Here is a 57671-nt window from a genome sequence, read left to right as displayed (position 1 = left end):
CTGTATCGCCTGCTGCCGCAGATGGACCTGACGCTCAATATGGCCCGCTCCTTCCGCGCCCCTTCGCTGGAGGAACGCTATCAATATATCGATCAGGGCAGCCTCGTCAAAGTAGGAGACCCTGCACTGCTTCCGGAGAAGGGTGACTTTGTGGACCTCGGCCTGCGCCTCTGGTCCGACCGGCTTCAGCTGCAGGTCAACGGATTCTACAATCGGATGCGCGATCTGGTCGTCGACATGCCCGGGACGTATGAAAGCCGCAAAGCGTTGCTCAAGACCAATATCGGCAAGGCGGATCTCTATGGAGGGGACGTGCGCCTCGATGTCAAACCGGCGCAGAACTGCTCTGTCTGGGCGCAGGCCGCCTACGTTCATGGTGAAGATCTGCTGATTCACGCTCCATTGCCCCAGATCGCACCGCTGAATGGAGCGATAGGTTATCACAACGGCTGCATGAAATGGATATCCTTCGATCTGTCAGCAGAGATATTCGCCACCCAGGATCGCATCGCCGCGGGAGAACTGCGAACGCCGGGCTACACCCTGTACAATTTATACCTCAACAGCCATGGCATTTCGGTGAGGGATGCTGAAATGTTCATCAGTTTCGGCATCGAAAACCTCGCCAACCGCGCCTATCGCAACCATCTTTCAACCAACCGCGGCTTGCTGGCCATTGAGCCGGGACGCAACTTTTTACTTTCCTGGCGGATGGAGCGGTGAAACAGTCTGAACGCGATAAAAAAAGGGCTGCAAGATTTGCAGCCCTTTTTTTTTACGGTTTATCAGTCTAGGTTCGCCTTTTGGCGCCGGATGGCAAGGCCATCAGCACACCGATCAGCGCGCCGTAGGAGGAGCTGATCCAGGGATTGCCACTGATAGGGCAACTCCCTGTGCGGCAGCCGACAAAATAATACCAACCGAAACCGGCTGCAGCGCCGAAAAGTACCCCGAAAACGATACGCAGTGTCTTGTTCATCCTTTTTTTCCAAGTTTTAATACGGACCGCCGGTCCGCGTTTATGAGGCTCAGGAAAAACCGCCGCTACCACATCCTGAAGTGCTGGTAGAAAAACCCGACGAACTACCCTTGATGGAAGCGGCGATGGTCGAAAAGAGCTTCTCGGGTGCAGGTGCGGCGCAAACCGGACAGTTCAAGCCGCGCCCGTCAGCGCCAACCTTCTGAAAGACCTCGAAGACATGTCCGCAACCCTTGCAGCGGTATTCATAAATAGGCATGGATGATCACTCCTCCCCTTTTGAATGGTGCTGGAGATCCTCGATTGTCCTGCGCTCCCCCTCCGGAGGAGAACACGATGCCGACATTCAGGTTGGAACACCCAGACGTGGCGCAATGATCCGCACGAAGACAAACCAGAGTCCAAATAAAAGCAGCAAACCCGCTAAATTCATGGCACACCTCATCGTTAATAGTGATTATTGGATGAATGGCGTGCGAAAAGGATTCAGAACATATCAAAAAATGGGGAGTGTGGTTTGGATGGGCGGTAAGGTGGTGAGATTGCGCAGCTCGGGAAATCGCTCGACGAGCAACTCCGGCGCGGCGGGGCGGGTGTCGGTGAGGAGAGCCAGAAGCTGCAAGCTGTTGGCAAAAGCCTGTCCCTTGAAGTGATTATTAAAGATTACGATGGTTTTTTCCGATTCTTTCGTCACTTCCTGAATTGCAGGCAACCATTCCGCCAATTCGTTGGACGAGTAATGATAGTCATAACGCTGATTCCTGTCCGCACCTTCACGAAACCAGTGATCATAATTCCTGCCATGGAAACGGAAATAGGCCAGGGAGGTGGTTCGCTCCCGGGTCGGCCCCATGGAGGCGCCGATGACAGGCTGGTCGATATTGACCCAGCCGATCCGGTGCTCACGCAGATACGTCAAAACCTCGGGGCAGTGCCACGAAGCATGCCGGAATTCGACATGACCGGGAGCGGGCGCTATAGCATTGACGATCTTGCCGAGGACGATCAGGGTCGCATTGCTCTTTTTAAAGCTCCAGGGGAACTGGATCAGCACAGTCAACAGCTTTCCTGCATCCATCAGCGGCTCCAGCAGCAACTGGAAGGCCTTCATTTCAGGCGAGTTGGCCGGCCGGCCCTCATGTGTAAAGCCCTGCCACAGCTTGAGGATGAAGCGGAATCCGGAATTATACCGAATCTGGTCGAGCCATCCGCCGCTGACCGTCGCCTCGGGGATCCGATAAAAGGTGCTATTGACTTCGACGACGTTCAGATAATTGGCGATATAAGTCAACTCCGAGACCGACTTCGGGAGCTTCGGGGGATAGACGACGCCTTTCCAGTCCGGGTAGTTCCATCCGGCTGGACCGATATAGAGTTCCGGCATCGCTGCAAGGGCCTCCTCAATTGAAATCAAAGGAGAGGCGAATGCCCTTTCGCCTCTCCAACAGCCAGGTGGCGCGACCCTGCCTCGCGACGACCCGCCTACCTGGCGGGCTCTTCAGCCGGGAGGCTCTTCAGAAAGGGCTTGATCAAATCCAAGGGCAGCGGGAAGATAATCGTTGAGTTGTTTTCAGTGGCGATTTCGCTAAGGGTCTGAAGGTAGCGCAATTGCAAGGACTGGGGGTGCACGGCCATGATCTCCGCGGCTTTGGCCAGGGTTTTAGCGGCCTGGTACTCGCCGTTGGCATGAATGACCTTGGCGCGGCGTTCACGCTCAGCCTCGGCTTGTTTGGCCATGGCGCGCTGCATCTCCTGCGGGAGATCAATATGCTTGACTTCAACCAGACTTACCTTGATGCCCCAGGGCTCGGTCTGGCTGTCGATGATGGTCTGTAGCTGATGGTTCAATTTTTCACGCTCGGCAAGCAGGTCATCGAGCTCGACTTGTCCCAGGATGGAGCGTAGCGTCGTCTGAGCCAGCTGGGAGGTGGCATAAAGATAATCCTCGACCATGACCACGGCCTTGGCGGGATCGATCACGCGGAAGTATAGGACGGCGTTGACCTTGATGGAGACGTTGTCCTTGGTGATCACATCCTGCGGCGGGATGTCCAGTGCGATGGTGCGCAAGCTGACCTTGACCATGCGATCGACGAAGGGGATGAGCAGAAAAATGCCCGGGCCGCGAGCGCCTACAAGACGGCCGAGACGGAAGACCACTGCGCGTTCATATTCGCGCAGTACCTTGATCGCACTGAGCAGAAGCAGGATGAGCAGGACCAGTACGACCGTGACGGGCTGCAACGTCATAAAACCTCCTTAAGGGTTTAGTACAGAGATACCGTTTCAGACGACCGTTTGATCTGGTGATGGGGCTACGGTAAGAACCAGGCCTTCGACCTTGAGCACTTCGACGGGTGTGCCCGCCGCAATATGCTGCGCGGATTGCGCCTTCCAGATCTCTCCCAGGATTTTCACAGTGCCTTCATGAGGCGATATCGGATCTAAGGCTATGCCTCTGGCGCCGATCAGCCCCTCCTGGCCGGTGGTCGGCCGAGTGAGACGCGCTTTGAGGGCCATGCCCAGGGCGAAAATGAAAAAAGCCGCCGTGACGAGCGCAAAAGTCAACGCCACACGCCAGTCAACCCGGACTGAAAATCCCGGTGTCTCATCGAAGAGCATGATTGCACCCAGAAACATCGAGATTATCCCCCCAATGGTGAGGACTCCATAACTGGTCACTTTCACCTCCAGCACGAAGAGAAGAATAGAGAACAGAATCAGCAGCAACCCGGCGGTATTGACCGGCAGCGTTTGCAGGGCAAAAAACGCCAGGATAATAAAAATGCCGCCGGCTACGCCGGGGACAATGGCGCCGGGATTGGAGAGTTCGAAGAAGAGGCCGTAGATTCCGAGCATGAGCAGAATGTAGGCGATGGTGGGGTTGGATATTTTGTAGAGGATGCGATGCTGCCACGACATCTCCCGGGTGATAACCGGGGCATTCCGAGTTTTGAGGACCCGGTTACCGTCATCCAACTGCACGGTGCGGCCATCCAGGGCCTCCAGCAAGGCTGTCTCATCCCGGGCGATCAGGTCGATGATTTTCTTTTCCAGGGCCTCTTTTTCAGTGATCGAAACGCTTTTACGTACCGCCTGCTCGGCCCACTCCGGATTTCTACCTCGTTTTTCGGCCAAGCTGCGTATCCAGGCGGAGGCATAGTTGGTCACCTTCTCATTCATCACCCGGGTGGTGTCTGCACCGCCGCCTGCGCTGACAGGATGGGCGGCGCCGATGTTGGTGCCCTCCGCCATGGCGACAACATGACAGGCCAAGGTGATGAAGACGCCGGCTGAAACCGCACCGGACCCGCTCGGCGCGACGTACATGACCACCGGCACCTTGGCGGCGAGTATCTCCTTGACGATGGTCTTAGTCGATTCCAGCAAGCCCCCGGGGGTATCCATCTGAACAATCAGACAGGTGCATCCGAGCTTCTCCGCGGCATGAATCGACTGGACGATGAACATGGCGGAAACCGGATTGATATCGCCGTTGATCACAATTTTGAGGACCGGGGCCTCTTCGACCGCTGCGGCCGGAGCAGGCGCGGCAGCCAGTAAAAGGGCGGTCGGGATCAGGATGGATCGCAGATAGCGCATAAGCTTGACCCGATGTTTGCTCCACTTGGGAATTTCAATGCAATGTAGCCATTGAGAGGGAGAAAAGCAACCGAATTCCTGTTGTGCTGGGCCGTGCAGGGTTGGGCGGGTGGCAGAAACCATGCATATTTCGCTTGACTTTTGCGCTGAATTGTGCAATATTCAAGTAGAGCGTTACCAACATAGCCCTGTATGGTGATACCCGGTTTTTTTTGAACCAACACCTTCAAAATGGGAGCTTAGCTCTTAGGCGTGTATTACAGGCCTCCCCCTCCTTCGGGAGGGTATGCGTGGAAGTAAAAAACGTCTAGGCGGTTCCCACCGTAATGAACGCGGTTCATTACAGCCCAGTATTGCATACAGGGCTTTTTTTATCTTCACCCCCCTCCCCAGGCGTGCAAGCGATCCAGGCTGCGGTACTGGATAGCCTCGCTCAGGTGTTCTGGCCGGATCGTTTCGCTCGCTGCCAGGTCGGCGATGGTGCGCGAAACCTTGAGGATCCGGTCATAGGCGCGTGCAGAGAGTCCCAGCTTGTGGATTGCAGTTTTAAGCAGGTTCTCGCCGGCCGCGTCGATCGGACAGAACTGGTGCAACTCCCGAGAATCCATGCGCGCATTACAAAAGAGCCGCGGATGCTGCCGGAAACGTCGGATCTGGATTTCCCGCGCCCGCTCCACCCGCTTGCGGATCTCCAACGACCGTTCCCCGGTATTAGACCCTGTCAATTCGCGGTATTTTACGGCTGGTACCTCGATGTGAATATCGATCCGGTCCAGCAATGGCCCTGAAATGCGCCCGAGATAGTTTTTGATCTGCTGCCCGCTACAACCACAGACATGGTTGGGGTCGGAATAGAATCCACAAGGGCAGGGATTCATCGCGGCCGCCAGCATAAATTCAGCGGGATAGCTGAGACTGACCAGGGCGCGCGAGATCGACACCTTGCCATCCTCGAGGGGTTGGCGCATCACCTCCAGGACATTTTTCCGGAATTCGGGCAGCTCATCAAGAAAGAGCACACCGTGGTGAGCGAGACTGACCTCACCGGGTTTGGGCACACTGCCGCCGCCGATCAGGCCGGCATCACTGATGGTATGATGCGGCGCTCGAAAAGGCCGTGTGGTGATCAGCGCCTCATCCGGTGGTAGCAATCCAGCGACAGAATGAATCTTGGTTGTCTCGAGCGCCTCCTCCAGGCTGAGATCCGGCAAAATGGAGGGGAGGCGTTTCGCCAGCATCGTCTTGCCTGAGCCGGGCGGCCCGATCATGATTATATTGTGGCCGCCGGCAGCGGCGACCTCCAGGGCGCGCTTGACATGACCTTGCCCCTTGACGTCCTGGAAATCGGGCCCATAGTCCTGGCGGCCGGCAAAAACGCTGTCGATATCCATGCGAAAGGGCTCCACCGCGAGCTGCCGGTTGAAAAACTGCACGGTCTCCTTCAGAGTGTGCACCGGGATGATTTCGAGGTCGCGGGCCATGGCGGCCTCACGGGCGTTTTCGCGCGGCAGCACAATCCCGCGCAGTTGATGTTGCACGACCGAGACGGCGATCGGCAAGGCGCCATGGATCGGACGGAGACTGCCGTCCAGGCTGAGCTCGCCCAGGATTAAATAGTCTTTGAGTGGTTCACGCCGGAGAATTCCGGCTGCGGCGAGAATCCCGAGGGCGATCGGAAGGTCAAAAGCAGCGCCCTCTTTCTTGACATCTGCGGGGGCCAGATTGATGATAATGCGTTTGATGGGAAATTCAAAACCGGAATTCTTGACGGCGGATTGGACGCGTTCGCGCGATTCGCGTACCGCGCCATCGGGCAATCCTACCGTTGCAAAATAGGGCGGTCCACCCTCCAGGTGCGCTTCCACCTTGACGATATAGGCATCGATACCCAGGATGGCCGCACTGAGAATCTGCGCCAGCATGATGCGACTCCCTCCAGTGTCGTATCTCTCCCCCACTGCCGCCGCGTCTCCCTCTGTAATTTAATTTAAGCAAGAGCAGTTAAAAAACAAGTACTTTCTCTACAGGTCGGTGGGGGCGAGTTCGACGGTGAATGCCGCGTCAAGATAGGCTCCAGATCCGGATTCCGGCATTGTTATCTCCAGAGAATCGCCGGACCTTTCAGCTCCGGACACAGCGCCAATGGGGCCGCTGCCAGCGAGGTCGAACCGGTAAACACGTCCCGGCCGGCCTTGCACTTTCACATGAATCACCCTTCCCTGCCTCTCCATGCCGATCAGCTTGACCCCGGAATCACACTCCCCGAGCCTCACCTCCGGGACCGGCAAGGTCAGCTCAAGGCCGGGATGGAAAAAGAGCTCCACCTCCGCTCTGCCGCCTGTCAGTAACCATTTCACCTCCACCTGCACCGCCTGGGGAAAGGAGATCAGAGAGAAGGGGATTCTGTTCCCGTTCACCCGTGCGGAATCGATATCCGCACTAGGTCCCAGGGCCGGAGCGAAAGTCACAGCAAATCCCTCCCCATGGTCCGCAGCAAGGCTTGCCCGGATGCATCCGGGGGTGCGCTGATAGTGCATCGACCACCGACTTGTGCCCAGACGGTACCCGCTCCAGTTCACCTCCCTCCATCCGGCGGGGAAGCGCGGCGTAAGATGGATTTCGCGCCGCAGGGCATCGCCGTCCAGTCCGAGAAGCCCCTGCACCAGAGGCAGAACGACGCCCAGGGAAGAGAAGCCCTGTTGTGAGACCGCTTCCTGCGGCCAGAGATAGGCATCACCGGAGAAGAGCTCGTTGATCCCGCCGAGGGCATTGACGAAAGTATGACGGCTGTTGGCGAGCAGGTGTCCATAGGCTTGTTGGTTCAGCTGGCACAGGTACTGCGCGGTGGACACGAAACCGGTGAGAAAAGGCCAGACGCCACCATAATTGTAGTTGAGAGGCTCATAATAGCGGCTGAGAGAAGAAATGCTGCGCACGCCCCAACTGGTAGAAAGATCGCTCCAGCCCAGCCGTTCGATCGAGGCCTGAACATGATCGGGCTGCCCGGCCGAAAAGAGCGCCACGGTGCTGATCCAGGGGGAAGGATCGGGCAGCTGTTCGCCACTTTCGTTGAAGGCATTGCTATAGCACCCTGCGCTCTCCTTCCAGAATCGGGTGTCGAAAGAGGCCCTGGCGCGCTGCAGATGGGCAGCAGCTTCCTGACTGATGCGGCGATCGTTCAGCCAGGCGGCCATTTCTTTCATATCCTGTGACATGCGCACGGAAAGGGCGCCGGTATAGATATCCGTCGCGAGGTCGGTCAGCGCGCCGTACTCGACACTGCCGAGGCCGGCCTTCCGGTTATCCATGAGCCCGTCCGCGTTCTGGTCGGTGCCAAGCGACCAGCGATATGCCTTGCAGAGCGAGAACCACGCTGATTGCAGAAAGGCGAGATCGCCGCTGGTGCGTACATAATTATGGCAAGCGACGATATACAGCGGGCTGGTGTCGCCGTGGATATAGGCATAGGGATAATCCTTGAACCAGTTTAGGTATCCCGCGGCTTGGGAGAGTTCATGTGCCATCTTGCCATCCGGGCGCTGCCATTTCTGAAGGAATTGCAGAGCGTCACGGACAGTTTCATGCCATCCCAGGCCGGTCATCCCGAGACTGTTAATAAAGGCGTCCCCTCCGAAAAACCAGCCGAAGCCCGGCCGGCCACTGGAGCCGGAGGCGCCCCAACCCGCCACCAGGCCGCGTCCGAGGTCGGGATTTTCAACCAGAAGGCCGTCCAGGACGATGTTGGCCCATGTGCAGGCGCGGTTCAAGTCGTCTACAGGGGTCTCGATCTGCAGAGTGTTCTCCAGCAGCATCTGAAAATGGGCAAAGGTCTTCTCCGCATAGACTTGTGGCGATCGCTGCAGGTTCTGAAAGAGGGTCTTGACTGAATCCCGTTCCCCCTTGCCACCAGCGATATAGATCGGCAGATAGCGACCTGCGGTCTGTTTGGGGTCGGCGATCACGATTCTGAACTCGCTGGGTGTATCGCTGAGCATGTGCGCCGGGGTGTACGAGATGCCGTCGGCGGCTGGCGAACCGATCAGGGCATGATTATGCCGTGTGGGTTCCGAGATCAGATAGGCCTTGAGTTTATCATCCCAGTAGGCATACTGGCCTCCGAGTCCAGCCGGCCACATCGGCTGCAGCACAGGTTTGAATGAACAGACAATGGTGAGCGGAGTGGTGCTCTCCACCTCGAGCAGGATCATCGCCGCCGGCTGGTCGATGAGGGTGATATAATGGGCTTTGACCACAAAGGATTGAAAAGTGAAAGTCAGAGTCGTATAGGCCGGCGCAGCATCGATATAACGGACGATCTCGCGCCCGGGCATCGGACGGGTGGATTCTTGAAGTTGAAACGAGAACTCAAAATTACTCAAGAGTTTAAGAGGAAAAGCCCAGGCCTCGAAGGTGCCGCTCTCGAAGCCGAGCAGGGCACATTTACGCCCGATGCGGTTAAAGGGGGTTCCGGGTTGGGCGAGCCGGTGCAAATCTTGAGATGTGACCGGAAGCGCAAAGCGAGGCAGGGTCGTGAGTTCACCGGCGGTGAGGGCGGGCATTCCCGCGAACCACAGCAAGATGAAAAGCTGTCTTTTAATGCAATTCATCAACATCCTCCCTTGGTGAGCGGGCATCGAATAATCATGGAACAAGCCCCATGAAGTGAGCTATTTATGAGCATATTGGGAATTTACAAAGAATTTTGGTGGTTTAAAAGAGTAAATCAATCCATCAACTCTTAAGGAGGAAAACAGAATGAAAAAGTACGGGGTGCTCGTTGCGTTGGCTTTAGGAGTGGTTTGCTTGATTGTTGCGCCGCTTCAGGCTCAATATCAGGCCCAGGGGTTGAAGGGGGGCCTTGGCATTGGGGCTACGGCTGGCAAGACCGATGCCGATGGCTCGCTTTCCAAGCTGAACAAGGATGCGGTAGGCATTCAGAGCCGCGCGTTCATCCGGTATGGTATTGGCAGCGGCCTCCTTCAGGCCGAGTTGGGTATTGGATCCGGAAATTTGGTCAACAAAACCTATAAAACACATTTTGTTCCCGCCGATATCCGCATGCTGGTCAGTCCCATCAAGTTTTCATCCTGGAATCCCTACCTCTACGGCGGCATCGGGGCCTTTTTCTACAAGCATAATGAAATCCCCGTAATCGCCGCCCTGGATGATCCCGGCGAGAAGATCACGCAGGTGATTCCGGTTGGCCTTGGCCTCCAGTTCAAGGTCGGCGAGAAGACCGCCTTTGAAATCAGCGGCGGCTACAATCTCACCATGAAGGATGATATCGAGTACCTGGTCCAGGGTGAAGACAGCAAGGATGGATATTACAGCATCCTGATGGGTTTCACCTATGGCGGCTCGGAAGACGGCGATGCCGATAAGGATGGCCTGAGCAACAAGCTTGAAAAAGAGATTGGCACCAACAAGAAGCTGGCGGATACCGATGGTGACGGACTGACCGATGCCGAAGAGTATCTCAAATTCAAGACCAATCCCCTGGTGGCCGACACCGATGGCGATGGCCTCAGCGATGGGGACGAGCTTCGCAAGTATCGCACTTCTCCGGTCGAGGCGGATACCGATGGCGATGGCTTGACCGATGCTCAGGAAGTGCAGAAATACCTGACCGATCCGTTGAAAGCGGACAGTGATGGTGATGGCCTCAGCGACAGTGCCGAGATCAACACCAACAAGACCGATCCGATGAAAGCGGACAGCGACGGCGACGGCCTCTCGGACGGGGACGAAATCAACAAGTATAAATCCAATCCCCTCCTCAGCGACACGGACAAGGATGGTCTGAGCGACGGAGACGAGGTGAAAAAATACGGCTCCTCGCCCGTTAAGCCGGATACCGATGGCGACGGACTGGGAGATTATCAGGAAGTGACCCAGTACAAAACCAATCCGGCCAGGATGGATACCGACGGTGGCACTATTGCCGACGGTGTTGAGGTTAATCGCGGCACTAATCCGCTGGATGCCAATGATGATTTGGAAAAAGAGGAAAAGATCAAGGGCGCGGTCGGAACCGAGATCATCCTTGAGGGCATCGTCTTCGCTAGTGGCAGTGCGCAGATCAAACCCGAATCCAAGGTGACGTTGGACAAGGTTGCCAAAACCCTGATCGAAAATCCCGAGATCGAGGTCGAGATCCAGGGCCACACCGACAATGTGGGCAAGCATGACGCGAACGTCCGCCTTTCCAAGGCGCGCGCAGAGTCGGTTGCCAAGTATCTGGTCGGTAAAGGCATTGCGGCCTCGCGGATGGTGACCAAGGGCATGGGGCCGGATCGTCCGGTAGCCAGCAACGATACCCCCGAAGGTCGCCAGCTGAACCGCCGTATCACCTTCACCCGCATCAAATAATTATCCCCAAAGGGCATTAAAAAAGCGTCCGGCTTCTGGAGCCGGACGCTTTTTTTTATCCATACGGATGCTACTCTATTTTTGCGAAGCCTTTTCGTATTCGCTCACCAGATCCTTGAACCGGCTATCCTCAGTCATATCCTCCTTCAAGGGAACTTGGCGGCTGCTAGAGCCGATGATCTTGCGTTTCTTGTCCAACTGCAAGGTCAGTATCCCCACATATTTGCCCATCGAAGGTGTGCTGACGATCGGCAGGGGCTCGTTTTGGCCGTTTTGGCTGGCCACCAGGTAATTCTCTCCCCCCATGACGACAATATCAAAGCCGGGTACACCTTGCAGCACACTTTTCATCTTTTCATGCTTTCCATAGTAGAGCAGGATCACCAGATCGGCTTTTTGGCGAACCCACGGCATGATTTCTCTGGCCGCTTCTACCGGATCACGGTAAACCAGTTCCGGCTCGCCCGGTCGGTTGACAAAGAGCTGTGCAAGCTGATTGTCGGTGAGCCCCACGATAGCCACCGTGATTTTTTTGAAGGCGGGCTTGTGGGCGCCCGGTCTCGCTTCCAGTTCGCGGATCAGATAGGGTGCGAAGACGGTTTTACTGGAGTCTTTGTAAGCGACATTGCCGCAGAGAAAAGCAAGATGGAACTCCTGGGCCAGTTCCCTGAGTGTAGCTGGCTTGTTGCCCCACTCTCGGTAGCCGAGATTGAGCGCAGAATACTGGAGCATGCTCAATCCTCTGACCAGGAAACGGTTTTGCAGCTGACTGAAGGGATCAAAGCCGCGGGCAAATCCCCCGGCATCGACCAGAAGCGAGAAATCACCGCTCGGGATATCGGTTTCGAGAAAACTGGCCCGCCGGGCCAGTCCGCCGTAGCGCGCCGACTTTCAGCCGCAGGGGGTAAGGTAGCCAATGAGATCGTTGGAGTAATAGAGATTCAGTACAGCGGCCGTGCCTTGCTGTGCGTAGCTCGTGCCGTTCCAAATCGTGGCCAGGGAGAGTATCATCGCGGCGAAGGTGAACTGTCGTTTTAATGTCATGGCGCTCCTCAGGGTTGACCGGTGTGTTCCATTGCATTTGAGGGGAGAGGATTGATGGTTTTAACGCCCTCCCCCCTCTTCAGGTTTCATTTTGACGAGATAATAATGAAATTATCCTGCCCCGTCACCTTGAGGTCGATGGCCCGGTTTAGATCGAATACGACGCGGGAGAAACCTTCGGCATGATATCCAAGCCTGGCCCTGATGAAGGGGCCGCGATTCAACTCATAGCTGGTGATATCATTCAGCAAGAAGACCTTGGGAAAGTCGATAGCCAGCCGTGGCGGATTGTCCAACTGGTCGGTCTTAAATGTTACCTTGCCGTTGCAGATGATGCGCACGGTCTGCTCATCGATGACCTCGACCGACTTGATAGCGGTGCCTTCAGGGATCTCCGGCACGGTATCCATGGTGTAGAGCAGGAACTCGACGCGACGGTTGCGGAAGCGCCCGGCGGGCGTTTCGTTCGAGGCAATCGGCTTCGATTCGCCATAGCCGACAGGCATGAAGAACCGTGAACGGCCCACCTTCTCCTTATCGATCAGGAAGACCATGACACTGTCGATACGCCGCTGAGAAAGCCGGATATTGTATTCCTCGGTGCCGATATAATCGGTGTGACCGGAGAGCTGGACCTTCGCCTCAGGATAGGTATTGAGGATATCCGCAACCTTGTGCATAGTCGCGAATTCTTCAGGTCGAATCCGGGCCTGGTCAAAATCGAAATTGATGCGCATGCTGACCAGAATCTTTTCGCGGGTCTTGGGCTCAACTTCGATTTTGCCTTCGCTCTCGGCGGCAATTTTCTTGATGCGCGCCAGCCGCTCTGCGATCTCTTCCTCCATGGCGCGGGCCCGTTTTTCCGCTTCCGCTGCCGCCTTGCGCGATCTCTCGGCGGCCTCCAGCTGTTCCTTCAGGAGATCATCGGCGCCGCTGCGGTCAACGGCCATCATCGCGTTCATCCCTGGTTCGGTTTCCCCAAAACGGATCAGCACCGAGAAGCGGTGCGCCGCATCCTCGAACTCATCAAGGGGTGCGTAAGCGTAATCAAAGCGGATGCGGGAACGGCCTAGCCATTCGGCGGGCATGTTCAAGCCGAGACCGGCCGACCAGCGCGAAGCCTCGATGTCATGGATCTTATAGCCGCCGCGCAGGGCGATCAGGTCGCTGATGACGAACTCGCCCCCGGCAAAATAGCGCGGTTTTTCATCCAGGGTATAGGATGCATCGCCGGCCAGATTCAGCTGGAAATCGCTCGAGAGCGGGAAACGTAATGCCACGCCGCCGCGATAGGTCTGCGGCAAGGTGAGGCTTTGACTGGACAGTTCGATTTTGGTAAAACCGATATTCTGGGCAGCCGCCGCCAGGCCGAAAAAGCGGTAGATAAAGTGCAGACCGATGTCGGCGCCATAAGCGGTGCTCCGCTCGCCAATGAGATCCTGGTGCAGCATCTTGAAAGCGGCCCCCAGGGAGAGCTGGCTTGCCTTGATTTTCAAACCCTTGGCATAACCAAGCGTCAGGATCACATCGTTGCTCGATGCGCTGCCTCCGGTTTGTTGAAAATTCTCATCCAGTTCGATGATCTTGCCTTCATCGAAATAGCCCAAATCGGCCGAAAAAACGCCCAATTTGGTGGGCAGGGCCGCCGCGGTTCCCCCCTGCCGAGTGTCATCGATCCAGTTATGCAGGTTGAAGGCGAGCTGGGGCTTGCTCATCAAGCCGGGCGCAGCTGGATTGTAGCGTAGCCCGGTGATTTCGCCACCGCCAAAAACGGAATAGGCCTCACCCATCCCGACCGCACGGGCGATGGAGCTGACGCGCAAAAAGGGGGCACCATGGAAGCCTATGCCCTTGTTGTCCTGAGCAACGGCTGGAGCAGTGGCCACCACCGCAAGCAGGCCGAAAAAAAGCCCGGTCCGGCCGATCCTGGGAACCCATTTGAGCGATGAGGAAGAATAGTATCTCATTTTATCTCCAATGCCAAGTCGTTGAAATAGACCAATTGCGAATTGGTTTCTCTTCGCTTACCGGATGATGACAAATTTACATAAATAATTGATCCTTCTAGAGGGGCTCGTGAGGCCCCGGGTCTCGGCATTTACCTTGGCCCAATAGGTCCCGCTGCTGACCTCCTGCCCGCCATCGTTTCTCAAATCCCACCACAGATCCGAGTTGGTCACACTGACGTTGTTTTCGGTACGGAAGCTGAAATCGACGCCGGGGAGCAGGGTGCGCACCCGTTCACCTGCGAGATTAAAGATTTCGATAGAAGAGACCGCAAGCGAATCGGTGCTGAATCCGACGCGCAAGCGGAATTTGCCGTTTCGGTCGGCATGATAGGGGTTGGGGCCGATCTCGGCTCCTGCAGGCTTGCGGCCGTAGAAAATGTATATGCTGTCACGGGCGCTGGTATCGCTCTGCGTCGGAATCAGCACATAGCGGGTCAGGGTGAGGTTGTCGACATACTCAGCCGCCACGCTGTGTCCGGGCATGGTCTCTATTTCGCCATTGCCGCGAATGCCGTTGTTGCTGTGCCGGATGGGTACACCGGTCTGGGTGATGAATTCACTTGAGTTAAAGCGTCCGCCACTCGCCACCTCGTAGAGAGTGAGCTCCTCACGGTCCATTGTGACATTATCGAAGAGCGCAACATGGAGGGTTTCCTGGCGGTCCGGATCGAGGTTGTGATCTGATTCGTTCTTGATGCGCACGAATAAGGTATCTCCGAAATTGGCCTTGGCGATTTCCAGTTTGCGGGTATTTTCGATGGTCATCAGCCCGGTGGTATTCTTGACGACGAGAATGGTATCCTGCGAAGCATCCAGCGCCGTCATCGAGTCCTGATAGCTTACCACCAGATGATCCCGATCCTGGGCCTCCATGATATTATTGTCAGGTACCGCCTTCGTGTTGATCAGGATAGGGATGGCCTTCGAGGAGAAAAAGCCGCCTAGGGTGAGCAGTTTCAGATCGACCTTGACTGAATCCTTTGTCCCGAGGGCCCGAACTGTGACCCTGTAAGTGCTGCGGAAGGGTTCCAGATCGGGATCGCGCAACAGAATGTACACGCTGTCGACGAAGCTTTCTGTCGAAGGGAGGGTCGTCGTGGTACGGTAATAGGCTTTGGGATTAGCATTGCGGTCGGTGAAGGTGATGCTGGAGTTGGCTGTAGGGATGGCATCCCAGGTGATCTCCCAGTTGTCCATGATCGGTGTCATCGAGGAGTTGCCTGTGGAGAGGCTGGCGACCAGATAGATGGACTGAATCCCCTTGAGCGCTGGGAGCGAGGAGAGGGTGATTTCATTGGATTCGCTCAGCTTGCTGGCAGTAAAGCGCTCAAGGATCTGCGAGTTCTTGGCGTTGAGGATACGCACTTCGATGTCAACCGCCGCCCGTTTTTCGACCTCTTTGGCCAGGATGGTCTTGAACGAGAGCTTGTTCCATTGCGAGACCAGTTTACCCGCAGATTCGGAGATGATGGGCGAGAAAAAGTAGGATTCGGTCCGATAAACATCATAGTAATGATGGACGACGGATACTCCCCGAATAATAGCTGTTTGCAGCGGATCCTTGGTCTTTAGCAGCGCACGAAACTGATACCAGCGGTGCCCGGTATGCACCGGATTCAATGCGCTGCCGGATCGGGTATACCAGCTATCCTTGCCGTTGGGGCCGAACCAGGTGGCGCCATCGAGGGCAAAGGCTGATTCCGCCGTGCGTAACTGAAACCAGGCCGAAGTTGTGCCTGCGACGGTATCGGCCTTCCAGAAGAGCGAGTCGAAGACCGAAGAATGATACTCGCCGAGATCGTAGGCGCCCGATACTACATAAGCCTCGGTATAGGCCAACCGCGCCGGATAGTTTTCGTAAACGGTCAGTGTACGGCCGTTCTCGATGCGATCAACATCGCGCAGCCCCTTGAGGCGGCGGTGGAACTGCCAGACGATGCGGCCCGTCTGGTCCACCTCGATAATGCGCTCATTGCCGGCATCGGCGATGATTACGTGGTTCGTTTCCTCAACCAAATCCGCGTCCGTGGGCAGCTTGAGCCCGACAGCGCCGCTGTCCGCAACTCCGGTACGTCCGAACTGCCACAGGATCGATTTCGAGGTGCGGTCCACCAAGATGACCCGGTGATTGCCTTGATCGGTGATCAGAATGGAGTTGTTGGTGTTGTTATACTGAATGTCCACCGGTGATTTGAGGACATCGGAACCCAGTTCCCAGAGAATGTTGTTGGTATTGGAATCGACGATGATGACGCGGTTGTTGCCCTTGTCTGCAATGATGTATTCGCTGGTTCCCGGAATCTTCTCGGCATCCTCCGGGCTGCGGAGCTGGTTGAAGCCGTTGCCCTCGCGATACAGGGGATCGCCGTATTTCCAGTCGATTTTGCTGGTCTCTTTGTCAACCGTGATGACCCGGTTGCGATCCTGATCGGTGATCACCACCTTGAAATAGCTAGTCGCGATGTCCCGATAAATGAAGGCGTCAACCGGTTTGTTGAGATATTTTTCATCGGTCGGGTCCGTGGCGCTCTGCGGTGGTGGAAAGGACCAGGTTTCGACCGACGTGTTGGCATTGAATTCGAACACCCGACGCCCCAATCCGTCGGTAATCAGATAGAGGGTTTGCCCATTCAGAGTGCGACTGTCGATATCCTCGGCAGAGGTGATTGCATTCCGGTAAGGGTAGCTCCATTCCAGGCCAGAGAGGCGGTAATCGATCGTGGAGTCCTTGCCGGAAACCCCGTAAATGGGTTCAAGCGTGCCGATATCGCTCAGCATGGTACCCGGTCCCTTGATGGTGGTAAGAAAGAGGGGATCACCATCCTTAAATTGTCCGGGTGTAGTTTGCGCCGCCGAGGTCAACGGAAGCAGCAGAATGAGGGCGATGTACAAGGCTGGACGATGTGGAAAGAGGGACCCTTTTTTCATGATTCATCCCGTCCTTTTAATCCGAAATGAGGCCGTCAATAATTAATTATTTACTGAATTTCTCCGAAAAAAGGCGAAATATCGCCTCGAGATCAAAGCCGGACACTGGTGGCCATGGCCAGCACAATGGACAAGAATTTGGACTCCTCACTGTCAGCCCGACTGGTTAAAATGATCGGGGACTGCGCTCCGACAATGATGCCAGCGGTCCGCGAACCTCCAAGGTAGGTCAGGGTTTTGTAAAAGACATTGGCGGCTTCGATGTCAGGCATAATGAGGATATCCGCCTCTCCTCCTACCGGACTGCGGATGCCCTTGACTTCGCAGGCCCTGGAGCTGACAGCATTGTCGACCGCCAGCGGGCCATCGACGATCGCTGCACCGAACTGGCCGCGCGCCGCCATCTGGGAGAGCGCCGCTGCATCAACCGTGCATGGCATCGATTCAAAGTTGACTTTCTCAACAGCCGCGATGATAGCTACTTTGGGCTTTTCGATCTCAAGCAAGCGCGCCGCTGCCAGCGCATTTTCGGTGATCGCGGTTTTAGCGGCGAGATCGGGTGCAATATTCATCGCAGCATCGGACATCAAGAGGAGCTTGTGGTAGGCAGGGACTTCAAAAGCCGCCAGATGGCTGAGGAGCTTACCGGAACGCAGCCCAGCCTGCTTGTCCAGTACCCCCTTGAGCAATGTCGCTGTGGTGCATTTCCCCTTCATCAGGGCGTTTGCCATCTGCTGGCGGACCAACTGAACCGCAATCGCCACCGATTCCTGTTCTCCATTAGCCTGTACAATATCAAAATGGGAGAGGTCGATCGCGTGCTCCCGGGCCACAGCGAGAATAGCCTGCTTGTCACCGACCAATACGGCATCGGCAATACCGCGCTCAAACGCCAGGGCAACCCCCTGGAGGACGTCCTCATCCTCCGCCATGGCCACCGCAATAGTCCGCTTGACTTTTCCCGTAACCCTTTTTAAAAGTCCATCAAAAGAGGCGTTCATGAAAGCTCCGATTGCAGCGATTCGTCGACGAGCGTCATCTTGATATAACTTTCAGGTTTTATTGCAATCGACGGAAACTTGTGGAGATATACCTTGTCCGTGGTCACCAGAGGAACGCCCTGTTCGAGGGCCAGCGCGGCATACTCCGCGGCATAGGCCGAGCAGTCGTATTTCCCTGCCACCGTGAGGATCTCCAGCGAGGGGATGTCGAACTGACCGCCCTGCATCAGGTTCTCCGCCTCCTGCATGATCAGGCTGGCCTGGCGCAGGGAGAGCACATTCTTGCGCAGGTAGTGCGCCAGCAGCTGGCGGAATTCACTGCGCCACAGCAGAGGGGCGATCCACTCGTCATCTTTTTGAAAAACCAGTCGTACTACATGCGTATGATCGCTCTTGAGCAGCAGGGCGGCGACCATTTGGGCATCAACAACGATCATGAGCGCCCCTCGTCCATAACCTTATCTAAGCCGGACTCGCCGAGAACCGGCAAATCGAGGCCCTTTTGCAGCTGTTCGACGCGCCTTAGAAAGGTGCCCGAGTCAATCCTCTGGCTGCAAATCGCCCGTTCGATACAGACGATAATCTCACTGTTGATGCTGCGACGATTATCCTTAGCGCTTTGCTTGAGTTTTTTGTAAAGATCGGGGGGGATTTTTTTTACGGTGATGGTTTGCATGGCCTGTTCCCAAAAGGTTCTACTTTGGAACCATAATGGAATATAGCGGTTTTTGGCGTAATTGTCAAGTAAAAATTGAAGTTAGCATAAAAAAGCGGCTGGAAGAGAGTACCCCTCCAGCCGCCGAAACGAGCCAACGTTGGCACTAGTTACACTTCATACGATTTAGCGGTTTCCTCGCCGCGAAGAACACGCAGGGCGCCCAAAGCCAGAGCCTCCATCTCCTCCTCTCCCGGGAAGAGCAGCAGCGGAGCAATAAAGCCAACGCGTTCGCCGATCAGCGCCACGAAACGGCGGTCATGAGCAATGCCACCGGTCAAGATGACTGCATCGACGGCGCCGCGAAGAACCGTTGCCATGCTGCCAATTTCCTTGGCGATCTGCCCGGCCATCGCGGTGTAGACCAGCAGGGCCGTCTCATCCCCCCCATCGATGCGCGCGACCACCTGGCGCATATCATTGACGCCGAGATAGGCGACAACGCCGCCCTGTCCGGTGATCATCCTGGCGATTTCTTTTTCAGTGAATTCTCCGGAAAAACAGAGATCCGCCAGCGCACGCGCCGGCAACGTTCCGCTACGTTCCGGAGAGAAGGGGCCGTCGCCATTGAGGGCATTATTGACATCGACCACCCGGCCGCGGGCATGCGCAGCCACCGAGATACCTCCTCCGAGATGGGCGATCACCAGATTGAGCTGGTCATATGGTTTCCCCAACTGAGCCGCGGCCTTGCGAGCCACGGCTTTATGGTTGAGCGCATGAAAAATGGATTGTTTGGGCAGTCGGGGGTGTCCGGTGAGACGGGATTCGGGCAATAATTCATCGACCACCACCGGATCAACGATATAGGCGGGGCGGCCTTGCAGGGAGGCCAGATTGAAAGCGAGAATAGCCCCTAAATTGGAGGCATGCTCGCCAAATTCGGCTCTCTCCAATTGCTCTAACATCGACGGGCCCACCAGATAGGTGCCGCTGGTGACCGGGCGCAGCAACCCGCCCCGGCCGACGAAGGCATCCAGTTCCTCAAGGGCGATCCCCCTCTTCTCCAAGACCCCCTGAATGGCCTGCTGGCGCCAGGCGTACTGGCTGAATATGGTGGCAAAGGGGCTCAATTCGGCTGCCGAATGGCTCAGGGTCTCGGTAAAGCGCCCTTCTTCATCCTCATAGAGGGCGATTTTGGTCGAGGTGGATCCGGGATTGATGGCGAGGATCTTGAACATGAACACTCCGTTATTCGGATTCGACGTGAATGAGGGACTCGACCCGCACCGGTTTCAGCTGCTCCCGGCCTTTGAGAAAATCAAGTTCGATCAGGAAGCAACATCCGACCACTTCGGCACCCAGCTGCCGGGTCAGCGCGATGGCCGCGCCGGCGGTGCCGCCGGTGGCGAGCAGATCGTCCACCACCAGCACCCGCTCTCCCGGAAACAAGGCATCGATGTGCATCTCCAGGGAGTCGCTGCCGTACTCCAGAGCATAAGAGGCGCTGATCGTTCTCCAGGGCAGTTTGCCCGGCTTGCGCACCGGCACCATGCCCACCCCCAGTTCATATGCCAGAATACCTGCAAAGATAAAGCCGCGCGCCTCGATGCCCAAGACCTTTCCGATCTTTTCCCCCGCGAAACGGCTTAGCATTTGGGCAGCCGCTTCGCGCAGCGCCGGACCGTCCCCCACCAGGGTGGTGACATCCTTGAAGATGATTCCTGGCTTTGGGAAATCTGGGATACTGCGAATCTTGTTTGCCAGATTCATGAACCGTCCTTTCAGGGATAAATACGCGAAATGGTTCGGGGGAACGGGCTGGTCTCGCGGATGTGCTGCAAACCGCATAGCCAGGTGACCGTCCGTTCCAGGCCGAGGCCGAATCCGGCGTGCGGCACCGAGCCAAAGCGTCGCAAATCGAGGTACCAATTGAAGGCCTCGATCGGAAGCTGATGCGCCTTGATCCGGCCGAGCAGGGTTCCATAATCATCTTCACGTTGGCCACCCCCGATGACCTCGCCATAACCCTCCGGGGCCAGTACATCCACGCAGAGAGCGCGATCGGGGCGCTGTGGATCCCGTTTCATATAAAAGGCCTTGACCTCGGCCGGATAGTGGGTGATCATGACTGGCCGGTCGAATTGCTGGGAGATCAGAGTCTCATCGGGCGCGCCGAGATCATCCCCATAGATGAAGGGGGCGTTGGCTTCTTTGAGGAGTTGCGCCGCTGCATCGTAATCCAGGCGCGGAAACGGCTTTTTGATCGCTTCCAGCTTGCTGAGATCGCGTTCGAGCCGCTTCAGTTCCTCCTGGCGGTTCTCCAGAACCCGTTCAACGATGGCGCAGAGCAGGCCTTCCGCCAACTGCATATCCCCCTCGAGGTCGCAATAGGCAACCTCCGGCTCGAGCATCCAGAACTCGGTGAGATGACGGCGGGTTTTAGACTTTTCCGCCCGGAAGGTGGGTCCAAAGCAATAGGCCTTTCCGAAGGCCATCGCCGCTGCTTCCATATAAAGCTGCCCGCTCTGGGTTAGGTAGGCCTTGCTGTCGAAATAATTAGTTTCAAAGAGGGTGCTCGTCCCCTCGCAAGCCGCCGGTGTGAAGATCGGCGCATCAACCAGAGTGAAACCGAGGTTGTCAAGATAATCACGAGATGCACGGATTATTTCATGTCTGACTTTAAGGATAGCATGTTGCAGCGATGAGCGCAGCCAGAGATGACGATGTTCCATGAGAAAATCGATGCCGTGTTCTTTCGGGCTGATCGGGTATTCTTCGGCCCTCTGCACCACCTCCAGGTTCGAGACCTGTAATTCGTGGCCGCCTTTCGCCCGCTTGTCCTCGGTGACCGTCCCAGTCACCCGGATCGAGCTCTCCTGGGGCAGGGCCAAACACGTTTCAAACAGCGCCTCTCCCACGCTATCGCGGAACATCACAGCCTGGATGAGCCCGGTGCCATCCCGCACCATCAGGAATTGCAATTTGCCCTTGTGGGTCTTGTTATAGAGCCATCCCTGGAGGGTGACTTCTTGCCCCAGATACCGGGCAATTTCCGCGATATATACCGTAGCAGCCATGTGGATTGTATCCTTTCCGAAGAATAGGGTTTGAAAAACGCAGTGTTATTTCGCCAGTAGAACCGGAAACGTGGACTGGCGAAGGAGATGCGTGGTCGTACTGCCAAGCAGCGCCTCCCGTATACGTGAATGGCCATAAGCCCCGATTGCGATCAAATCATAGTCTTTCAGGCCGCAATACCGGACGAGGACTTCTTCCGGATGGCCTGGTAAAGTGACACTCTCCACCGTGACGCGATAACTCTGCAGGTAGGCCTTAGCCCGCTCGCAATTATGGGCGGCCAGTTCGGCATCGTCATTGATGCAGAGGAGACCGATGGTCGCCTGTCCGGCCTCCGCGATATGGGCGGCGTATTGCAGGGCCCGGTTGGCATGTTCAGAACCGTCGTAGCCGACCAGAATTCTCCTGATCGGCCGGTACGCCAACCCTGCCACCAGCAGCGGCTTGTGGGTCATGCGGCTGACCGCATCGACGGTTGCGCCCAGTCCCTTGACATTCCAGCGCGCAAATTCGCCCTGTTTGCCCATCACGAGCAGGTCGGCGATTTGGGTCTGTTCAAGAATCAGGTCAGCGGGCGCGCCAAAGCTCTTCTCCATGCTGAAATCCAGATCCGTGCAGGCCAGGCGTTCACGGCATTTTGCGAGAATCTTGTCGCATTTCTCCGCGAGCAGGGTACGAGAGGCCTCCTGGTAGCTGCCTGAAGGGGCGATGGAGATAAACCCATCCGACCCGACAGCGGAAGCCCATTCAAAAATGCGCACATCGGCGACCGTGAGGATTAAAAGACGGCTGGCGAAACGCTGCGCAAGTTCGATACCGTGGGCCAGAATGGATTCAGTATAGGCGGAGCCGTCGACAGCTAGAAGAATGCTCTTGAACACTGGCTGTACCTCCCTCCTTACCATCCGGAACAGTCAATCCGGATGAGATCAAGATCTTAGCCGGTCCGGCCAGGATATCATGCAGCCGGGCGATATACAGCAACCTCGATTAAAGCCAGACCTCAGGCTTGGCATCGCGAACCATCAGGTCTTCCAAAGCCTGTAGGGGCTCTTTTTGTTCAAAGAGGACCTGATGGACCTGTTCGCAAATCGGCATCTCAACATGGTAGCGTCTCGCCAGGGCCACGGCGGACTTGCAGGTAAGAACACCTTCGGCTACCATGACCATCTCTCCCAAAATGTCCTGAAGCGTCCTGCCGCGGCCAATCTCCTCGCCGACATAACGGTTGCGGCTGTGCCGGCTCATGCAGGTAACGATCAGATCGCCCATGCCTGAAAGACCGGCAAAGGTCATCAGATCTGCACCCAGTTTTCGCCCCAGCCGGGCGATTTCGGCCAGACCGCGTGGTTGTAGGGCCGCTTTAGTGTTGTCGCCAAATCCACTACCGTCGCAAATTCCTGCGGCGATGGCGATGACATTTTTCAGAGCGCCGCCCAGCTCTACCCCGATGACATCATGGCTCCGATAGCAGCGCAAGGTGCGGCTGCTCAGCTCCCGCTGCAAGAGCAGGGCATTCTCTTCGCAGCTGGAGGCGATAACCACGGCCGAGGGGACCCCCCGGCTGACTTCCTCGGCATGACTGGGCCCAGAGAGCACGGCATAGCACTCGTCGGGAAATTCGGGGATTTCCTGACAGACAATCTCCGAGATGCGCATTTCGGAGCCATTCTCGATGCCTTTGGCACAATTAACTAAAAGGGGTCTGGAGGTCAGTTGAATGCGCGCCAGCTGACGCAGGACCCCGCGGGCGTACTGAGAGGGAACGACCTGCAAGATGATTTCAGCATCCTCAACAGCCTGCTGCAAATCCGCCGTGATAAGGATGTTGCAGTCGATGATAACGCCTGGGAGGACTGAGGCCCGGATGCGCTCACTTTCGAGGCGAGCAGCTTCGGCTGGATCGAACTCCCACAGCCGCACCGAGTGTCCCAGTCGGGCACAATAGTTGGCCAGGGTGATCCCCCACCCTCCTGCTCCGAGGACGCTTATGGTTTTCATCAAGACTCCTCCGGTACGACTCTTCCGAAGGCAAACGCCGCTTCGCCGGCTTCGGTCAGAAGTTGGATGATCTCGCTTGCGCCCTCGGGCTGTACCACCAGCACCAGACCGATGCCCAAATTGAAAACCCGTCGCATCTCGTCGTCCGCGATGCGGCCGTATTCCTGGATCATCTGGAAGAGCGGCGGGACGGTCCAGCAGTGCCAGTCGATCTCGAGCTGCAGGCCTGGCCGCAGCAGCCGGTGGGTGTTGCCCGCGATGCCTCCTCCGGTGACGTGGCTGATCCCGTGCAGGGCGGGATGGCGACGTACGGCAAGGATCGGCTTTTGATAGCTGCGATGAACCTGTAGCAGAACGTCACTCCAACTCATCCCAAGGGAGGGTGCCTGGTCATCGAGGCGAACCTGCTGCACTTCAAACAGTACTTTGCGCGCCAGCGCATAGCCGTTGGTATGCAACCCGGTCGAAGGCAGTCCGAGCAGGAGATCGCCCGGGCTGATTCGGCTGCCGTCAATGATTTCGGAGCGGTTGACCGCGCCGATGATCGTCCCGGCCAGGTCATATTCTCCATTGGCATAGAATCCCGGCATTTCGGCGGTCTCGCCGCCGATCAGGGCGCAGCCATTTTCCCGGCAAGCCTGTGCCATGCCGCCGACCAGGGCGGTAGCGGTATCGGGATCGAGCCGGCCGAGGCCGAGATAGTCGAGAAAAAAGAGGGGATCGGCTCCGCAGGTCATAATATCATTGACACAGTGGTTGACCAGATCCTGGCCGATCGAGTCATGGCGTCCGGAAGCGAACGCAATCTTGAGTTTGGTTCCTACTCCGTCGATGCTCGAGACGATCACCGGATCGGAGTAGTGTTGGAGATCGAGGGCAAAAAAACCGGCAAAAAGGCCGATCTCCTTGAGCACCTGGCTGTTAAAGGTTGATTTGGCCAGGGCGGCGATCTTTTTGGTCGTTGCTTCCGCCGCCTCCAGACTAACCCCGGCCGCTTGATAGGTGCTGGTCACTGGTTCTTCCCTTCTTTCATGAAATCCTGACGGATGGAGGTGAAAAACTCGAGGATTGCGGGATCCAGATAATCCGCATAGGTCCAAGGATTGCTCTTGAAGCGTCCCCCCTGCCAGAAAAGCTGGACATCGCCATAAATGCCCTGGCCAAGGTAAATGCGATGGCTGAAATTTTTGGTCGTGGCGAGCACAAGCTTGGCGGCTTCGATATAACCGGGATCGATGTTGACGCGGCGCCGACCCGCGGTGGCCAATCCGGCTTCGATCTGATTGGTGGCGAGTTTGATCGCCACAATCTCCATCGGTTCGATCAGTTGTTTGAAGGCGCAATAGAATTTGCGCAGCCCCTCCCCCATCTCAGCCTCATAATAGGTGGTGTGGATGAAGGGGAACGGTTCCGTCCGAGCCGAGATCGGGCCCCAGGCCCTTTCGAGTTGATCGCAGGCGCTGTCCCGGTCACTCTCTTCACGGTAGCAAAGGGCGCAAATCAACCGCACCGGTGCCGCCGGGCGGGCGATCCCCATCAGTGACTCCTCGGGCATGGCGCCTGGGCAGGTCGGACGGTTGGCCTCATTTCCGTTTGCTCACCTTCTTAAGCGAGGCGCCGCAGAGGGGGCAGTATTTCCAGTTCATGTTCGGAAAGAGATGGTTGAAGTCGCCGGTGCATTGCATGATGAATAGGGGCTCAAATTCGATCCGAACCGACTTGCCGTTCTCCTGGTCGAGCTGCAAACGGAAATCACCGCGGTCGGTTGTCCCGGTGAGATAGACGTCGGAGATCTCAGGGCGGAAAAGGCGCGACTGGACGGTCTGGCCGTTCCAGTCCTTGAGCGTCACCTCCACCTCGACGTCGCTCCAATGCAGGTAGCCTTGTGCATCCACCCGGGAGTCGGTGTGCCGCTTTTCCGGCTCCTGATATTTCTTCCACTGCACCCTGACCGCCTTGCAGACGACTTCGGCGATGTTCTCCATCGCAATCCGTTCGCCTGATTCCAGCGGAAAAGCGGTCAGCGTGGGATAATCGGATGGCAGATAAACACCGTAACCGGCAAAAACAAATTCCAGTTGCAGATTCTTGACCTGAATCGGCGGTTTCGAGGAATCCGGATAGACTCGCGCTTCGAAGCTATGTGCGGAATCGGGATGGGCGCTTGCGGTGAGGCTGGTGAACAAAAGGATCGCGAGGATCCGCAGCGGACCTGCTGCTTTGCTCATATCGGCCTCCATATTACCCTGATCGTTAGAATGGCAGCGCAGGGCGGACATACCCCGCACCTGCCGTGGACTGTATTACCCACTTAAACATATTATATTTATTATAAAAGATCAAGAAAAAAAAGCCCCCTTGCGGGGGCTCGACAACCGGAAAGATCGGATCATGGCCAGATGCCGCGTGACTGGACGGCCTTGGCCACCCGGTCCACAGCGATCATCATGGCCGCATTGCGCAGATCCTGCTTCTCTTTCTGGGCCAGATCCCAGACTGCGGCAAAGGCATTCTCGATGACGCGTTCCAGGTTCCTGTTGACCTCGTCCTCGGTCCAGAAGAAGGACTGGATTCCCTGCACCCATTCGAAATAGGAGACTACCACGCCGCCACTGTTGGCGAGAATATCGGGCACCACATACTTGCCCTTGTCGACGAGAATACGCTCCGCTTCCGGTGTGGTCGGGCCATTGGCGCCTTCAACGATGGCGTAAGCTTTGATCTTGTCAGCGTTTTCTGCTGTGATCTGTTTCTCGAGGGCTGCCGGCACCAGAACATCGGTTTGGAGTTCGAGTAGTTCAGCATTCGAGATTTTGCTGATGCCGGGTGCGTCGAAGCCTTCGAGCAGCTTGTTCTTCGAGGTGGCGCAGTACGCGATCATGTCACTGATCGGCAGACCTGCGGGATTGTAATAGGCGCCGCTGACATCGCTGACCGCGATAATTTTGCAGCCGGCTTTTTGCAGCAGATCGGCGCTGACGCTGCCGACGTTGCCGAAGCCCTGGACGACGACCGAGGTCTTTGCCGCGTCCTTGCCGAGACGTTTGAGCAATTCGAGGGTGTTGAACATCACACCACGTCCGGTCGCCTCGCGTCGCCCGAGGGAGCCGCCGAGTTCAATCGATTTGCCGGTGACGATATCGAGAACGGTGCTGCCGCGAAACATGCTGACGGTGTCCATGATCCAGCCCATGGTCTCGGAGCTGGTGTTCACATCGGGCGCCGGGATGTCACTATGCGGGCCAATGATCGGCATGATCGCCACGGTGTACCGCCGCGTCAGGTGACGGAGTTCATCCTTGCTCAGCTTGGTCGGATCGACCGTAACACCGCCCTTGCCGCCGCCGTAGGGGATATTGACCGTAGCGCACTTCCAGGTCATCCACATCGATAGCGCCGTGACCTCGTCGAGGGTGACATTCTGATGAAACCGGATGCCCCCCTTGCAGGGACCGCGGGCACTCGAATGCTGTACACGATGCCCCTCGAAAACCTCGATGCGTCCGTCATCCATGACTACAGGCAGCGAAACGGTCAGGGAACGTTCCGGATGACTGAGCACGCGATGGGTATTGGCATCGAGTTTGAGCAGCCGTGCCGCTGAGGCAAGCTGCTCCAGCGCCATGGCATAAACACCGCCTTTTTCCATAGTACTCTCCCGTGAGTTAAAAACATGGTACCAGTGGGTTGGTTAGGTGAAGCAATTGGTGCAAGATAAAAAAATAAAGCCCTTTTCCAATGAAGGAAGAGGGCTTAATCATCGACAATCAAACTTATAAAGGAACCACGGCTGCGAAATTCGCCACATGGGCATCCTGCAAACAGCGAGGAGTGTCAAAAGATCCTCTGTGATACAAGGTAACAGCATAAGTAGGGGAATGAACTGCAATAGATTATTTTTAATGAAATATAAGGCCATCATCTGCTCAGATGAGGTGCTAATGTAGCTAATTAAACGATGATAGTCAAGCGATAAAAACAGACTCCCCTAACGCCAGGGATTGGTATCGCGCCGGTGCTGCTCCAGGCGGCGCCGTTCTTTTTTGGTCGGCCTACCTTTATAAGCCGGCTTGACATGCTGTACGGCCGTCGAGAAGAGCCGCATTAATTCCACTTCCTCAGGCGTGCGCTCCTGCACATGCAGTTCATACAGCTGACGCGCCTGGGCTGCGGCGATGCTTTTGTTGCACAACTGCAAGACCTCGAGCTCGATATAGGTGCCGCCGTGGGTGCGGATGGTCAAGGTATCGCCTGGGCGTATCTCCTTAGCGGGCTTGGCCACCGCACCGTTGACCTTGACCCGGCGCTCCTCACAGGCCGCCGTCGCCAGTGATCGGGTCTTGAAAAGCCGGGCGATTTTGAGCCATTTATCCAGCCGCTGCGAGGGCTGCGTCGAACCGCCGGCGTCAGGCTTGTCCATGATCCGGTCCGTTTAGGATTTCTAGCAGCTCTTCCTTCTCGACGAGTTCCTTCTCGAGGAGGCGCTGGGCCAGAATCTCCAGTTTGTCGCGTTTTTCGCTGAGAATGGCCTGAACACTCTTTTCGGCCTCTTCGATCAGTACCTTGATCTCGGCATCGATCTTTGCAGCCAGGCTTTCGCTGTAGACCTTGCTCTCCGGCATCTCCGCACCGAGGAACATGCCCCGGTTGCCGCGGCCATAGGAGATCGGACCGATCTTGTCGCTCATGCCATATTCAACGACCATGCTCCGTGCGATGTCGGTGGCACGCTCAAGATCGTTCTGTCCCCCGGTGGAGACCTGTCCATATTTTATCTGTTCAGCCACCCGTCCGCCCAGAAGGACGGTGATCTTGGCCACCAGCTCGCTGCGGGTCATGAGATAGCGGTCTTCGGTAGGCAGCTGCAGGGTATAGCCGAGCGCCGCCACACCGCGGGGGATGATCGATACCCGGTGAACAGGATCACAGCCTGGAATCGTCGAAGCGGTGATCGCATGACCGGCCTCGTGATAAGCGACCGTCTCCTTCTCCCGTTTGTTCATAACCCGGCTTTTCTTTTCAAGCCCGGCGATGACGCGGTCGATGGCCTCCTCGAGGTCGCTCATATCCACCGTCTTTTTATTGTGGCGGGCGGCGATCAGAGCCGCTTCGTTGAGGAGGTTGGCAAGATCGGCACCGACGAATCCCGGGGTTCGCGCGGCGATCACCTTGAGGTCGACCTCCTTCTCGAGCTTGACCTGACGGGCATGAACCTTGAGAATTGCTTCGCGGCCGTTGATATCGGGGCGGTCGACGACGATCTGGCGGTCGAAGCGGCCCGGCCGCAGGAGAGCGATATCGAGAATTTCCGGACGGTTCGTGGCTGCCATGATGATGACGCCGGCGTTGGATTCGAAGCCATCCATCTCCGAAAGGAGCTGGTTGAGCGTCTGCTCCCGTTCATCGTGTCCGCCGTAAATATTGACCCCGCGCGCTTTGCCCAGGGCATCGAGTTCGTCGATGAAGATGATGCACGGCGCCTTTTGTGACGCCTGCTGGAAAAGATCCCGAACGCGCGCCGCGCCTACCCCGACGAACATCTCGACAAAATCCGAACCGGAAATACTGAAAAAGGGCACCCTGGCTTCGCCCGCCACAGCCTTGGCCAGCAGGGTCTTGCCGGTTCCCGGCGGGCCGACCAGCAGAACGCCCTTGGGAATCCGGCCGCCCAGACGCTGAAATTTTTCCGGAGCTTTGAGAAAATCGACGATCTCCGTCACTTCACCCAGGGCTTCATCGATCCCGGCGACATCCTTGAAGGTGACTTTGGTCTGTCCCTCGACATAGATTTTCGCCTTGCTCTTGCCGATGGACATCATGCCGCCGCTTGGATTCATCCGTTTGAAAACGAAACCCCAGATGGCAAAGAGCACGGCAAAGGGCAGAACCCAGCCCAGGATCAGGCTGCGTAGCCAGCCCTCTCCGGCTTTGCCAGCGTAGGCCACCTGGTGGGCTTCGAGTTCCTTCACCAGATCCGCATCCTCGATGCGTACGGTGGTGAAGGATTGCAGGTTTTTCTGGACGAACAGCTCCTGGTTTTTGGCCGTAGTAAACAGCTCCTTAAAGTTGAATTCACTGCGCTTTTCGACTTTTGCTTTAAGTGAATCATAAAGTGCTTTCTGCGCGCCGATGGCAGTGGAATCGCCGCCAAAGTAGAGTCCCTCGATTTTGTCACTGGCGACCCCGGCCTCGAAGATGCGATTTTGCCGCAACAGGGTTTTAAAGGTACTGTAGGGCAGTTCCCGGACGTGCGACGCGAAAAATAGATCATTGAAGAGGAAAAGGGTCATCAGGGCAAAAAGAATATACCAGATCGAAAAATGGATCTTTTTTTCCATCTTCGGCTTTCGCCGGTTGGGCGATTTGTTTTCATCCTGGTTGGGGAAGAGCATTAATAACTCCTTTAAAAGTACTGTAACACGCTATTTTGTGCAAACCAGTTTGCCGATCGCGATGGAGAGCGCTTTGCTGTCGGCGCTGTCCGCCCGCGAAGGAATCAGGACGGGCGCCGTCGAGCCCATGATGACATGGCCCAGGCGGAGACGTGCGAAATAGGTGGTCGATTTGGCGAGCATGTTGGCCGATTCAATATCGGGGCAAAGGAGGATATCCGCCCGCCCGGCTACCGGCGACATAATTCCCTTGATACGGGCCGCCTCCGGCGAGATCGCATTGTCCAGGGCCAAAGGCCCGTCAATGAGGCACCCCTTGATCTGTCCGCGCTGGTTCATTTTACTCAGGACGGCTGCATCCACTGTTGCTGGAAGGGCCGGATTCACCGTCTCCACGGCCGAAAGCACCGCAATGCGCGGATTTTCATTGCCCAGGGCGTGCGCAACCGCTACCGCATTTTCGATGATCTCGATTTTTTGCTTCAGATCGGGTTTGAGGGTGACACCGCCGTCGGTGATCATCATCAGTTGGTTATCCGACAGCGTCGGATCCTCGAAGATGAAAAGATCGCTGAGAAGGTGGCTGGAGCGCAAACCGGAGTCATTGTCGAGAACCGCCTTGAGCAGGACCGCGGTCTTGACGCTCCCCTTGAGCAGGATTTGGGCCGCACCGCTGCGGACCGCCCCGACCGCAGCCCGCAGCGCCTCCCCCTCATCGGGCAGGTCCTGGATGGGAAAGGGAACTTCCCCGGTCCCCGTCATCTCCTGGTAAATGCTGCGGATTTTCCTGGCATCTCCAAAAAGCACGCCATCTGCTATCCCGAGGGCGTGGGCTTCTGCCATGCCGCCGAGAGCAGCCTCATCGGCGGCTGCGGCGATCGCTACGGTGACCTTGCTGCCCTTCCGGGCGCTGTCGATCAGTTCAGCGAACGATTTGATCATTGCAGCTCCTTGTGTCATCCTTTGGGGTAGTGTTTGGCCTTCTCTTGGTGCAAGAGAACGCGCAAAGCACCGGAGGCCATCGCCTCCAATTCCAGCTCTCCGGGAAAAACCTTGACGGGCGCAATAAAACCTACCCTTGCGGTGATATCGGCGACCAGCCGTTGTGAAAACGCGAGGCCGCCGGTGAGCACCACAGCAGCCACCTGGCCATGCACGACGCAGGCCATGGCGCCGATCTCCTTGGCGATCTGGTACCCCATCGCCGAGAAGACCATCTCGGCTTGGTCATCGCCGGCCTCGATCCGTTTCTCGACCTCCCGGGCATCGTTGGTTCCCAGATAGGCCAGCAGACCGCCCTTGCCCATGACGAACTGGCGCATTTCCGCCTGGGTGAATTCGCCCGAGAAGCAGAGGTCGATGAAGGGTTGCAGTGGCAGGCTGCCGGTGCGGTCTGGAGAAAAAGGGCCATCGCTCGAGGCATCATTGACGTCGATGATCCGGCCCCCCTTGACCGGCGCAATTGAGATGCCGCCGCCGAGGTGAGCGACGAGGAAATTATTGTGGTTGGCGTCGATTTTGAGGGCTTCCGCTGCCCAAAAAGCCGCGGCGCGGAGGCTGAGGGCATGCGACAGGGCTCTGCGGGTGATCCGGGGATGACCGGAATAGCGGGCCAGAGGCTCGAATTCGTCCACAGAAACGGGATCGACGATGTAGGCGACACTGCCGTAGAGTTGGGCGATTTTGCTGGCGATGGCACAGCCGAGATTGGAGACATGCTCACCCTGGATGCCGCGCCGCGCGTCCGCGATCATGGCGTCATCCACCAGGTAAGTGCCGCGGCTCAGCGGCTTGAGTAGACCGCCCCGGCCAACCACCGCGGCCAGAGAAAAGGCCTTGAGGTTTTGACGGTTGAGGAATTCGATCACCAGATCGGTCCGGTAATCAAACTGCTCCCACAGGCCCTTCATGCGCAAGAGATCCTCCTTGCTATGCGTGAGGTTCTCCTCCGAGACCTTTTTACGGCCTGCAAAGAGCGCCACTTTGGTCGAAGTGGAGCCGGGATTGATCACCAGTATCAGGGGCGACGGGCTGTCGGTCATGCTGCCTCCCTCCTCTTCGTTCTGCCCGGGGGAATCCCCCCGGGCAGAGCCTACAGAGTTAATCCTGATAGACCGTTTTTGCTGTATAATGGGTGTGCAGCAGCTCATGGGCTTTGTGGCTGTTGGGTTCGCCCAGGAATTCCTTGTAGAGCTGTTGAACAGCCGGGTTTTCGTGGGATTTGCGGATGGTCTTGGCCTGATCGGCGCGGTAGATTGCTGCGGCGCGTTTCTTCCGGATTTCCGCGGAAGTGGGGACCGGTTGTCCGCCGCCGCCGATGCAGCCGCCGGGGCAGGCCATGATTTCGATAAAGTGGTAATGGGCCTCGCCGGCGACGATCTTTTTCATGAGTTCACGGGCATTGGCCAGACCGTTGGCCACCGCTGCCCGCACGTTGAGTCCAGCGATCTCGATCTCGGCCTCCTTGACGCCATCGAGGCCGCGTACCGCCTTGATCTCGATATCTTCAAGGGTTTTGCCGGTCAGAACTTCATAGACCGTGCGCAAGGCAGCTTCCATGACACCACCGGTGGCGCCGAAGATCACCGCTGCGCCGGTGGAGATCCCCAGTGGGGCGTCATACTCCTCCTCCGGCAGATCCTGAAGATTAATGCCGATCTGTTTCATCATCGTGGCCGCTTCACGGGTGGTGAGCACGGCGTCGACATCGCGGAAGCCGCTGCTGTTCATTTCCGCACGGTCGCTTTCGTATTTTTTGGCCGTGCACGGCATCACTGAAACGACATAGATGTTTTTAGGATCGGCGCCGATCTTTTCGGCATAGTAGGTTTTCGCGAGAGCGCCGAACATCTGCTGCGGGGATTTGCAGGATGAGACATGCGGCAGGAGTTCGGGATAGAAATGCTCGATGAAATTGATCCATCCTGGGCTGCACGAGGTCAGCAGGGGCAGGGTGCCGCCGGTCTTAATCCGGTGCAGCAGCTCATAGCCCTCCTCCATAATGGTCAGATCCGCGGTGAAATCGGTATCAAATACCTTGTCGAAGCCGAGGCGGCGCAGTCCGGCCACCAGTTTGTCGGTGACCAGCGAGCCGGCGGGCATGCCGAATTCTTCTCCGATAGCGACGCGAACCGCGGGGGCGGTCTGGACGATGACGTGGAGATCGGGATTATCGAGCGCATCCCAGACCCGCTGGATATGGCTGTTCTCGTAAAGGGCTCCAACTGGGCAGCGGTCGATGCACTGGCCGCAGGCGACACAGGCGACCTCGCTGAGCCCTTTGCTGAACGGCGTATCCACCCAGACATCATAGCCGCGGCTCTCCATGCCGAGTGCGCTAACGCTCTGGACCATCGTGCAAGTCTGGACGCAGCGGCGGCAAAGAATGCACTTCGAGGGATCGCGAACCACTGAGGGGCTGGAGGTATCCAGGTTTCCCTTGCGCTCGCGATAGTCAAAGCTGATTTCACGGATGCCGAGCTGGTCGGCTACAGCGCGCAATTCGCAGGAACCGTTGCGGACGCATTCAGTGCAGCGCATGGGGTGTCGCGAGAGCAGCAGTTCCATGGCAATCCGGCGCGATTCGCGCACGGTTTTCGAATTGGTGATCACTTCCATGCCCTCAGCCACCCGCCAGCTGCAGGCGGTGCGGAGCAGACGGTCGCCTTTGATCTCCACCACGCAGAGCCGGCAGGCGGAGACGGGCGGCAGGTCTGGATGATAGCAAAGACGGGGAATATAGGTCAGGGCTTTTTCGGCGGCGTCGAGCACGGTCGCATTCGCTGGTACAGTTACCGGGCGTCCATCTATGGTCAAATTGACAGTATCCAAGGTGACATCCTCCTAGTTGATAGAATGGTGGTTCAGCGTACAGATGCTGCAGATCATGCGGCGGCCTGATCCGATTTTTGCAGGTTGCATCGGCCAGCCTTGCAGGTGCCGGCGAGGTGCTGCTCGAACTCGCCGCGGAAATAGCGCATGCAGCCGAGGATGGGGATGGGTGCCGCCTGGCCAAGGCCGCAGAAGGCGCCTTTGGTCATGGTGCGGGCGAGTTCCTCCATCAGGTCAAGATCCCGAGCGGCGCCATGGCCGGAGGTCAGGCGCTCGAGAATCTCCAGCAGGCGGCCATTGCCTTCACGGCAGAGGGTGCAAATGCCGCAGGATTCATGGACAAAGAACTCGACAAAATTCTTCACCAATCCCACCGTGCACTGAGAATCATCGACTACCAGCAGAGCGCCCGAGCCCATGCCCGCGCCGATCTCGCGCAGCGATTCGGTGCTGAGCGGAAGGTCCAGATGTTCGCTGGTCAGGATTCCGCCGGTCGTGCCACCGAGTTGGGCCATCTTGAAGCCCTTGCCCCCGGGGATCCCGTGACCGATATCATAGATAATTTCACGCAGGGTGATGCCCATCGGAACCTCGATGAGGCCGGGATTATTGATGTTGCCAACCATGGTGAAGACCTTGGTGCCCGGGCTTTTGGCGGTACCGATACCCTTGTACCATTCTGCGCCCTTGAAGAGAATCTGGGGGATATTGGCGAGGGTTTCGACATTGTTGACGATCGTCGGTTTGCCCCAGAGCCCGACCGAGGGCGGGAAGGGCGGTTTGTTACGCGGTTCGCCGCGTTTCCCCTCGATGGATTCGATCAGCGCCGTCTCTTCGCCACAAATATAAGCGCCGGCGCCTTCACGGATCTCTAGATCGAAAGAAAAACCACTACCAAAGATGTTCTCACCGAGCAAACCCTGGCTGCGGGCCTGATCGATGGCTCGCTGCATGCGCGCAATCGACATATGGTATTCGCCGCGGATATAGATATAGCCTTGGCAGGCGCCAACGGCATATCCGGCCAGGGCCATGCCCTCGATCACAGCATGTGGATCGCCCTCGAGAATCAACCGATCCTTGAAGGTACCCGGTTCGCCTTCATCGGCGTTGCAGATGATGTATTTGATATCTGATTTTTCCTTCGCCGCGAAACTCCACTTGAGGCCGGTCGGGAAAAAGGCGCCGCCGCGGCCCTGTAAACCCGACTTTTTCACCTCCTCCATGACCTCTTCGGGCTTCATGCCGGTGAGGGCTTTGCCCAAAGCCTCATAGCCGTCATGGGCGATATATTCTTCGATGCTCTCCGGATCGATGACGCCGGCATTCTTGAGAACGACGCGCAGCTGCTTGCCCACCCGGGCCGGCTTGTCGCCCATCTGCCCTTCTGCAGCCGGGATATCGAGATACTGCAGGCGTTCAACCACGCGCCCCTTGATGAGATGCTCTGAGATGATTTCGGAGACATCTTCCATGCGGACCCCGACATAGTAGATCCCGTCGGGGAAAATAACCAGGACGACCCCCTTGTCGTAGATACCGAGGCTTCCCGTTTCGACGACGCGCACTTCATCGCCAAGACCGGCCAGCGCCAACTCCTTGATCAAGGCATCCTTAACCGAACGCGCACCCTGTGAAATGGTATGGGCATCCATGGCCACCAGAATATGGATTCTATGCATTGGATGATCCTTTCACTTTATAATCCTTCAATATCGCAACCGCCTTCTCGGGTGTCAGATTGCCATACACCTCGTTATCGACCATCATCACTGGAGCGACCGCGCAGAGCCCGAGACAGCTGGTGAATTCCAGGGTGAAGAGTCCGTCGGGCGTGGTGCCCCCGGTCTCGATCCCGAGATAGCTCTTGATCTGCTGGAGCACTTCAGTGGAATCCTTGACATAGCACGGCGCATTGTTGCAGCAGCGCACAATGTGCTTACCTTTGGGACGGGTTGTGAAGAGCGAATAAAAAGTGGCGACGCCATAGATCTCACTAAGAGGGATATCGATCCTTTTAGCCACATGAGTGAGTATATCCTCAGACAGGAAGCCATACGCCTTTTGCACATCCTTCAGGATATAGATCAGGGGCGTTTTGGTCGATTCATAGGATTTAACAATGTGATCAACTTGCGATAAATCCGTCATGGGTTCCTCCATTAAAAGCGGTTGATTAGGGCTGCGGCCGGAAACGGGCACGCTCTGCCGCGCTTATTCCTGGGTGAAAACGTGGCTTGAGACCACCTGTCCGCTTAGAATATGATCGGTGACGATCTTGCGCGCAATTTCAGGGGTAATTTTGCCATACGTGGTTGTGATGCCCTTGTCGCTCTGTACCACCTGAACCAGGGGTTCCTGGTCGCAAAAGCCGAGGCAGCCGGTCTGGGTGACCACCGCCTGGGTGACATTACGCTTGTTCATTTCATCAAGGATGGCCGACATCACGGAGCGGGCGCCGGCGGCGATACCACAGGTGCCCATCGCAATGACGATGCGATACTTGGCCGACTGTTCACGGGCCGCCATCTCTTTTTTAGCCTTGTCTTTAATGGCACGAAGATCTGACAGACTTTTCACGACAGATTCCTCCTGAAGATGATTGAATCGGCGGCACTGGGTCTTCGCCGCCGTGGCAATGGTTGATTAGGTCTGGCACACTTTGTTCAGCCGATCGCCCCGATTTGTTGCAGGCCCTGCTGGATCCGGATCTGTGCGGAGGTGACGAGCTCATATTGGGAACAGTCGCGTTCCGCCATTCTGGCATAGATCCAGTACGAGTCGAAGGAAAAATGGCCCGAATCGGTTTGATGAACATAGACAAAATGAACATCGGGCGCGCCGATGATCAGGTTGACCACGGTCGCGGCGATATCACCCAGGGGCGCACGGTTTAGACTGTTAAGGGCGAAGGTGGCTCGTAACGTCGTGCCTTCGCCCGGCGCAGACGTGATCTCCAGATCGCCCCCGCAGCTTCGCGCCGCCTGCTGCAGCAGCGGCAGCCCCATGCCCACGGGACGCGTGGTGCGGGTGGTGACGAAGGGATCCATGACGCGTTCGATCATCTCCCGGGTCATGCCGCGGCCGTTATCACGGACGCGGATGCTGAGAAGGTTGCTGGCGACCGATTCATCTATCCAGAGGATCACCCGGCTCGCTCCGGCTTCGATCGAATTGGTGACGACATCGAGAATATGCAATGAAAGCTCGCGCATGAACTCAGGCGCCCTTCCCATCAGCGGCGGCGGTGGCCGTGACCGGACTCTGCAGGCCGGTCCGTTCCGGCTCCAGGATGGAGATCCTGCGGCCCTCCGCCTGTGTACAGGCGAGCAAGAGTTCACCGAAGGTAGGCGCTTCGAGACGAAACCAACTGCGCACGCAGCCGATTTGCGGAAGATCATGAGCATCGGACGCGGTGATCAGCTGAAGGCCGCTGCTGCTGTAGCGCTCAACCGATTCGTCTGGGTTGGCCCGTCGTGAGAGCTCAATCACCTTGAAAGGAAGATCGGCTGGCAAAAAGCCAAGGATCCGCACCATACTGTTGGCGCGGCGGTCGATGTGGGCTGGATAGATGATTCCGCCCCGTTCGACAGCCTCCTGCACAACACGTTCATAGGCAGCACGGATGGGCAAGCTGAGCAACCGGGAGCTTTCTCCGAGAATGGTTTCCTCTTCATCCACCAACAGCTGCGGGCCCCACAGGGTCGGGTCGTTCGTCCCCTCCTGCAGATGGTCGTAGACAAATCCCTGAAAATCGACTGCGCTTGCCAGGCCGGGGAAAAGTGCAATCATGTGGATCTCCTCCCGGGTGGAGACCTCAATCCCGGCGAAAACCTGCAGTGGCGTCGCGGCTGCCGCGCGCTGATAGGCCGCCACATTTTCTGTGGAATTATGGTCGGTGATCGCGATAAAATCTAGTCCCTGCGCTATGGCCGTGGCGACCAGGTCCTTTGGCCCCATACTTAACTCCGAGCAGGGAGAGAGAACCGTGTGCAAGTGGAGATCACCGCAGAACCAGCGCAGCATTCAATGGCTCCCGCGCAAACCCAGAGTATAGAGACGTCCGGCAATATCGAAGGCATTGGCCTCGCAGCTGTAAAGGGCGATCTGTTTTTTGTTGGCTTTATCGATGGTTTCGACACTGGGCACCACGCCGTTGGCAAAGATGACGGCGGTCAATTCCTTGAAAAAAGCGATGGCGATGACATTCTCGTGGGTCTGGTTGGTGATCCAAAGGGAGTCTTTGGGTGCCTTGGCCATGACATCGCTGAGCATATCGGAGATGCATGCGGAGACTACGGGCTGTTCGACGGGATTGCTCTTAGTCAGGAGATTTAGGGGCAATACTTCAAGCACATTCTTAAGTATCATAGGCCTGTTTCAATTGATAACGGTTGTTGTTTTTTCATTTTCAGATCGGTAAGAATTCCATGTTTCAGTACCAAACCGCACCAGGTCGCGCACCAGAACCGACATATCAACACTTTCACCGCCCTCCACCAAAATCGCATCACCGGTGCAAATGTTACCGGCGAGCCAGGAAAAGGCCGCGGCCACATCGGGGCAGGTAATGACCTGTTTTTGGGCCATCGCCGCCGTGTCGATGGCAGTGGCGGTAGTAGCGGCCTGCGGTCCGACGACCACTACCACATCGATCGGCATTCCGGCTAGATAATGCCCCATCATAATGTGCGCGTCCAGCCCTTGCTCTCGGGGATCGGTCAGATCCCCCATGACAAAGATGAGCCGGCGGGAATGCTCCCGGAAACTGAGGAGCGCTTTGGTCGATTTGTAGAATGATTGGGGCGTAGCGTCATAAGAGTCATCGAGGATATGGATGCCCGCGAAGCGGTGCAGGCGCCCCCGGCCATTCGGCAGAACGAAATGGCCCTCGAGGGCCGATTTGATGAGTCTTCCCTCCACACCGAATTCCGCAGCAGCCGCCCAGGCGGCAAGTGCATTATAGACATCGCCGAGGGAATAGATGGCCATGGTGACTGATGCCTCCCTCCGGCCTTGCTTGAAAATCGTGAATGAGGTGCCTTCGGGGCCAAGATGGCGGATCTCGTCGGCATAATAGTCGGAGACCGGGCTGAGGCCGAAATAGACCACACGGCAGGTTAGGTTCTCTCCCATGAGCCGGGTAAATTCGTTATCGCGGTTGAGCAAGGCGGTTCCGCCGCAGGGGAGGATAGTGAGGAGGTCGGCTTTGGCGGCGGCAATTTTTTCGCTGGAGCCGTATTGAGCCAGGTGGGCTTGTCCTATATTGGTGATGATGGCCATGAGAGGCTGGATCAAATGTGCGGCCCGCAGGATCTCACCCGGAATGGCCGCGCCGAGTTTGATGACCGCCCAGTCAAAATCACCCCGCAGGGTGAGCAATTCGCTGGCGATCTCCTCGGCTCTCAGGTGCTCGTGCTGGAATTCATAAACTCGTCCGACCCGCTGCAGGATCTTGCTGAGCATGGAACGGGTCGTTGTCTTGCCATTGCTGCCGGTAATCGCGATGAACGGAAAACCGAGCTGCCGGCGGTGTTCGGCGGCCTGGACCAGGAGATCAGACATAGCGGGCATGATTTGCATATCACCCGTGAAGTCAACGTGATGTTATTGAAGGCTCATCCTACGATCATCTGAATCAATAAAGAAGTTACAGAATATTTGCATAATAATAAAGCAATTTAATTTTCCGGGCTCTCTTTTCTATCGGCCAGGGGAAAAGAGACCGTGAAAGTCGTTCCATGTTCATAGACGGATTCGGCTTGAATGCGTCCGGCGTAGCTGTCTATGATCTTTTTCACTAGAGTAAGCCCCAATCCCGTTCCGGTTATGCTGCGGGTATGCGGATTCTTGGCCCGGAAAAATTCTTCAAAGAGTCTCTCCTTCTCCTCCGGCTTCATGCCGATACCGGTGTCCTGGACTGTTAGCTGGGCATAGCCCTTCTCACGACTAGTTTGCAGCAGGATCGACCCCTGAGGACGGTTGTATTTGATCGCATTGGAGATCAAATTGGTTAGAACCCGCTGGATTTCCTCCCGGTCGGCATCGATCATCAGACCCTGAGCCAGGTGCAGTTTGAGGCTGAGCCCATTTTTCTCGATTTCGTTGGCAAAAAAGTCGCTGGCCGACTGGACCTGGGCGGAAAGATCAAGACGCTCTATTTCGCGCCGGACCTTGCCGGCCTGGATGCGGGATATATTGAGGAGGTCGTTGATCAGGCTGATCAAGCTTTTACTGCGTTCCAGGGAGCGTCGCAGATAGCCATCGTAGACCTCGGGCTCCTCGCCCAACGATTTTTCCACCACCATTTCCAGGTAGCCCTGGATCGCTGTGATCGGAGCCTTGAGCTCATGAGCGGCCATGTTGACGAACTGGGACTTGAGCAGCTCCAGCTGTTTCAGCTCGGAGATATCGCGTAATACCGAGACATAGCCGAGAACATGGTTCTGATCATCGCGAATGGGCGTGGTGTTGGCCATGACCACCAGCTTGGCGGGGGGATGGATGACAAACTCCTGCTGCAGACCTTGAAGACGGTCTTTCCGGTTAAAGATGTCGGTGATTATCTCCTGGAGGTTATCGGGCAGGACCTCGCGGATGGAGCGGCCGAGTACCAGTTCCTGCTTGAGATCCAGCAGACGGGGAAATTGCGGATTGAAGAGGACCACCTCGGCATCCTGATTGAGCACGACGATACCATCTGCGATCGAGTTGATGATCGTACGAATGCGCGATTTTTCCTGAGCGATCTCGAGAAGACGCCGCTCCTGTTCCCGCCGCAGTTGGCGCGCTTCCAGGATATACCAGCGCCGCTCAAGCGCCCGGTCGAAGACCAGCTGGATTTCCTCGGGCGCGAAGGGTTTAGCGATGTAATGATAGGCCCCGAGCCGGGTGGTCTCGACGGCGGTCTCGATAGAGGCATAGGCTGTGCAGATAACGCAGATCGCCTCAGGATATTTTTCCTTGATGGCGCCCAAGACCTCGACGCCGTCAAGATCGCCGATCCGCAGGTCGATGAAATAAATGTCGAATTCCTCCGCCGTTCCCTTTTCGATGCCCGATCGTCCGGTTTCGGCGGTTTCGACGCGATGGCCCTGTGCCTCGAAGAGACGGCGGATGCCCTCCCGCATGCCGAATTCATCGTCTACGACGAGAATATGTGCCTGCTCAATTTTCATGATCGCCTTTGAGATCGTCTGGGGACCGGTCTTGCTGGCATTGCCACCTCAGGTCAGGGACGCTATTCTGAACCCTTGATTTGCATCTAGGGGTGTGGTTCCGCCGGGGTAGCGAAAAAGCGTTCCTTGATGAAAGCCAGCAACTCCCGCGCCGGAATCGGCTTATCGAGGTATTCGTCCGCTTGAATCCATTTGCGTTCCTCAGCAGTCTGGGTTGAGAAGCGGATGCCGGTTTCATGGCTGGCGGCGGTCATGATGACGACCGGGGTATGGGCGCCCTCAGGCGTACTCTTGATGCGGTGGCAGAGGACAAAGCCTGAATCGAAATGTTCCATCGCCAGATCGACCATCACCAGATCGGGAAGAAAGGTCCGGAATAGCTCAAGCCCCTCGGCTGCCGAATTGGCCGTTGCAACCTCAAAACCCGCTTTCTCAAGCACCGGCACATAGATTTGCAGCAAATCATAGTCGTCATCGACCATCATTATTTTCTTTTTCATAGCGGTATCATCTCTCTCTGATAAGTATTATTTGTCCTGCAGCAAGGCGCTGACCTTTTGCAACAGCACCTCTTTCTGCACCGGTTTTTCGATGAAACTGTCTACGGGGTTCCATTCGCTGTCCGGGCCGATGCGCAAATTGAAGGGATGTTCCCGATTGACTCCGGTCAGCATCAAAATGGGCGTATGGCGAATGGTCTCGTTCTTGCGGATCTGACGCGCTACCTCAAAACCCTCACCGACGCTGGACATCATGACATCGAGGATGACCAGATCGGGCTTCTCATCCAGGGCCATTTCCAGTCCTTCGGACCCGCTGTATGCGGTGCAGACGGTGTAGCCGGCCTTGGTGAGCAAAACCCGATTGAATTCAACGATATCGACATCATCATCGATGAGGAGGATTTTTTTACTCATTTTTCGCTCTCCTGCACGGATTGGAAATCGAAATTTACAGAATGGACCGTGTTCTGCACCGGCAATTCGATGTAGAACGCAGAGCCTCTACCGACCTCGCTTTTTACAGTAATGCTGCCCCGGTGCATCTTGATAATGCCATAAGCGATGGCCAATCCCAAGCCGGTGCCCTTACCGATCTGCTTGGTCGTGAAGAACGGCGTAAAAAGTTTGCCGATATTTTCAGGAGGGATGCCGACGCCGGTATCGGTAAAAACGATCTGGACATTTTGACGGTCCGGCGTTGCCGCAGCCTGGATGGTCAGTATTCCCCCGTCAGGCATCGCTTCGGCCGCATTCACCGCCAGATTGAGAAAGACCTGGTAAATCTGGTCCAGGTCCACCTCTATCATCGGCAGATCCTCATCCAGCTTGGTCACCACCTGCGTCATCCTAAAGAGCGGCTGATTGAAAGCCATGGCCACCAGTTTATCGAGAATCTCCTGCAGGGCCACCTTGCGCAGATTGAGCTTGCCCTGACGCGCGAAGTTGAGCAGCCCGGCGACGATCTTTTGGCAGCGTTTGGCCTCGTCCATAATGAAACGGAGATCCCTGGTTTTAGCTTCATCTTCCTTCAACTGCTGCATGAGAAGATGGGCGTAAAGCATGATAGAACCTAGAGGATTGTTTACCTCATGGGCGACGCCGGCCGCCAATTGGCCGATTGATGCCAGCTTTTCATGCTGGATGAGCTGCTCCTGGGCCTCCGCCAGATCGTGTAACGACTCCTGCAATTCCTTCTGGGTATGCTGCAGTTCCTCGATGACGAAGGGGAGGCACATTTCCTCCTCGGCCAGTCCCTGATAGACCGCCCGGGCATAGTCTCGGCACGAGGGATAGCCACAGGCGCCGCAGTTAAGTTCGTCGGAGGAGGTGGCCTTCTTGATCTCCTTGAGGATCAGCCGGATTTCATCCTCGCTCGGTTCGGCCACCTTGATGTCCCCGGGCTTGAAGGTGCGGCGGATGACCACATCCTGGAACTGTAGGATCGCCTTTTTCCACTCGGCATAATTGGTCTCCATCCTAAGCGAATCGGTATACGAGACGATTTTCTGTTTGCGCGTGAAAAAGTTGATCGAAGTATCCGTGAAGGGTCCGCTGATGCAGCCCTCGCAGAAGAGGATATCGACGAGGCTGGCCTTGACCTCCTGGTTCTTGAGGCTGTCGAGGAGATTGAGGACCCGCTGTTTGCCCTCGGTGACCACCACTTCGTTATTCATCAGGTCGAAGGGCAAGCCGGCGCTGCGCAGCAGGCCGCCGGAGACCGGATAGAGCCGTCCGAGATAGGCATAAGGCGGATCGAACGGCGCGGCCTCGGCTTGAGCGGGTTCGACACCGAGGCGGCGCCAAAGCTCCTTGAGCTCAGCAAAGGTGAGCACCTCATCAACCGCATCCGCCACCTCGGGATCGCACATTTCGACCTTTTTGGCAGTGCAAGGTCCAATGAAGACGGTCCTGATCCCTTGGCCATAGCAGCGTTTGACCACGCGTCCCATGGCGATCATCGGGCTGACCACAGGAGCCAGATTGAGAACCAGCTCCGGCACATACCGCTGGATCAGCTCATAGATCGCCGGGCAGGAGCTGGTGATCAGCGGGAGCGCAATCTCCTTGCCTTCTGCAGTCTTTTTGCTGTTGACCAGCCGGTAGTACTCCCGGTTGATCAAATCTGCACCGAAGGCTACCTCCACGACGCGTTCGAAGCCGCTTTGACGCAGAGCTCCAGTCAGCACCTCGCCGGGCAAGCCAGGCAGCCCTGCGGGAAAGGAGGGCGCGACCATGGCGGCCACCGCGTCTCCGTCGCCGAGAAAAGCCAGCACCCTCTCCACCCCGCTCCGCACGGCCTTGGCGCCTTGCGAGCAGACGCGCACGCAGTGACCGCAGCCCAGGCAACGTTCTTCGATTACCTTTGCTTGTCCCTTGACGACCATGATGGCTTTCGCCGGGCACTCCCGGATGCAGGAGTAGCACCGCTTGCAGCGTTCCTCAACGGTCCAGACGACGGACATACGTCCTGCCTTTCCGGTCCGGGCTCAGGACCGTTCAACGTAATGGGTATGCAGCAGTTCGTGGGCCTTGTGGCCATTGGGCTCGCCGAGGTACTCCTTGTAGAGTCGCATCACGCTTTCGTTATGATGCGAAGCTCGTTTCGGGAGCGTGCGGTCGATCGCATAGATGGCTTCCATGCGCTTGCGCACTTTTTCCGGATCGGAGTTGATGGGTTGTCCACCGCCGTTGATACAGCCATTGGGACAAGCCATCACTTCTATGAACTGATAGGTACTATCGCCGGAACGGATCTTGTCGAGGATCACGCCGATGTTCTTGAGGCCGCTCACCGCGGCGACCCGGATGGTGATGCCGGCAATATTGACCTCGCCCTCCTTGACACCCTGCAAGCCGCGAACCGGCGTGAATTCGACATTATCCATATCCTTGCCGGTGAGAAAATAATGCGCAGTACGCAGGGCCGCTTCCATGACGCCGCCGGCGGCGCCGAAGATGACCGCAGCGCCAGTGGATTCGCCCATGGGATCATCAAAATGCTCGTCATTGAGTTTGGTGAAATCGATACCGGCGTTCTTGATCATGCGCGCCAACTCGCGGGTAGTGAGCACCGCGTCGACATCGGCATAGACCTCTTTCAACTCGGGACGTTGCGCTTCGAATTTCTTGGCAATGCAGGGCATGATCGAAATGACGTAGATATCCTGGGGCGGGATGCCGGTCTTCTCTGCGTAGTAGGACTTGATCAGTGCTCCTTCCATCTCGTGCGGCGACTTGCACGAAGAGACGTGCGGCAGCAGATCGGGATAAAAGTGCTCGATGTATTTGACCCAACCGGGGCTGCACGAAGTGAGTAGGGGCAACGTGCCGCCGTTTTTGATGCGGTGCAGCAGTTCGGAGGCCTCCTCGATGATGGTCAGGTCGGCACCAAAGTTGGTGTCAAAAACTCGGTCGACACCGATACGCCGCAAGGCGGCGACTATTTTACCGGTCACAACACTGCCGGGTTCCATCCCGAATTCCTCGCCTAGGGCAACCCGGACCGCCGGCGCAATCTGCGCCACGACATGCTTTTTCGGGTTGTTGATGGCCTCCCAGGCAATCTTCTCATTACTTTTCTCGCGCAGGGCACCGACGGGACAGACCGTGATACATTGCCCGCAGAAGACGCAGGCGATCGCGTTCAAGCTGCCATCCATGGCCGGGGCCACCGCACTCTTGAAACCCCGGCGGACAAAATCGATGGCGCCGACATTCTGGACCTCGTGGCAAACGCGGACGCAGCGACCGCAGAGAATGCATTTCTCGGGATCGCGTTCGATTGAGGGGCTAGCTATATCGATCTTACCGCCCCGGATTTCACCGGCATAGCGCACATCGCGCACGCCATACTGTGCCGCCAGATCTTGCAGTTCGCAGTTGCCATTGCGCACGCAGGTCAAACAGTCCTGCGGATGGTTGGCGATTAGCAGTTCGACGATCGTTTTCCGCGCCCGGCGCACTTGCGGCGAGTTGGTCTGCACCACCATCCCTTCACTCATCGGGAAGGCGCAGGAGGGAATCAAATTGCGCTGGCCTTCCACCTCGACGACGCAAACGCGGCAGGCGCCGGTCGGCGAAAAGCCCTTCAGGTAGCAGAGGGTGGGAATCTGGATGCCTTCGCGCTCGGCAACCGTAAGGATGGTCTCGCCCGGATTGGCCCAGCACTCTTTATTGTTAATCGTTACCTTCATGGGGATCCTCTCGTGTGAAATTACTCTACAAAGATCGCATCGAATTTGCAATTGGCGCGGCACTGGTCGCAACGGATACACTTTTCGTCGATGATATAGTGCGCCTTTTGCTTTTCGCCGAGAATGGCATTCTGCGGGCACTTGCGGGCGCAGACCGTGCAGCCCGTGCATTTGTCCGTGTCAATATGATAGGTCAGCAACTCCCGGCACAAACCGGCCGGGCATTTACGGTCGTAGAGGTGCGCTTCGTATTCGTCGCGGAAGTAGCGCAGCGTACTCATCACGGGATTGGAGGCAGTCTGTCCCAGGCCGCAAAGCGAGGTATTCTGGATCACCTCGGAGAGTCGTTCCATATAGACCATGCCCTGAAAACGTTGCAGCGCTTCCTCAGGGCTCTTCTCGCTGCGATAGCTGGAGGTCAGCCGCTCGAGGATCTCGAGCAGCCGCTTAGTGCCCTCGCGGCAGGGGATACATTTGCCGCACGACTCGGACTGGATAAAGGTCATGAAGTACTTGGCCACGTCGACCATGCAGGTGGTTTCATCCATCACCACCAGGCCGCCGGAACCCATCATGGCGCCGACGGTTTTAAGGTTCTCATAATCGATCGGCGTATCGATGACCTGCTCCGGCAAGGCGCCGCCGGAGGGCCCGCCGATCTGGACGGCCTTGAACTTTTTGTTATTGGGGCAGCCGCCGCCAATATCAAAGATCACCTCGCGCAGCGAGACGCCCATCGGTACCTCGACCAGTCCGGTATTGGTGATCTTGCCCGAAAGAGCGAAGATCTTGGTGCCCTTGGAGCCGGTTGTGCCGATTTGTGCGAACTGGCCGGCGCCATCGCGCAGGACCAGGGGGACATTGGCGAAGGTTTCGACGTTATTGATGACCGTCGGCTTGCCGAAGAGGCCGGAGACCGCCGGGAACGGCGGCCGGGGCCGCGGCATGCCGCGTTTGCCTTCGATGGAGTGAAGCAGGGCGGTCTCTTCCCCGCAAACAAAAGCGCCGGCCCCCTTCTTGATCTTAAGATGGAACGAAAAGTCGCTGCCGAGGATATGGTCGCCAAGCAGCCCGTAGGCCTTGGCATCGGCGATGGTCTTCTCCAGGCGCTTGATTGCCAGCGGATATTCGGCGCGGCAATAAATATAACCCTCACTGGCGCCGATGGCATAAGCCCCGATCACCATGCCTTCGATCACGCGATGGGGATCACTCTCCATGACGGCGCGGTCCATAAAGGCGCCGGGATCGCCTTCATCTGCGTTGCAGACGATGTATTTCTGCTCAGCTTGCTGATTATGGGCGAATTCCCATTTCTTGCCGGTGGGGAAACCGCCACCACCACGTCCGCGCAGGCCGGAAGCGATCATCTCCTTCACAACGTCGGCGGAGGTCATCTTGTTGAGGGCCCGTGAGAGGCCGATATAGCCGCCGCGTGCGAGATATTGGTCAATGCTTTCGGGATCGATGACACCGCAGTTCGCGAGCACCAGCTTTTTCTGTTTGGCAAAAAAGGGCACCTCACTGAGGAGCGGCAGCACGCCCCAACCATTGCTGCCCTCGGCAGGATAGATGCCGAGCAGTTTTTCCCGGACCACGGTTTTTTCGACCAGAGTCTTCTGCAGCAGCTCAGGAACATCTTCGGGTTTCACCTGGCAGTAGCAGAGGCGGGGATACCCGGGCAGTTTGATGTCAACGATCACTTCTTTCGAACAATAGCCGACACAACCGGTCGGGATGACCCGAACCTTGAGATTGAGCTTTTCGAGTTCGGCCAGAATGGCAGCATGTACGCGGTTGGCGCCATTGGCCAGGCCACACGTGCCCATGCCGATGAGGATGACCGGCTCCTTGTGCTCCTCGAGCAGAATTTCCCGCTTGAAGGCGTCGAGGTGTTTCCGGGTTTCGGCGGATTGGTGGCACTTTTGACCATCGTTGATGCACTCGATAAAGTGCGCACAGGGTTTATCAGCACTATGCCAGCAATTGGCAAAGATTTTTGCATATGAATTCATATCCGCCTCATTCCTTGTTGTTTTTCATTGCAGCGATCAGCTTCTGCACGGCTTTGACGGTGAGGCCGCCATGGAACTCATCGTCGATGGTGATCACCGGGGCAATGCTGCAAGCGCCAATGCAGGCGACGGTCTCGATAGAGAACTGCAGATCCTTGGTGGTGCCGCCAGCCTTAATGCCCAGTTCATTCTCCAGCGTGGTGAGGATATCGAACGATCCCTTGACGTGACAGGCTGTACCACGGCAGACGCGGATCACATGTTTGCCCAACGGGCGCAGTCGGAACTGATTATAGAAAGTCGCCACGCCGAAGACGCGGCTTACAGGAAGACGGGTATGCGCAGCGACATGATGCAGTTCGTCTTCAGAGAGATACCCGCAGATTTCCTGAATATCCTGCAAAATCGGGATCAGGATCGAGGGATCGTTCTTCGGATATTTCTGGTACACCTCTTGGAGTTCCATGATTTCCTCTCTTTGTGGATACCGATGATTACCTGGAATCACTGCCACGCCCGGAAATGCCGAGTGCAGCTGCCATGGCCAGTTGAAGGTCCTTCATGCCCAATGAATCAACATGATAATAAAAAACCTGTTCCTTGCGGACCTTGCCCTCAAGGGCGCGGCTATTTTCTTCGGTGCGTACGATAATGCGCGCCGCGGGATCGCACCCCTTGAGCAGGCGGATGGCCTGGTCGATTTTCAGTCCATGGGTCCGGGCATCGAGCACAATCAGATCGAAATGCTGCCCCTGAGCCTGCTCCAGCGCCTGGAGGGGATCATCGAGCAGCAGAGTCGTAACGGCATGTGCACTGAGAAATCGTGCCACCTCCTGCGTCACGCTCTTTTGCGGATTTGCCACGATTAGACAAGTCATCGAATTAGGCCAGAATGGAGTACGTTTTCTATTTCCTGTTCAAAAAACGTGCCATTTCCCGGTGGGGTGATGGTTGCTGTAATATCCTGTTATTATATTAAATAAAATCGTCCTGTCGAAGTGAACCGGATTTTATCTATCATTTTTGAGAGATTGTATTGTGGCGAAATTCCACAAACCTATGTCTCGGTTCAGAAAACGGTCAGGGTACGGGCTGAATGCCGCGGGATACTTGAGGCGGACGGTGCGAAATCAGGAGGCGGAAAGGTCGTAGCGGCGAATTTTTTCGTAAAGGGTCTTGCGGTCAATGCCTAGCAACCGGGCGGCATGGCTGATGTTGCCCCTACAGCGCTCAAGGGTCTTGCGGATGTGGTCTTTTTCCACATCGACGAGCGACCGGGGCTCCGTCGGACCAGCCGGCTCCTGCTGTCCAGGAAAACTACGCAGATGCGGTGGCAGGCTGTGTAAGCGGAGCTCGGTGCCCGCCTCGATCACTGCGGCGCGTTCGATAACGTTTTCCAATTCGCGGATGTTGCCCGGCCACGGGTATCGCCTAAAGAGGTCGAGCACCTCAGGAGATATCTTTTCAATAGGATTTTGCTGTCGTCGCTTATTATGTTTTTGGATGAAATGATCGAGTAAAATATCTATATCTTGGACTCTTTCGCGTAATGGAGGCAGCCGGATTGGAATAACGCTCAAGCGGTAGTATAGGTCCTCGCGGAATTCTCCCGCCGCGACAGCGGCGCGCAGATCGCGGTTGGTGGCGGCGATCACCCGGACATCCACGGGGATGGTCTGGGTGGAACCGATGCGGCGAATCTCCTTCTCCTGAATCGCCCGCAGGACCTTGGCCTGAACGTTCAGGGAGATGTTGCCGATCTCATCGAAAAAGAAGGTGCCTCCGTGCGCCAACTCCAGGGCGCCATGTTTGGTCGCCGTCGCGCCGGTAAAAGAGCCTTTGACATGGCCGAACAATTCGCTTTCAAAAAGCGACTCGACCAGCGAACCGCAATCCATGGCATAAAAGGGCTTGTTCTTGCGGTTGCTGAGGGCGTGAATGGCACGCGCGATCATCTCCTTGCCCGTTCCACTCTCCCCTTCGATCAGGACTGTGCTATCGGTGGGCGCGACCTTGCGCACCAGGGCAAAGAGTTCCTGCATGGCTTCCACCCTGCCGATGATACGGATCGACTTGCCCTGGAGGGTAAAATCCAGTTCTCCGGCCGGCTGCGAAGCCGGTGGCGCATGCCTCCGCGCCAGCCGGCTGACAATTTCGAGGAGTTGCTCCGCTTCAAAGGGCTTGGAGATATAGTCGCGTGCACCGTTCTTCATCGCCTCGACCGCCATCTCAATGCTGGCATACCCGGTCATCATCACAACATCGGTGGTGGGGCTGCTTTCCTGCATCCGGCGGATAAACTCGATACCGGTCATGCCCGGCATCCGGAAATCGACGAAGACAATGCCAAAAGCGCCTGAGGCCGCCTTTTGCAATCCCTCCTCCGCATCGGCGGCCGTTGCTACCTCATAGCCTGCCATCTCCAACAGCCTCCTGCAGCCCTCCCGGAGCAGATCCTCATCATCGATGATGAGGATTTTTAACGTCTCCGCCTTCATGCAGTTACTTCGGTTCCATTGCAGGAGGCAAATCGATGACGATCTGGTTTTCTGCAAATTGCAGGCCGGCACCCATCTGCTGCAGCAGCAGCCGGGCCATCTCCGCAGCGCGGCCGGCGTTGTCTGTAGCCCTCACCTCTCCCGTAATCCGGGCTCGATCTGCTGCACTCCATCCGCCGGCGGCGAGCAACTGCAAACGTGGTCGCCTGGATCCTGCGACGGCCCGGAGCGCCCGGATCTCGGGGGTGGGCCGGTCGTCTGTAGTCAGGGCGGAGATCAGCAGGTGCAGTGCCAGTACACAGGGCACGAAAGGTGCGGCGGTCTGCAGCGCGAGCGCGCCCGAGCCGGTTGTCCGCGATTGCGCGGTGCCTCTCTCCCGTTCAGCCAACGCTAGCGTGGTATCGGCGATGCGATTCAGATCACTGTTCACGACCGCCAGGGCAGGCCGGGCGATCTCGAGTGCGTGGTCGATCAATGGATGCTGCAGGGCTTCACCCGCATGCCCGCCTTCCAGTTCAGGCCGGGCGCCTGGAACCCAGGCCGCACCGGCGAGGACGGCTGTTACCGCGCCGAGTGTCAGGAAGGGCGTAGTCTCCCGTGCAAACTGCTGCAGCAAATCCTGGCGGGCAATCAATCCCTGCTGCCGGGCATGCAGGTGCCGGGATTCCATGAGATTGCGAATCGCCTGGGAGAGTTTTTCCGGCGGAAAGGGTTTGATGACGTAATCATGGGCGCCGGAACTGATGCACAACACGGCATCCTCGATGCTGGCAAAGGCGGTCATCATGATCACCGCCATCTCCGGGTAGTCACGACGCGTTTGTTTGAGCAGGGAAATGCCATCCATGCCGGGCATCCGGATATCGAAGACCCCGACATCGAAGGACTCGAATTTGCAGAGCTGAAGCGCCTTTTCGCCGTTCTCCGCCGCAAAGACTCGATACCCTTCCATCTCCAGCCATTGCTGCAGCGAATCACGGATGATGGCCTCATCATCGACGATCAGCACGGTGCCGGTGCGCGGCTGAGCCATATCTTCCATTGCTCCGAGAAAGAATTGAGGTGACCAAGTGGCGGTTAGGAGGCGGACTCACCCCACGCCGGGCTCTTGGGTCCGCTTGCGCCGTTCATACGGGCATACCATTTTTTGTTTTGCTGATAAAGCCGCTTGAATTCGTTGAAGAGCTGGTCGTACAGCAACCGATGGGCGGGATCGGGCTCATAGCTCTGGCGGATCACCACATGGTCGGCGATCGACTCAAAATCGCTGATGTGCCCTAGGGCCAGGCTGGCCAGCAGGGCGACGCCCCGGGCATTGGCTTGCTGGGGATCGGCAACCTGGCGGATGCGCCGGTTGGTGATGTCGGCGATGATCTGGCACCAGATATCGCTTTTAGCGCCGCCGCCGATGATGTGGAGTTCCGTGACCGGCTGGTAGAGCTTTTCCAGAACCTCCAGGGCCCAGCGCAGGTTGAAGGCGATGCCTTCGAGCACGGCGCGGATGATATGTTCGCGACCGTGCTGCAAGTTGAGGTTGAAAAGACCGGCGCGGACGTTATGGTCATCAATCGGGCAGCGCTCGCCGAACATCCAGGGTGTGAAGATCAGCCCCGCCGCGCCGGGCGGGGCCTGCATCGCCAGATGATCGAGAAGCTGGAATACATCGGAAAAAAGCGTCTCCTCCGCAAGCCGCTGCTTATGGTAGAGGATGCGGTTGGCGAGCCATTCGAGGCAGATGCCGATGGTCTCCTGATGGGCCAGAGCCAGATAGTATTTTTCCGGGAAGGTGCTGCCGACGCAGCCGGCATAATGGGCGATATCGATTTTACGCTTGCTGAAATGGCCGGAGATGCCGCCGCTGGTGCCAAGACGGATATTGAGGGCGCCCTCCTTGATCGCGCCAGAGCCGACAGCCGCGGCCGGGATATCCCCCGAGCCATTGATGACCGGGATGCCGGCCGGAAGGCCCATGTGATCCGCCGCTGCCGCCTGCAGGGGGCCGATAATCGCCGAACTCGGATAGACCGGCGGCAGCTGATCCGGCGTGATACCGGCGAGACGGCAGAGTTTTTCATCCCAGAGGTTGCGGTTCTTCCGGGTATCCAGAAGCCACCAGACGGACGCCATGTCGACCGATTTCGACCACCGGCCGGTGAGATGATAGATGACGAAATCCTTGACATCGAGAAATTTGTCGACCCGGGCGAAGAGTTCCGGCCGGTTGCGTTGGATCCAGAGGATTTTGGCGATGGGGTCCTTGCCGGTATGGCCGGGTGCACCGCCTGTAATCCGCAGAAACTGCAGCAGACGCAAGGGATGATAGCCCTGGATGCGCGGCCGGGGATAGAGGGTATCGTAAAGGACCTCCATACCGCGCGTATCGAGCCAGGAGATCGCAGGCATCACCGGCTCGCCCTGGGCATCCACCGCCACAAGAGTTTGCATCTGGCAGGTGAAGGTGATGCCGGCCACCTGCTCGGCCTTAATACCGGACTTTTCGAGAGCCTTGCGGGAGGTGGTATACACCGCATGCAGCCAGTCAAAGGGGTCCTGTTCGGCGTATTTGGGGCGCGGATAATGGACGGCGTAGTCCTGGCGGGCCTCCGCGATCAAACGTCCCTGCAGCGTGAACAGTACGGCTTTATTGGAGCTGGTCCCGAGATCGTGCGTCAGAATATACTTTTGAGCCATTCCCTCTTCCCGTTAGCGGCCATATCGTTGCCCAGCGGAAGCCGCGCATGATTCGCGTTACTCCCCGGTCATGCCGATGATGCGATAATTGAACTCGTAGGCGAGGCTGCGGCTCCAGGTCTCGTCGAAGAGGGTTTTGTAGCGCGTGCCATCCTCGGGGCCGACTGGTTTGCCATAAGAGAAGAACCAGTTGATGATCGGACTGCCGGTGAACCCGAGGGCCATCCAGTAGCGGCCGGGCGGCAGAAGCAGACCGGGGGTGCCAAAGTCAAAATCAACCCAGTCATACCCGGATGTATATTTCATCTGATCGACCGCGAGGTACTGGCTGGTCGTCAGGTAGGCGCCGGGTTTACCCGATCCGTCATCCTTATAGATTTCAACCCAGAGCTGTCCGGTGCCGCCAAATTTGTGGAGGGCGAGTCCAATCTTGTTCAGTTTGAGCGATTGGGCGATGAGGAAGGTCTGGGCATACTGCTGGCCCTGGGTGGTGACATACTCAGCCGTCTCGACTAGAAAGTTTTTACGCATCTCCATCTGGCCGTCATCGGTTTGCTGCGCTGGTCCCCGCGCGGCGAGAAAATCGGTGTTTCGTGGGAAATCGGTGTTGCCCTGGCTGTAGGGCTGGCTATAGGCATAACGGCGCATGGTCTGCTGGGAGGCCGGCGGTGCGGGCGGCGGGGGCGGTGTGGCCGGCCTAGCGGACACCGGGGTGAAACGCGCTTCCACCGGCGGGAAGAAGAGCAGTCTTTGCGGACCGTAGTTCTGCTTCTCCGCCCGCAGATTGACACGATCGGCCGCAAGGGTGTAGCCGATGTTCTCCTCAAATTGCGGTCTGCCCTGGGCGCCCGCCGACTGGGACCAGCGGATGAGACCGTCATTGCAGGTCTCCTCGTTGTCCAGTCCCACCTCAACCCGAATGAAGCGGTTGCTGACATAGAGGGCGGTCTGTTGTGGATCGAAAGGCACCCAGCCCAGGTCAGGGAACCATACCTCAATCCAGGAGTGCCGGCCTTGCGCCATGCGCAGGGTCAGGGTTCCGCCTGGCAGCTCGACGTCATAGGGTTCTTTCAGCGTGATGCCGTTGACAATACGGCAGGGGATGCCGACGGCGCGCATCAACGCAGCGCTGATATGGGAATAGTTCTGGCAGTTGCCCTTGCCCGTGCGCAGCGAATAGAGGGCGTCATAGCTCTCCGGGACCAGAACATAGCGGAGATGATCGACCACCCAGGCGAGAATCCGCTGTATGGCATCGAATTCGGTCTTGCTCGAGGCGGTGAGTTGTGCTGCGAGGCGAATGATTTCGTCGTTCCGGGCGGGCACCTGATTGGTGGCGGCGAGATAAACCTCCTCGACGGGGCTGAGATTGGCGAGCGGGAACGGGGCGTCGGTGCGTAATGGCTTCAGTCCAGTGCTGTTGCTCGCCGTGAACTGCATGACCGACTCAACCATGGCTTGCGGGCGATTCCAGATAGCCCGTACGATCCGGTTGCCGCGCTCATCGGTTTTTTCCTCACGGCTGGAGGGTTCGATCGAAAAGGTGAGGCGAAAGGTGCTGATGTTTTGACGATAGGTTGGTGAAGCGAATCCTTCGGGGATGACATAACTCAGAACCAGCTTCTGGGTGCCGGGCGCGGGTTCGACTTTTTGCACCATCTGGTAGCTGATTTGGGATTCCTGCCCGCCATTTATCAAATAATTTTCCGCTCTGACGGCTGTGAGGCAGCCCAGAAGCAAGCTGAGTGTGATGCCTGTGCGTCTCATACTCCCACCTCTCGCATTGCGACGTGTCGTCGCAGGCCAAGCTGCCCAGCAGAAAAGAAATATCCGCCAGCGACGGAAAACCCCTGCATAGTATTCCAATATAGGAATATGCACTTATTTTGTCAACAGTAATTAGCGTAAAGAAGGATGCCCTACGAAATCTGATTCGCGACCTCTTTGCCCGACGCGAACGTCCGGGTAGAAGCCGACTTGGGGGATGCGGGTAGCGCAGCGCTGTGCGATCAGCAGGGTCTCACGCCACTTTGTTGACAAAAACAACATTTGATCGTATTACACCGCCTACAATTGATTATTTATTAATCATCCGCATCAAATTGAATTAACTTGAATTAACAAGACTTTGATGGTTTATATCAATCTGATATGTTGTAAATATAATCATCGACACATTCCATCAGTGTTCATTTAATATGCATGCTCGATTAATATTACTCATTGATAATTAAAATATTAAGTCATATGAATTACGCTTCTATCTATTTTGGCATGACCTTTGCTGTGAGCCGACGTGACGAGTAATTCGACATCAAAGTAAATTGCAATAAAGGAGGCATATCATGGTAGTCCTTCTCATGCTGGTTATGGTCCTGATCTTCGTCGGCATCAGTTATCTGCGCGAGCGAGCCGCCCGGCGGCAGATGACGGCAGCGGCCAGTTCCTTCCAGAAAATGGCAAAAAAGACACCCTATTATCTGCACCCGAGCCACAGTTTTGCGCGGGTTATTTCTGACGAGATGGTCGAGGTCGGCATGGATGATTTCTCGCGTCATGCATTCGGCTACCTGGATGAAATTATGTTGCCGGAAAAGGGAACCGTTGTGCATCAGGGTGATGTTGCCTGGCAAGCACGGGTGGGAGGCCGCCTGGTGGCACAGCGGATTCCTGTGGATGGTGTCGTTCTGGAAGCCCGGGAGAAGAGCGGCAGCGATTGGCTGCTGCGGATCAAGCCTGCGCATCTGGCGGACAACCTCGCTAATCTAATGCAGGGGGCTTCGGTCGGACAGTGGCTCAAGACCGTGCGCGCCAAGTTTTTGCTCGAGCATGCCGGCGCTCTGCTACCGGCCATGCAGGATGGCGGCGAGTTGGTCGATGGCTTCGCCCGTCACCTGACCGATGCTCAATGGCGTGACTTTTGCGTTGAATTTTTCAACTACGAAACCCGATAAGCCATCACCTATAAAACCAAGGAACAGACCATGACCGTTTTATTACTCCTCGCCCTCGCCCTGGCTTTCATCCTGGCCGATTATCTGGTGCAGCTTCGCCAGGCCAAATCCTTCGCGCCTGCCACGACGGCTGTGCGTCGGCCCGTTTTTCACAGCATCGAGGAATTGCTGCCCCGCGGTGTTTTCGCTGCCTCCGGTCAGCTCTGGAGTTCCCTCCTCCCCAACGGCGAGATTCGTCTCGGCGTCAGCCGCCTGATGCTCTCGGCCCTGCACTCGATCGATGCGGTCTCGCTGCCGCAACCAGGGCAGCGGGTGAAGAAGGGCGAGCCGATCCTCTCGCTGCAGTTGGGGAAACGCACCCTCACCCTGCGCGCCCCGATGGCCGGCACGGTGACGACGATCAACAGGGCCCTCAAGGAAGACCCGCAGGGTCTTTACCACGACATCAACCGGGCCTGGGCCCTGGCGCTGCAGCCGGATAACCTGAGCGAATCGGTCAAAGGTATGCGCATCGGGGAAGAGGCTTATCAGTGGCTGCGCTCCGAAATGGCGCGGTTGCGTGACTTTATCGCCCTAGCTGTACCGCAGCAAGCGCTCGCCCCGGCGATGCAAGATGGTGGCCTGCCAGCTCAAGGCGCCTTACAGGCGCTGGATGATGCCAACTGGAGCAAATTTGTAGAGGAATTTCTGGACAGGCCCACTCAAAACTAAGATGGAGGAAGCGGATGAAAGCCGCTATTCTGACGGACTTGACCCAGTGCGTAGGCTGTGAAGCCTGCGCATTGGCATGTAAAGAGATCAACGGACTTCCCCGGACGTCCGCCAATAATCTGCTGACGGCCTATACCTGGAGTGCCGTGGAGAACCGCAAGGGCGTCAATATCCGCCGCCAGTGCATGCATTGTGAGGAGGCGGCCTGCGTCTCTGCATGCCCGGTTGGTGCCTTGACCAAGACTCCTGAGGGTGCGGTGATCTACGACGGCCACAAGTGTATGGGTTGCCGCTACTGCATGATCGCTTGTCCCTTCGGCATTCCCAAATACCAGTGGGACAAACCGATTCCCGTCATCGAAAAATGCATTTTCTGCTATGAAAAGGCCCTCAAGAAGGGGGATCAGCCGGCTTGTACCCGGGCGTGTCCGACCGGCGCGACTCTTTTTGGCGAGCGCTCCGCACTGATCGCCGAAGCGCAACGCAGGATGGAAGCACAGCCGGATCGCTACATCCCGCATCTTTACGGCTTGCGCGAGGCGGGTGGCACCTCGGTCCTTTATCTTTCGGCGGTGCCCTTCGCAGACCTCGGTTTTCCCGCCAATATGATCCAGGATCCATATCCCAAACTGACCTGGAAGGTCCTTAACAAGATCCCCAGTATCGTGACGACCGGTACCGCTTTACTCGCCGGCATTTGGTGGATTGTAAACCGGCGCATCGAGTTGCAGGATTCGCCCGAAGAACGGGTTTGACCCCTGCGGCCGATACCGCCAATCAACGATCGTCTCCCGTCACTTTGCTGAGGTGCTTATGAAAATAAAACTTCCCAAACCGACCTTCTGGACCTTCGTCCTCGCTGCCATCTGGGCGGGGGGACTCTATGCTACCTTTCACCGTTTTTACTATGGATTGGGGGCCACCACCCATCTTTCCGATCAATTTCCCTGGGGCATCTGGATCGGATTCGATATTCTGGTTGGTGTCGGTCTGGCCGCCGGCGGATTTGCCATAGCCGCGACGGTTTATATTTTT

General features: G+C 57.0%; 53 protein-coding genes (1 of these 53 running past the window's edge). 6 read left to right on the top strand and 47 right to left on the bottom strand.

Going from position 1 to position 57671, the window contains the following annotated elements:
• A protein-coding gene (locus tag PLH32_08975) for a TonB-dependent receptor (protein HQJ64733.1) crosses the window boundary here: on the top strand, window positions 1–723 show its 3' end. It extends 1659 nt beyond the left edge of the window; the window shows 723 of its 2382 coding nt (coding positions 1660–2382); its start codon lies beyond the left edge, outside the window; it ends in the stop codon at window positions 721–723.
• A 67-nt stretch (window positions 724–790) separates the two neighbouring features.
• Here PLH32_08975 and PLH32_08970 read toward each other — a convergent pair whose 3' ends face one another.
• The 7 genes from PLH32_08970 to PLH32_08940 form a co-directional block, all read right to left on the bottom strand.
• Entirely contained in the window at window positions 791–979 is a 189-nt protein-coding gene (locus PLH32_08970; GenBank protein ID HQJ64732.1) for a DUF6132 family protein, read from the bottom strand.
• Between the two features lie 49 nt (window positions 980–1028).
• Window positions 1029–1238 (bottom strand): zinc ribbon domain-containing protein, encoded by a 210-nt coding sequence (locus PLH32_08965; protein ID HQJ64731.1) that lies wholly within the window; start codon window positions 1236–1238, stop codon window positions 1029–1031.
• 237 nt (window positions 1239–1475) lie between these two features.
• Window positions 1476–2363: a DUF72 domain-containing protein gene (locus tag PLH32_08960; protein HQJ64730.1), complete on the bottom strand. Its 888-nt coding sequence runs from the start codon at window positions 2361–2363 to the stop codon at window positions 1476–1478.
• A gap of 98 nt (window positions 2364–2461) precedes the next feature.
• Complete coding sequence (locus tag PLH32_08955; GenBank protein ID HQJ64729.1) at window positions 2462–3229, bottom strand: slipin family protein; 768 nt, start codon at window positions 3227–3229, stop codon at window positions 2462–2464.
• 36 nt (window positions 3230–3265) lie between these two features.
• Complete coding sequence (locus tag PLH32_08950; GenBank protein ID HQJ64728.1) at window positions 3266–4582, bottom strand: nodulation protein NfeD; 1317 nt, start codon at window positions 4580–4582, stop codon at window positions 3266–3268.
• Window positions 4583–4959: 377 nt separating this feature from the next.
• The gene (locus tag PLH32_08945) at window positions 4960–6504 is read right to left on the bottom strand and encodes a YifB family Mg chelatase-like AAA ATPase (protein ID HQJ64727.1); all 1545 of its coding nucleotides are present in this window, start codon (window positions 6502–6504) and stop codon (window positions 4960–4962) included.
• A 99-nt stretch (window positions 6505–6603) separates the two neighbouring features.
• Entirely contained in the window at window positions 6604–9189 is a 2586-nt protein-coding gene (locus PLH32_08940; GenBank protein ID HQJ64726.1) for a GH116 family glycosyl hydrolase, read from the bottom strand.
• A gap of 148 nt (window positions 9190–9337) precedes the next feature.
• Here PLH32_08940 and PLH32_08935 point away from each other — a divergent pair, with 148 nt between their 5' ends.
• Window positions 9338–10951 carry an OmpA family protein gene (locus PLH32_08935; GenBank protein ID HQJ64725.1) on the top strand — a complete coding sequence of 538 codons (1614 nt, stop codon included), beginning with the start codon at window positions 9338–9340 and terminating at the stop codon, window positions 10949–10951.
• Window positions 10952–11026: 75 nt separating this feature from the next.
• On the opposite strand, the gene PLH32_08930 is transcribed toward PLH32_08935, so the two are convergent.
• The 40 genes from PLH32_08930 to PLH32_08735 form a co-directional block, all read right to left on the bottom strand.
• Complete coding sequence (locus tag PLH32_08930) at window positions 11027–11683, bottom strand: hypothetical protein (GenBank protein HQJ64724.1); 657 nt, start codon at window positions 11681–11683, stop codon at window positions 11027–11029.
• Between the two features lie 159 nt (window positions 11684–11842).
• A complete protein-coding gene (locus tag PLH32_08925; protein ID HQJ64723.1) occupies window positions 11843–11995 on the bottom strand; it encodes a hypothetical protein in 153 nt (50 codons plus the stop codon).
• Between the two features lie 86 nt (window positions 11996–12081).
• The gene (locus PLH32_08920; GenBank protein ID HQJ64722.1) at window positions 12082–13962 is read right to left on the bottom strand and encodes a PorV/PorQ family protein; all 1881 of its coding nucleotides are present in this window, start codon (window positions 13960–13962) and stop codon (window positions 12082–12084) included.
• A 57-nt stretch (window positions 13963–14019) separates the two neighbouring features.
• Window positions 14020–16932, bottom strand: coding sequence for a hypothetical protein (locus PLH32_08915; protein ID HQJ64721.1), 2913 nt, complete (start codon window positions 16930–16932; stop codon window positions 14020–14022).
• Window positions 16933–17024: 92 nt separating this feature from the next.
• Window positions 17025–17933: a bifunctional enoyl-CoA hydratase/phosphate acetyltransferase gene (locus tag PLH32_08910; protein HQJ64720.1), complete on the bottom strand. Its 909-nt coding sequence runs from the start codon at window positions 17931–17933 to the stop codon at window positions 17025–17027.
• Window positions 17930–18370, bottom strand: coding sequence for a VapC toxin family PIN domain ribonuclease (locus PLH32_08905; GenBank protein ID HQJ64719.1), 441 nt, complete (start codon window positions 18368–18370; stop codon window positions 17930–17932). Before PLH32_08905 ends, PLH32_08910 begins: the two co-directional genes overlap by 4 nt.
• On the bottom strand, window positions 18367–18609 hold the full coding sequence (locus PLH32_08900) for an Arc family DNA-binding protein (protein ID HQJ64718.1): 243 nt from the start codon (window positions 18607–18609) through the stop codon (window positions 18367–18369). Before PLH32_08900 ends, PLH32_08905 begins: the two co-directional genes overlap by 4 nt.
• A gap of 149 nt (window positions 18610–18758) precedes the next feature.
• On the bottom strand, window positions 18759–19829 hold the full coding sequence (gene buk / locus PLH32_08895) for a butyrate kinase (protein ID HQJ64717.1): 1071 nt from the start codon (window positions 19827–19829) through the stop codon (window positions 18759–18761).
• 10 nt (window positions 19830–19839) lie between these two features.
• Window positions 19840–20361 carry an adenine phosphoribosyltransferase gene (locus PLH32_08890; GenBank protein ID HQJ64716.1) on the bottom strand — a complete coding sequence of 174 codons (522 nt, stop codon included), beginning with the start codon at window positions 20359–20361 and terminating at the stop codon, window positions 19840–19842.
• Between the two features lie 11 nt (window positions 20362–20372).
• Window positions 20373–21668, bottom strand: coding sequence for an asparagine--tRNA ligase (gene asnS / locus PLH32_08885; GenBank protein HQJ64715.1), 1296 nt, complete (start codon window positions 21666–21668; stop codon window positions 20373–20375).
• A gap of 45 nt (window positions 21669–21713) precedes the next feature.
• Window positions 21714–22550, bottom strand: a complete 837-nt coding sequence (locus PLH32_08880; GenBank protein HQJ64714.1) for a universal stress protein — start codon at window positions 22548–22550, stop codon at window positions 21714–21716.
• Between the two features lie 109 nt (window positions 22551–22659).
• Window positions 22660–23670: an NAD(P)H-dependent glycerol-3-phosphate dehydrogenase gene (locus tag PLH32_08875; GenBank protein ID HQJ64713.1), complete on the bottom strand. Its 1011-nt coding sequence runs from the start codon at window positions 23668–23670 to the stop codon at window positions 22660–22662.
• Complete coding sequence (purM, locus tag PLH32_08870; GenBank protein HQJ64712.1) at window positions 23670–24683, bottom strand: phosphoribosylformylglycinamidine cyclo-ligase; 1014 nt, start codon at window positions 24681–24683, stop codon at window positions 23670–23672. Before purM ends, PLH32_08875 begins: the two co-directional genes overlap by 1 nt.
• Window positions 24680–25207, bottom strand: a complete 528-nt coding sequence (locus PLH32_08865) for a DUF4416 family protein (protein ID HQJ64711.1) — start codon at window positions 25205–25207, stop codon at window positions 24680–24682. Before PLH32_08865 ends, purM begins: the two co-directional genes overlap by 4 nt.
• Before the next feature lie 46 nt (window positions 25208–25253).
• Entirely contained in the window at window positions 25254–25898 is a 645-nt protein-coding gene (locus PLH32_08860) for a hypothetical protein (protein HQJ64710.1), read from the bottom strand.
• 161 nt (window positions 25899–26059) lie between these two features.
• A complete protein-coding gene (locus PLH32_08855; protein ID HQJ64709.1) occupies window positions 26060–27319 on the bottom strand; it encodes a Glu/Leu/Phe/Val dehydrogenase in 1260 nt (419 codons plus the stop codon).
• Between the two features lie 339 nt (window positions 27320–27658).
• Window positions 27659–28090 (bottom strand): RNA-binding S4 domain-containing protein, encoded by a 432-nt coding sequence (locus PLH32_08850; protein ID HQJ64708.1) that lies wholly within the window; start codon window positions 28088–28090, stop codon window positions 27659–27661.
• Window positions 28077–30062 carry an ATP-dependent zinc metalloprotease FtsH gene (ftsH, locus tag PLH32_08845; protein ID HQJ64707.1) on the bottom strand — a complete coding sequence of 662 codons (1986 nt, stop codon included), beginning with the start codon at window positions 30060–30062 and terminating at the stop codon, window positions 28077–28079. Before ftsH ends, PLH32_08850 begins: the two co-directional genes overlap by 14 nt.
• A 30-nt stretch (window positions 30063–30092) precedes the next feature.
• Window positions 30093–31004: a bifunctional enoyl-CoA hydratase/phosphate acetyltransferase gene (locus PLH32_08840; GenBank protein HQJ64706.1), complete on the bottom strand. Its 912-nt coding sequence runs from the start codon at window positions 31002–31004 to the stop codon at window positions 30093–30095.
• 14 nt (window positions 31005–31018) lie between these two features.
• Window positions 31019–32104 carry a butyrate kinase gene (gene buk / locus PLH32_08835; protein ID HQJ64705.1) on the bottom strand — a complete coding sequence of 362 codons (1086 nt, stop codon included), beginning with the start codon at window positions 32102–32104 and terminating at the stop codon, window positions 31019–31021.
• 58 nt (window positions 32105–32162) lie between these two features.
• Window positions 32163–33893, bottom strand: coding sequence for an NADH-dependent [FeFe] hydrogenase, group A6 (locus PLH32_08830; protein HQJ64704.1), 1731 nt, complete (start codon window positions 33891–33893; stop codon window positions 32163–32165).
• 53 nt (window positions 33894–33946) lie between these two features.
• Window positions 33947–35575, bottom strand: a complete 1629-nt coding sequence (nuoF, locus tag PLH32_08825; protein ID HQJ64703.1) for an NADH-quinone oxidoreductase subunit NuoF — start codon at window positions 35573–35575, stop codon at window positions 33947–33949.
• Window positions 35568–36044 carry an NADH-quinone oxidoreductase subunit NuoE gene (gene nuoE / locus PLH32_08820; GenBank protein ID HQJ64702.1) on the bottom strand — a complete coding sequence of 159 codons (477 nt, stop codon included), beginning with the start codon at window positions 36042–36044 and terminating at the stop codon, window positions 35568–35570. Before nuoE (PLH32_08820) ends, nuoF begins: the two co-directional genes overlap by 8 nt.
• Window positions 36045–36107: 63 nt before the next feature.
• The gene (locus PLH32_08815) at window positions 36108–36473 is read right to left on the bottom strand and encodes a (2Fe-2S) ferredoxin domain-containing protein (GenBank protein HQJ64701.1); all 366 of its coding nucleotides are present in this window, start codon (window positions 36471–36473) and stop codon (window positions 36108–36110) included.
• An 86-nt stretch (window positions 36474–36559) separates the two neighbouring features.
• On the bottom strand, window positions 36560–37108 hold the full coding sequence (locus PLH32_08810) for an ATP-binding protein (protein HQJ64700.1): 549 nt from the start codon (window positions 37106–37108) through the stop codon (window positions 36560–36562).
• Between the two features lie 4 nt (window positions 37109–37112).
• Window positions 37113–37919: a PHP domain-containing protein gene (locus tag PLH32_08805; GenBank protein ID HQJ64699.1), complete on the bottom strand. Its 807-nt coding sequence runs from the start codon at window positions 37917–37919 to the stop codon at window positions 37113–37115.
• Complete coding sequence (locus PLH32_08800) at window positions 37920–38264, bottom strand: serine kinase (GenBank protein ID HQJ64698.1); 345 nt, start codon at window positions 38262–38264, stop codon at window positions 37920–37922.
• A gap of 9 nt (window positions 38265–38273) precedes the next feature.
• Window positions 38274–39467 (bottom strand): Mur ligase family protein, encoded by a 1194-nt coding sequence (locus PLH32_08795; GenBank protein HQJ64697.1) that lies wholly within the window; start codon window positions 39465–39467, stop codon window positions 38274–38276.
• Window positions 39468–39574: 107 nt separating this feature from the next.
• Window positions 39575–41071: an ATP-binding protein gene (locus tag PLH32_08790; GenBank protein HQJ64696.1), complete on the bottom strand. Its 1497-nt coding sequence runs from the start codon at window positions 41069–41071 to the stop codon at window positions 39575–39577.
• Between the two features lie 86 nt (window positions 41072–41157).
• Window positions 41158–41571 carry a response regulator gene (locus PLH32_08785; GenBank protein ID HQJ64695.1) on the bottom strand — a complete coding sequence of 138 codons (414 nt, stop codon included), beginning with the start codon at window positions 41569–41571 and terminating at the stop codon, window positions 41158–41160.
• 27 nt (window positions 41572–41598) lie between these two features.
• A complete protein-coding gene (locus PLH32_08780) occupies window positions 41599–41988 on the bottom strand; it encodes a response regulator (GenBank protein ID HQJ64694.1) in 390 nt (129 codons plus the stop codon).
• On the bottom strand, window positions 41985–44036 hold the full coding sequence (locus PLH32_08775; GenBank protein ID HQJ64693.1) for a [Fe-Fe] hydrogenase large subunit C-terminal domain-containing protein: 2052 nt from the start codon (window positions 44034–44036) through the stop codon (window positions 41985–41987). The genes PLH32_08780 and PLH32_08775 overlap by 4 nt, the downstream gene beginning before the upstream one ends.
• A 24-nt stretch (window positions 44037–44060) precedes the next feature.
• A complete protein-coding gene (locus tag PLH32_08770) occupies window positions 44061–45767 on the bottom strand; it encodes an NADH-dependent [FeFe] hydrogenase, group A6 (GenBank protein HQJ64692.1) in 1707 nt (568 codons plus the stop codon).
• A 20-nt stretch (window positions 45768–45787) separates the two neighbouring features.
• The gene (locus PLH32_08765) at window positions 45788–47782 is read right to left on the bottom strand and encodes an NADH-quinone oxidoreductase subunit NuoF (GenBank protein ID HQJ64691.1); all 1995 of its coding nucleotides are present in this window, start codon (window positions 47780–47782) and stop codon (window positions 45788–45790) included.
• A 7-nt stretch (window positions 47783–47789) separates the two neighbouring features.
• Window positions 47790–48248 (bottom strand): NADH-quinone oxidoreductase subunit NuoE, encoded by a 459-nt coding sequence (gene nuoE, locus PLH32_08760; GenBank protein HQJ64690.1) that lies wholly within the window; start codon window positions 48246–48248, stop codon window positions 47790–47792.
• Between the two features lie 28 nt (window positions 48249–48276).
• A complete protein-coding gene (locus PLH32_08755; GenBank protein HQJ64689.1) occupies window positions 48277–48645 on the bottom strand; it encodes a hypothetical protein in 369 nt (122 codons plus the stop codon).
• 267 nt (window positions 48646–48912) lie between these two features.
• A complete protein-coding gene (locus PLH32_08750) occupies window positions 48913–50280 on the bottom strand; it encodes a sigma-54 dependent transcriptional regulator (GenBank protein HQJ64688.1) in 1368 nt (455 codons plus the stop codon).
• A gap of 4 nt (window positions 50281–50284) precedes the next feature.
• Complete coding sequence (locus tag PLH32_08745; protein HQJ64687.1) at window positions 50285–51313, bottom strand: response regulator; 1029 nt, start codon at window positions 51311–51313, stop codon at window positions 50285–50287.
• 44 nt (window positions 51314–51357) lie between these two features.
• Window positions 51358–52971 (bottom strand): FGGY-family carbohydrate kinase, encoded by a 1614-nt coding sequence (locus tag PLH32_08740; GenBank protein ID HQJ64686.1) that lies wholly within the window; start codon window positions 52969–52971, stop codon window positions 51358–51360.
• A gap of 57 nt (window positions 52972–53028) precedes the next feature.
• Window positions 53029–54738: a transglutaminase-like domain-containing protein gene (locus PLH32_08735; protein HQJ64685.1), complete on the bottom strand. Its 1710-nt coding sequence runs from the start codon at window positions 54736–54738 to the stop codon at window positions 53029–53031.
• 578 nt (window positions 54739–55316) lie between these two features.
• On the opposite strand from PLH32_08735, the gene PLH32_08730 reads away from it, so the two are divergent.
• From PLH32_08730 to PLH32_08715, 4 genes are all read left to right on the top strand, one after another.
• The gene (locus PLH32_08730; GenBank protein HQJ64684.1) at window positions 55317–55925 is read left to right on the top strand and encodes a hypothetical protein; all 609 of its coding nucleotides are present in this window, start codon (window positions 55317–55319) and stop codon (window positions 55923–55925) included.
• Between the two features lie 30 nt (window positions 55926–55955).
• Complete coding sequence (locus PLH32_08725) at window positions 55956–56636, top strand: hypothetical protein (GenBank protein HQJ64683.1); 681 nt, start codon at window positions 55956–55958, stop codon at window positions 56634–56636.
• A 14-nt stretch (window positions 56637–56650) separates the two neighbouring features.
• Entirely contained in the window at window positions 56651–57391 is a 741-nt protein-coding gene (locus tag PLH32_08720) for a 4Fe-4S dicluster domain-containing protein (GenBank protein HQJ64682.1), read from the top strand.
• A gap of 58 nt (window positions 57392–57449) precedes the next feature.
• Window positions 57450–57671: Ni/Fe-hydrogenase cytochrome b subunit (locus tag PLH32_08715; protein HQJ64681.1), on the top strand; the 222-nt coding region annotated here is incomplete at its 3' end.

The organism is bacterium, assembly GCA_035419245.1.
In the GTDB taxonomy this organism is placed as follows: domain Bacteria; phylum Zhuqueibacterota; class Zhuqueibacteria; order Residuimicrobiales; family Residuimicrobiaceae; genus JAKPUX01.
Note: the sequence above shows the minus strand (reverse complement) of the source record. Positions and strands in the feature narration are given on the sequence as shown.

Coding starts and splice junctions, on each gene's coding strand:
- PLH32_08970 (HQJ64732.1), bottom strand. CDS start 979: ATGAACAAGACACTGCGTATCGTTTTCGGGGTACTTTTCGGCGCTGCA.
- PLH32_08965 (HQJ64731.1), bottom strand. CDS start 1,238: ATGCCTATTTATGAATACCGCTGCAAGGGTTGCGGACATGTCTTCGAG.
- PLH32_08960 (HQJ64730.1), bottom strand. CDS start 2,363: ATGCCGGAACTCTATATCGGTCCAGCCGGATGGAACTACCCGGACTGG.
- PLH32_08955 (HQJ64729.1), bottom strand. CDS start 3,229: ATGACGTTGCAGCCCGTCACGGTCGTACTGGTCCTGCTCATCCTGCTT.
- PLH32_08950 (HQJ64728.1), bottom strand. CDS start 4,582: ATGCGCTATCTGCGATCCATCCTGATCCCGACCGCCCTTTTACTGGCT.
- PLH32_08945 (HQJ64727.1), bottom strand. CDS start 6,504: ATGCTGGCGCAGATTCTCAGTGCGGCCATCCTGGGTATCGATGCCTAT.
- PLH32_08940 (HQJ64726.1), bottom strand. CDS start 9,189: ATGAATTGCATTAAAAGACAGCTTTTCATCTTGCTGTGGTTCGCGGGA.
- PLH32_08935 (HQJ64725.1), top strand. CDS start 9,338: ATGAAAAAGTACGGGGTGCTCGTTGCGTTGGCTTTAGGAGTGGTTTGC.
- PLH32_08930 (HQJ64724.1), bottom strand. CDS start 11,683: ATGCTCCAGTATTCTGCGCTCAATCTCGGCTACCGAGAGTGGGGCAAC.
- PLH32_08925 (HQJ64723.1), bottom strand. CDS start 11,995: ATGACATTAAAACGACAGTTCACCTTCGCCGCGATGATACTCTCCCTG.
- PLH32_08920 (HQJ64722.1), bottom strand. CDS start 13,962: ATGAGATACTATTCTTCCTCATCGCTCAAATGGGTTCCCAGGATCGGC.
- PLH32_08915 (HQJ64721.1), bottom strand. CDS start 16,932: ATGAAAAAAGGGTCCCTCTTTCCACATCGTCCAGCCTTGTACATCGCC.
- PLH32_08910 (HQJ64720.1), bottom strand. CDS start 17,933: ATGAACGCCTCTTTTGATGGACTTTTAAAAAGGGTTACGGGAAAAGTC.
- PLH32_08905 (HQJ64719.1), bottom strand. CDS start 18,370: ATGATCGTTGTTGATGCCCAAATGGTCGCCGCCCTGCTGCTCAAGAGC.
- PLH32_08900 (HQJ64718.1), bottom strand. CDS start 18,609: ATGCAAACCATCACCGTAAAAAAAATCCCCCCCGATCTTTACAAAAAA.
- buk (HQJ64717.1), bottom strand. CDS start 19,829: ATGTTCAAGATCCTCGCCATCAATCCCGGATCCACCTCGACCAAAATC.
- PLH32_08890 (HQJ64716.1), bottom strand. CDS start 20,361: ATGAATCTGGCAAACAAGATTCGCAGTATCCCAGATTTCCCAAAGCCA.
- asnS (HQJ64715.1), bottom strand. CDS start 21,668: ATGGCTGCTACGGTATATATCGCGGAAATTGCCCGGTATCTGGGGCAA.
- PLH32_08875 (HQJ64713.1), bottom strand. CDS start 23,670: ATGAAAACCATAAGCGTCCTCGGAGCAGGAGGGTGGGGGATCACCCTG.
- PLH32_08865 (HQJ64711.1), bottom strand. CDS start 25,207: ATGGGGATCGCCCGCCCGGCGGCACCGGTGCGGTTGATTTGCGCCCTT.
- PLH32_08860 (HQJ64710.1), bottom strand. CDS start 25,898: ATGAGCAAAGCAGCAGGTCCGCTGCGGATCCTCGCGATCCTTTTGTTC.
- PLH32_08855 (HQJ64709.1), bottom strand. CDS start 27,319: ATGGAAAAAGGCGGTGTTTATGCCATGGCGCTGGAGCAGCTTGCCTCA.
- PLH32_08850 (HQJ64708.1), bottom strand. CDS start 28,090: ATGGACAAGCCTGACGCCGGCGGTTCGACGCAGCCCTCGCAGCGGCTG.
- ftsH (HQJ64707.1), bottom strand. CDS start 30,062: ATGCTCTTCCCCAACCAGGATGAAAACAAATCGCCCAACCGGCGAAAG.
- PLH32_08840 (HQJ64706.1), bottom strand. CDS start 31,004: ATGATCAAATCGTTCGCTGAACTGATCGACAGCGCCCGGAAGGGCAGC.
- buk (HQJ64705.1), bottom strand. CDS start 32,104: ATGACCGACAGCCCGTCGCCCCTGATACTGGTGATCAATCCCGGCTCC.
- nuoF (HQJ64703.1), bottom strand. CDS start 35,575: ATGCATAGAATCCATATTCTGGTGGCCATGGATGCCCATACCATTTCA.
- nuoE (HQJ64702.1), bottom strand. CDS start 36,044: ATGACGGATTTATCGCAAGTTGATCACATTGTTAAATCCTATGAATCG.
- PLH32_08810 (HQJ64700.1), bottom strand. CDS start 37,108: ATGCGCGAGCTTTCATTGCATATTCTCGATGTCGTCACCAATTCGATC.
- PLH32_08805 (HQJ64699.1), bottom strand. CDS start 37,919: ATGCTGCGCTGGTTCTGCGGTGATCTCCACTTGCACACGGTTCTCTCT.
- PLH32_08800 (HQJ64698.1), bottom strand. CDS start 38,264: ATGATACTTAAGAATGTGCTTGAAGTATTGCCCCTAAATCTCCTGACT.
- PLH32_08795 (HQJ64697.1), bottom strand. CDS start 39,467: ATGCCCGCTATGTCTGATCTCCTGGTCCAGGCCGCCGAACACCGCCGG.
- PLH32_08790 (HQJ64696.1), bottom strand. CDS start 41,071: ATGAAAATTGAGCAGGCACATATTCTCGTCGTAGACGATGAATTCGGC.
- PLH32_08785 (HQJ64695.1), bottom strand. CDS start 41,571: ATGAAAAAGAAAATAATGATGGTCGATGACGACTATGATTTGCTGCAA.
- PLH32_08780 (HQJ64694.1), bottom strand. CDS start 41,988: ATGAGTAAAAAAATCCTCCTCATCGATGATGATGTCGATATCGTTGAA.
- PLH32_08775 (HQJ64693.1), bottom strand. CDS start 44,036: ATGTCCGTCGTCTGGACCGTTGAGGAACGCTGCAAGCGGTGCTACTCC.
- PLH32_08770 (HQJ64692.1), bottom strand. CDS start 45,767: ATGAAGGTAACGATTAACAATAAAGAGTGCTGGGCCAATCCGGGCGAG.
- PLH32_08765 (HQJ64691.1), bottom strand. CDS start 47,782: ATGAATTCATATGCAAAAATCTTTGCCAATTGCTGGCATAGTGCTGAT.
- nuoE (HQJ64690.1), bottom strand. CDS start 48,248: ATGGAACTCCAAGAGGTGTACCAGAAATATCCGAAGAACGATCCCTCG.
- PLH32_08750 (HQJ64688.1), bottom strand. CDS start 50,280: ATGAAGGCGGAGACGTTAAAAATCCTCATCATCGATGATGAGGATCTG.
- PLH32_08745 (HQJ64687.1), bottom strand. CDS start 51,313: ATGGCTCAGCCGCGCACCGGCACCGTGCTGATCGTCGATGATGAGGCC.
- PLH32_08740 (HQJ64686.1), bottom strand. CDS start 52,971: ATGGCTCAAAAGTATATTCTGACGCACGATCTCGGGACCAGCTCCAAT.
- PLH32_08735 (HQJ64685.1), bottom strand. CDS start 54,738: ATGAGACGCACAGGCATCACACTCAGCTTGCTTCTGGGCTGCCTCACA.
- PLH32_08730 (HQJ64684.1), top strand. CDS start 55,317: ATGGTAGTCCTTCTCATGCTGGTTATGGTCCTGATCTTCGTCGGCATC.
- PLH32_08725 (HQJ64683.1), top strand. CDS start 55,956: ATGACCGTTTTATTACTCCTCGCCCTCGCCCTGGCTTTCATCCTGGCC.
- PLH32_08720 (HQJ64682.1), top strand. CDS start 56,651: ATGAAAGCCGCTATTCTGACGGACTTGACCCAGTGCGTAGGCTGTGAA.